A 53,959-nucleotide genomic window follows, 5' to 3' on the forward strand; every position below is an offset into this window, starting at 1 on the left:
TCGTAGCCGAGCTTGGTGCGCCAGATCAGCACCCACACCAGGAAGGCCATGGCTAGCGCCAGCAGGGAACTGACGTTGAATGGCGCCGAACGGATTTTGGCGCCGAACAACTCGATGACCCAGTTGAGCTTCGGCAGTTGCGCGCCTTCGAGAAAGGTGCGCGTCTGCGGTGCCATCGAGGCGGGGGGCTTCAAGTACCCGACCAGCGCACGGACCATGACGCTGGCGGCGATGAAATTGAACATGATGGTGGTGATGACGATGTGCGAGCCGCGCTTGGCCTGCAGATAGGCCGGGATCAGCGCCCACAGCGCGCCCATCGCCGCGGCGGCGATAATGGCGATCGGGAAGGTCAGCCACCAAGGCAGCACGCTGTCGAAGGCCAGGCAAACAATGCCAATGCCGAGACCGGCGATATAGCCCTGGCCCTCGCCACCGATGTTGAACAGGCCGCAATGCGCCGCAACCGCCACCGAAAGCCCGCTGAAGATGAAGGTGGTGGCATAGAAAAGCGTGAACGCGATGCCTTGGCCGCGGCCGAAGGCACCCTCGACCAGGACGACGGCTGCGCGCAGTGGGTTCTCGCCAACCAATATGACGACGAAGCCGGCAACGACGAAGGCGACGAACAGGTTGATCAGCGGGATCAGGACGTAGTCGGCCCAGGCCGGCAGCTTGGCATAGGGAGTGCTCATTCCGCCGCCTCGCGCTGCTCGACGCCGGCCATCAGCAGGCCGAGCTCGCCCTCGGTCGCGTCGGGGCCGCGTTCGCCGACGATGCGGCCGGCAAACATCACCAGGATGCGGTCGGACAGCGAGCGTATCTCGTCGAGCTCGACCGAAACCACCAGCACCGCCTTGCCCTGGTCGCGCATGGCGATGAGGCGCTTGTGGATGAATTCGATGGCTCCGACATCGACGCCGCGCGTCGGCTGGCCGACGATCAACACGCCGGGATCTTGTTCCATTTCCCGCGCAAGCACGATCTTCTGCTGGTTGCCGCCGGAGAAATTGGCGGTCTTGAGGCGGCAGTCCGTCGGGCGGATATCATATTTGACGATCTTGTCCCGGGCATCGTTACGGATGGCGTCAATGTCAAGGAACGGCCCCTTCAGATAGCGCTCGTCGTCCTGGTAGCCGAGGATCGAATTCTCGTTCTCCTCGAAGGCCAGCACCAGCCCGACATGATGGCGGTCCTCCGGCACATGGGCAAGGCCGCGCTCGCGCAGCTCGCCAGGGTCGGCGGCGCCGGTGAGGTCGATCGGCTTGCCGTCGAGCATGACCGAGCCCGAAACGGCATGCCTGATGCCGGAAATCGCCTCGAGCAATTCGGACTGCCCGTTGCCGGCGACGCCGGCAATGCCGACGATCTCGCCGGCATGGACATCGAAAGAGACGTCGTCGACCATGGTGACGCCGCGGGAATCCTTCACCGTCAGGTTCTTGATCGCGAGCTTGACGCCGCCGGCCTTCGCCTCGCCCTTCTCGACGCGCAGCAGCACGCGCCGGCCGACCATCAGCTCGGCCAGTTCCTCGACCGTGGTCTTCTTGGTCTCCCTGGTCGCCACCATCGTGCCCTGGCGCATCACCGAGACGGTGTCGGTGATCGCCATGATCTCGCGCAGCTTATGGGTGATCAGCACGATCGTCTTGCCCTGCTCCTTCAGCTGCCTGAGGATGCGGAACAGGTGGTCGGCCTCGGCCGGCGTCAGCACGCCTGTCGGCTCGTCGAGGATCAGGATCTCGGCGCCGCGATAGAGCGCCTTGAGGATTTCGACGCGTTGCTGCAGGCCGACCGGCAACTCCTCGATGATGGCGTCCGGATCGACTTCGAGCCCGTATTCGCGCTCGAGCCGCTCCAGCTCGGAACGCGCCTTGGCGATGCTCTTCTTCAGCAGCGCATCGCTTTCGGCGCCGAGAATGACGTTTTCCAGCACCGAGAAATTGTCGACCAGCATGAAATGCTGATGCACCATGCCGATGCCGAGCGCGATCGCATCGTTCGGTGTCTTGATCGATGCCGGCTGCCCACCGACACGGATTTCGCCGGAATCGGCCTGGTAGAAACCATAGAGGATCGACATCAGCGTCGACTTGCCGGCGCCGTTTTCGCCGACTATGCCATGGATAGTGCCGCGCATAATCTCCAGATTGATGTCGCGGTTGGCGCGCACGGCGCCAAAGCTCTTGTCGATGCCGATCAGCTCGATTGCGGCTTGCGCCATGCAGCCTGTTCCCACTGTTATTTTTTTACCGCTTGGTCAAACGCCTAGCATGACGCCCAGTCTGTGCCAATTGGGTCCGTACCAATTGGCCGGAGCAGGGTTCACTCTCGACAAATCCCGCCATGCTTGTCAATTTCCAACGTGGCCGCACCCCTGCACAATCGCCTGATCGAGGATTTCACATGACCATGCCCGACGACCGGCTGACGACGCTGGAAATCCGCGCCGCCGAGCAGGAGAAGACCATCGAGGAACTGTCCGGCCAGATCGCCGAGCAGTGGAAGGTGATCGAGCGCATGCAGCGCAAGCTCGACGCGCTGGCCGAGCGCTTCCTGGCGCTGGAGGAACAGGCCGCACCCGACGTGCCGGTGACAAAGCCGCCGCACTGGTGAGGCGGGCCGACAAGACAAAACCGCCGGGCTTTCACCCGGCGGCTCGTCAGTTCAGCAGTACCAGTCGATCAATAACGGCAATCGATCAATACGGGCAGGCATTGTCCGACATGTAGTCGTGCACCTTGATGGTGCCGGCGATGATGTCGGCCTTGGCTTTTTCGACCGCCGCCTTCATTGCATCGTCGACAAGCGCCTTGTTGTTGTCGTCCATGGCGTAGTCGACGCCGCCTTCCTTGAGGCCGAGATCGTTAACGCCGGCCGTGAATTTGCCGTCCTTGGCATCCATGAAGGTGTTGTAGACGGCAACGTCGACGCGCTTGACCATGGAGGTCAGCACCTTGCCGGGCTGCAGGCCGTTCTGGTTGGAATCGACGCCGATGCCGAGCTTGCCGGCGTCGGCCGCTGCCTGCAGCACGCCGACACCGGTGCCGCCTGCCGCCGCGTAGACCACGTCGGCGCCCTGGTCGATCTGCGTCTTGGCGATCTCGCCGCCCTTGGCCGGATCGTTCCAGGCTGCCGGCGTATCGCCGGTCATGTTCTGGATGACGTCGGTGGCGCCGGCCGCCTTTGCGCCGCCGACATAGCCGCAGCCGAACCTGCGGATCAGCGGAATGTCCATGCCGCCGACGAAGCCGACCTTCTTGGTCTTGGAAGCCATCGCCGCCATCACGCCGACGAGGTAGGAGCCTTCCTGCTCCTTATAGACCAGCGAGCGGACATTGGGCTTGTCGACGACCATGTCGATGATGGCGAATTTGGTGTCGGGGAACTCGGTGGCGATCTTGTCAAGCGCGTCAGCCCACGAGAAGCCCGCCATGACGATGGGGTTGCGACCGTCCTCGGCGAAACGGCGTAGCGCCTGCTCGCGCTGGGTGGCGTTGCTGACCTCGAATTCCACATAGGGGATGCCGGTCTCGGTCTTGAACTTTTCAGCGCCGTTGAACGACGCCTCGTTGAACGATTTGTCGAACTTGCCGCCGAGATCATAGAGGATCGCGGGTTGAATGTCCGCGGCGAAGGCCGGAAGAACCATTGCAGCTGCGGCCATAAGGCCGAGAACGATACGTTTCATGTGATCCACACCCCTGTCAGTTATTTGTCCATTATGCACCGCATTCCGGCCCGGTTCTCCGGCAGGCATACGGCGTCGGGCAGGAGTGTCTTCCTCCCGCTTCGGGTCAATCTGGCACGGCCCGAAACAAAATTCACGTGGAATTTTGACCCTTTGGAAAAGCATGGCGCCGCATCGCGGCGCCACAGCATATTCCTTGCGTCAGGGGCATAAAATCAGGCGGAGACGGCGGCCGGAATGGCGCAGGAGACGCCGGTTCCCTGCAGGCCGCAATAGCCGTAGGGGTTCTTCGCCAGATATTGCTGGTGGTCTTCCTCGGCGAAGTAGAATTCCGGCGCCGGCGCGATCTCCGTGGTGATCTTGCCGCGTCCGGCGCCGCGCAACGAACCCTCGTAGGCATCGCGCGAGGCGAGCGCCGCCTGGTACTGCGCGTCGTTGAACGTATAGATCGCCGAGCGGTAGGTGGTGCCGACATCATTGCCCTGGCGCATGCCTTGCGTCGGGTCGTGGCTTTCCCAGAACAGCTTCAAGAGCTCGGCATAGGACACGATCTTGGGGTCGTAGACGACGAGCACGACTTCGGCATGGCCGGTGAGCCCCGTGCAGGTTTCCTGATAGGTCGGGTTGGGCGTGACGCCGCCGGCATAGCCGGCCGCCGTGACCCAGACGCCCTCGACTTGCCAGAACAGGCGCTCGGCGCCCCAGAAGCAGCCCAGCCCGAACATCGCCGTTTCCATCCCTTCGGGATAAGGACCCTTGAGCGGCCTGTTCGAGACAAAGTGCTTCGATGCCGTCGGGATCGGCCGGTCGCGGCCGGGCAACGCCTCGGAGGGTTTCGGCAGGTTGAGCTTCTTGTTCAGCATGTCGCTGAGAAACATGTGTGGCTTCCTTTTCTTTTTGGTTGAGCCTTCCTGGTACGGGAACACCGGGTCAGGCTGGAAATGTCAGGTTGCGGCGAACCGCCCGCTGGGGCGCTGCCGCCTGTAACCGATGGCATAAAGAATGAACGCCAGCACCGCGAACACGGCAAAGCCGGGCTGACTGAGCACCCAGGCGATGGCACCGTCCCACAGCAGCGGGTTGATCTTATCGCGGACGAAGCTTTCGAAGGCGCTGCGCGTATCCGGCGAAACAGCGAGCCAGCTGGTGTTGAGCGGGGTCATCACCAGCGCCGAAGCCGCCACCGAGCGGGTCGCATCGAGCACGGCCATGATGACCGAAACCGAAAGCGCGACCATTGCAGCGAAACGAAAGACGAAGCGGAACATCCGGACCCTTCCTCCCCAGGAGTTTATCAGAATGTCGTGTCGGACTGTTAAATAGGACCTGCGCGCTTTATCCGCAATCGCGACACGTGAAGTTGAACCCGCGACCGCCGGTTCGCCGGAACCGGTGGCGCGCCGGACGGCAAGCACACCTCCGCCGATCGTTTCGATAGGCTCCCAACGGGTGCTCCGATAACATGGGCTGAGCATCCCTATCCGGCAAAGCGAATAGACTGCCGTTATGTCTTGGCATTCGGCACCGGATCGACTAGATGAGCCCCGCGCCTGTTGCTTTGACGGCTCGGGTGCGGGGAAAGGGTATCCGCTGGTTGACGGCGCCCACGGCCGGAATTCCGGCCGGAATCCCAAAGGAGATGCATCTCCCCAACCCGCGCGGCGAAACCGGCCGCGTCGAAAATGCTAAAAGGACGGAGAGGTGGCCGAGTGGTTGAAGGCGCACGCCTGGAAAGTGTGTTTACGGGAAACCGTAACGCGGGTTCGAATCCCGCTCTCTCCGCCAGTTAAATCTCACCGGCTCGCCGAGTCTGAAGGGACACTGGACGGCGACTGCCGCTGCGATGCAGTATCTTGAGGCAGGCAGGCAGAGGGGCGCGCGAAGGCTACTGAGCGGCTTTCATCTTCGCCGCACCCTTACCTCAGATCAGCCTACAACCAATCGGCCCGCGCTTCACCAGAAGCACGGGCTTGGTCGACTCGGCACCGGCGCCGCCCCGTCTAGCGCGGGACCGCTTGTATTCCCGAGACCGAGCGCTCTGTTTCGGCGGAGAAAACCACGAAGGCAAAGATCAGCACGGCGACAGCGACGATCATTGAGCCGGTGGCCACGATCGGCTCGAGCGCCGGATTTCCCTGCAGCATCAGGTAAAGCGCCGGCAGCATCACGACCAGGCCGAGATTGTAGACGCCATAGTGGATCATCGCGCTCCTGCGGGCAGCCTTCGCCGGGTTCAGCGCATAATAGCCGCCGAATATTGCACTGGTGACCCAGCCCAGCAGGTTGATGTGCGCGTGAGCCGGAAACGCGCCGTGATCGCCTGAAATTGCCATCTGCAGGCCAGCTGCAATTCCCAGAATAAGAAAGATGATGGCTGTCTTGAAAAAGAGTTCCGAAACCTTCGGCATGTCATTCTCCCAAACCCGTTTTGCCGCATCATGCTGTGGTTCCGGCGATCTTGCCAAGGGACCGTCGAGCCTGCGGAGCCATTTGTCGCCGGCCAGACAGCCCGTTGGCGGCCGGCCGCCGGGCCTGGCCGGTTGCGAGTCCAGCCAGCAAAAAATATGCACTCACGCTAATTTAATTGCAACATTACCGGGCAGGCTTCATGTCGTTCTCGCCAGGAAAGTGTCCTGCACGATGGTGGTACCATACGCGCCAAAGGTCTGCCCGTCAGTGTTGCAGCAAGGCCTCGCCGAACTTCTCCCACAGCTGTGCGCAATCTGTTGCTCTGAGGCTGGGGGTTCCGAGTGGGCCATATCTGATGACGGCGGCGTGAACATCATAGCCAACGATAGGTGCATTGGCGACAAAGTGGATAGCCTCGCCCAATCGGCGGGGGCCAATTGGCGCATCGGTTTTGTTGGTGATGTCGAAGACACCACGAATATCCGCTTCCTGATTCCTGGCTGCCAACGCAGCCGCCATTACCCTTTCTTGCATCATCGAAATCTCTCCTATCGGTCTAAGTCTAAGAACCGCGGCTTGTGCCGGTCCGGCAGCTGACAACCGGCAAATCGAAGTGCCTTTTGCAGCATCTCGATTGGCTCTTGCTGCGAGCCACTCCGCCCGCTCCCGCGGCAAGCCGATAAGGCAACTGCCAGCGAAATCCGCAGGCACGTCCACGGTCGCATCAAACACGGCCCACGTGCCAGTCGGCTCCTGAACGGGCAAAAACCTCATAACAGCGCCTGCTAATATACTATGCCGACTGTGAGGACGAGACTTTTTCCTGCATCGATTAAACGAATGAGAGATGGTGTCGAAATGGCAGGCGACGCTCGCCGAAAACAATCGTCTGCGACATCGCCAGGATCGAAGGTGGGCTTGAGCAGCGATCCGGCCGCGTTCGGGGCTCGCCGGTAGGGACAAGTACAAGACGCAGCGCCGGCACGCCTCGTCAGATGTCACTTTCTGCCCTGCGGATAGATGGTCTCGCCGCGCTTCAGCATCTCCACGAACGCCGCGATCTTCTTCTTGCGTCCGGCTTCGGTTTTCATGTTGTGGGTGCGGAAGGCTAGCGCGAAGCGGTTTTGCCCGCTGAGCTTTGCCAGCATCTCTTTCGCCCTGGGCTCGGCGTCTATTGCCGCCTGGAGGTCGTCGGGGATCTTCATCTCCTTGCCGCTCTTGTAAGCGCGCGCCCAGCGGCCATCGGCCTTGGCTGCCTCGACCTGCTTCAGCCCGTGCTCGATCATCCGGCCCTCCTCGATCAGCCGGGCGACATTGTCGACATTGATCTGGCTCCAGGTGCTCTTCCTGCCGCGCGGGGTGTAGCGCTGCAGGTAGCTTTTGCCGTCCAAGGCCTTGCGCACCGCATCGATCCAGCCCCAGCACAACGCCACGTCGATGGCTTGCTTCGGCGTGATCGACGGCAGTCCCGAATCGAGCTTATGGATCTTGATCCAGACTTCGTCCTCGCTGTCGTGATGCTCGCCAAGCCAGGCATGGAAGCTTTCGGCATCCCTGAACTCGCGCACCTTGGCGGGATCGACCTTGACGGGCGCCATCAGCCGGTCCGCCCATGACGCGAGCGCGTAACGACGCCAAACCGCTTGCCGGCCGCGCGCGCGCTCATATCAGCTCCGAGTCCGCAATCCGCAGGCCTAGTGATTCTCGCCGGCACGCATTCAGCCCGCACGATTGGGCGTGCCGAGGACATGGGATTTCGGCGGCAGCATGACATCGTCGAATGTCTGCGTGAACATCGCCGCCGCAAAGAAAGCGACGGCGCGCAGGGGTTCGGTGCCGGTGTTGACGAGGTCGTGCCGGACCGGCGTCGGAAGTACCAGGACGCTGCCGGGCCCGACCGGGTGGGTGCTGCCGCCCTCGATGTACAGCTCGCCGGTGCCGGCGATGATGTATTGCGTCTCTTCGGTGGCGTCGGTGTGCCAACCAAGCCGCTTGCCGGGCTCGATCTCGTAGACAATGACCGAGGACTGGGTGGTGCCGTGCCCGCCGTAAACCGCGAAAGCGCCAGCCCATTTGACCGACGGATCGTCCTCTGCCCAAACCAGCGAACGTTCGAGCCTGTCGGATGCGACGACTGCTGTCATGGCTTCGTTCCTCTCAGCGAATTGCGAACACGAATCTAGATGATTTTTCTGGTCTGCGTCAGCAAAACTGGCTGCTGACCGTTCCCTCGTCCATTGCGCGTGACGATTTGTCGGGCCGCGATCCAATCTATTCTACTCTCGGGCCGGATCACTGAGCCGATCCCCCAATGCAACCAAGCCTTTACCTTTTAGTCAGTTTTGAGTTGCCCCTGCGTTGCGTTCGTGGTCTGGTACAACCAGGGCGCTCAATGCGGCATTCGGCAACGGTCGCCCCACCGACCGTCAAGGCAACACACCGTCGAGCCAACACAGGAGATAGCAATGGGCATTTTCGACAGTATCAAAGGTGCGATTTTCGGAAACGCGGTTGCGGCCGAAGCGCCGCCGGCGCAACCGTCTCCCGCGCCTGCTTCGAGCACGGCCACCCAGCCGACGGCGCCTACCCGATCCGCCCCGGCTGCAACCCCGGCTCCGGCCGCGCCGTCCTCTGCCCCGGACATCGCTGCCATTCTCGACAAGGCGGTGGCCGTGAAGGGGCAGAAACTCAACTGGAAGAATTCGATCGTCGACCTGATGAAGGCTCTGAATATCGACAGCAGCCTCGGCGCCCGCAAGGAGCTTGCCCACGAGCTGAACTACACCGGCGATATGAACGACACTGTAACGATGAATCTGTGGCTGCACGACGCACTGATGAAAAAGCTGGCCGAAAATGGCGGCAAGCTTCCGAGCGACCTGGCCGCCTAGAGTCACAAGACAAGCAATTCCAGGAAAACGTGTGAACGGCTTTCCGTCCGGAATTGCGTCAAACAAAAAAGACAGACCGGTTCTGCCCGCACCGTGGTTCTTGCTGCGCCGGCTTCGGCCGCAACCGAGCAGACCACACTGCCAAGCATTAGACTGCCAGTAAATAAAATTGAGACCGATCCCGGCCGCCGGGATTGGGTCTATGGCGAAGTCGCATGGCACAAAAGCGCTGCCGCCTCGCGCCCGGATTGCCTCCCGCAAAACCGACGATTTCGGTCGCTGCCCACGCGCTGGTAGGACCACCATTTTGCTGGCGAAACGCGACGTTCGGCGTATCATTCTCCCGGGAGAGGGTTCATGGTGGGAGGAAGCCAATGAACGTGGTGCAGAGGGTGACCGTCGCCGACTTGACGGCCCAAGAGCTTGTTTCATCTGCGCTTTCACGGTTCGGTGCCGGCGACACCATATCGACGAGGGCGATGCTGGACATCGTTCGCAGGACGGCCCCGGCCTGCGGCAACAGTGACGACGATCTGGTCGAGCTTATCGTCATGACGGCCGTTGGTAGGACCATGGGCGTCGTGTTCGACCATCGCTCCCATTAGCAATCCGGAACGAATACCAGGCTGCGCCCAGGAGCAGTGGCGGGCGGTTGGCAGCGCCGCCAAAGAGGCCAGCCTATTTGTGCGCGAAGGCCGGCCTGACGCCAAGCCCCTGCTTTGAGCAAACCGCCGCGCATGCCGGGTCATGCCCGAAGGCGGTAATTGGGCGACACGCTCGAAGGAACTCGCTGAAATCTTGCCCGTTATGCTCTCGTCGAGATGAGGAGAGCTGCCATGGCCGACGACAAAACCAAGACCGACAGTCGCGACCGCTCACGAATGGCGGGCGGCGAAGACTACGAGGTACGTCACTTCGCCGAGGAAGCGGGCATCACCCCGGATCAGGCACGCACGCTGATCAAGCGCCACGGCACCGACCGCAAGGTGCTGAACGAAATCGCCGAAAGCATAAGAGCGTCGTAATGGCTGACAAGAAAACCACAATGGCCGACCGCAAGACGCGCGATGCGGACGAAAAGGAGGCTCTGCGTCTGGCCGAAACCACCGACGTTTCGCCGAAGCAGGCGAAGGATCTGATGCGCAAGCACGGCAAGGACAACCCGAAGGTCGAGAAGGAAGCCAAGAACTTCAAGGCCGAGGGCTAAGCCGCCGAGCCGATTGGACGCGCGGCACAGGGTTGTGGCCGCAATCCTGCAGCTTATCGGTTTTCTAACAAATTCGGCCTATCCCTTCCGCTATCGCGGCTCAGGGATGCCATATGCGCGGGATATCTGGTGAGGCGAGGCCATCGATAGACGACATACGGCGTGTGAGGCTGGTGTTTTGCCTGCTGGCGGCGGTCGTGATGGCGGCGGCGCTCCTCGCCTTTGCCACCTCCCTCCTGCAGGATCCTGATAGCTGGTGGCACATCAAGGTCGGCATGGATATGCTGGCAAGCCGCACATTCCCTACCGTCGACATCTATTCCTACACTTTTGCCGGCCAGCCATGGATCGCCAAGGAATGGCTTAGCCAGGTTCTCCTTGCAATTGCCTTTGAAGCCGGCGGCTGGAACGGCGTGGTGCTGCTGGCGACTGCAGTAATCGCGCTGACGGTCTTCTTGACGTCGTGGTATCTCGGCGCGTGGTTGAAGCCGACGCTGGCGATAGGACTGACGCTGGTTCTCGCGCTCTTGATCGGGCCAATCTATGTCGCCCGGCCGCACATCTTTACCTTGCCCATCATCGTCGTCTGGACCGCCGGTCTTTTCCAGGCCGCACGCAACGAGAAAGCACCGCCCTTATGGCTGCTGGCGCTGCTATGCCTGTGGGCCAATCTCCATGCCACCTTCACCTTCGGTTTCGTCATCGCCGCCTTCGCCGGCCTCGATCTCGTCATGCGCACACGCTTGTCGAACCCCCGGCTGCTGGCCAAGTGGATCGTTTTCGGGCTGCTTTGCCCGCTGGTCAGCCTGCTCAATCCCTATGGCGTCAAGGCCATACTCGCCACATTCACCGTGGCCTATGGCAATGAGGCGGTGCCTTACATTGCGGAGTGGCAACCCTTCGACGCCTCGCGGCACACCCCCCAGGAGGTGGCCCTGCTGGTGGCGTTTTTCGGGCTGCTCGTGTCGAGATTGCGCATTGGCTGGGCCAAGGCGCTGTTCCTTGTCTTCACGTTGCACGTCTATCTCACCCACATACGGTTCATGTACCTGTTCTTTCTTCTCGTGCCGGTGGTCCTTGCCGTCGAGGTCGCGCAACAATATCCAGCGCTTTCAGCCGAGAAATGGGCGGCGGAAAAGCGTGACGGACTTGAACAATTTTTCGCACGACAATTTTCCAGGATTTGTGCTGGACTTGCCGTTTTGCTGGTTTTGGCGGCTGCCGCCTTCACGACCTATCCGGTCGCGCCGAGCCAGAAGACCTCGGCGAGGGACGCACTGGCCTTTGCCCAAACCCATAATCTGTCGGGCAATCTGCTGAACTCCTACGATTTCGGCGGCACGCTGATTTTCCATGGCATCAGGACGTTTATCGACGGCCGGGCGGATCAGCTCTTCCTGAATGGCTTTACGGAAACGGATGAGCAGACGGGGCACAGCCGGGGCAAGCCGATCCTGAAAGCCCAACTCGACAAATATACGATAGGCTGGGCATTGTTGACCGCCGACGACAGCCGCATTCCGTTCTTCGACGAACTGGGCTGGAAGCGGGCCTATGCGGACTACTACGCGGTGATCTACACCCGCGCGAACTGAGCTCCGGCAGCTTCGCGCGCCGGCGCGCACTTTCCCCCCTGAAGCTGTGGCCAGCGCCGAGGCGGCGAAATCCTTATGGGATTTTGATTTCTTTGCTCCGCGTCCCGTCTCGAACCTTTATGGCACTTTGATCCATATTCGCCGGAGCGATGTATCCAGCCGCCGACATGATGCGGCGACGAGTTTGGATAGTTTGTTAAAGTAAACAAACAAATACAACATAAGGAAAATGCGCGGTGGACATAGTTGTTGTCGCGATTGGAATCGCGTTCTTTGCTCTATGCTTCGGCTACATCAAAGCTTGCGACAAGCTGTAAGTTTAGGGGATCGTAACATGCTTTTCGACTATATCCTCGGCGGCGCCGTGACCTTGTTTCTTCTCGCCTACCTGACATACGCCCTCGTTCGCCCGGAACGCTTCTGATCTCCGCTGGCAAGGAGCCAACCCCATGACAATCAACGGATGGCTGCAGATCCTCGTCTATTGCGGGATCGTCGTTCTGCTGGCCAAGCCGCTCGGCGGCTACATGCATCGCGTTTTCAGCGGCGAGCGCACATTCCTGTCGTCAATTCTGGCCCCGCTCGAGCGCGGGCTCTACCGCATATCAGGGACCAGCGAGCGCGAGGAGCAGCACTGGACTTCCTACGCCGCGGCCCTGCTGTTCTTTAACCTGGCCGGCTTCCCGGTGCTCTATTCGCTGCAACGGCTGCAAGGCGGCCTGCCCTACAATCCGGCCGGCATGACCGCCGTCGAACCTGGGCTGGCCTTCAACACCGCCGCCAGCTTCATGACCAACACCAACTGGCAGAACTACGGCGGCGAAAGCACGATGTCCTATCTCGTGCAGATGGCCGGCTTGACCGTGCAGAATTTTCTGTCGGCGGCGACTGGCGTCGCCATTGCGGTCGCATTGATCCGCGGCTTTGCCAGGGCCTCAGGCAAATCGATCGGCAATTTCTGGGTCGATATGACCCGCGGCACGCTCTACCTGCTTTTGCCCTTTTGCACCGTGTTGACTCTGGTCTATGTCTATCTCGGCATGCCGCAGACGCTCGCTGCCTACGTCAACGCGACGACGCTCGAAGGCGCGCAACAGACTATCGCGGTCGGGCCGGTCGCTTCCCAGGTTGCCATCAAGATGCTCGGCACCAATGGCGGCGGTTTCTTCAACGCCAATGCAGCGCATCCCTTCGAAAATCCCGATGCAATCTCCAACCTGATCCAGATGGTGACGATCTTCGCCCTCGGCGCGGCGTTGACCAATGTCTTCGGCCGCATGGTAGGCAACCAGCGCCAGGGCTGGGCAATTCTGTCGGCTATGGGCGTGCTGTTCATCGCCGGCGTTGCCGTCTGCTACTGGGCGGAAACCGCCGGCAATCCGCTCGTCCATGCGCTGGGCGTCGACGGCGGCAACATGGAGGGCAAGGAGAGCCGCTTCGGCATCGCCCTGTCGGCACTGTTTGCCGTCATCACCACGGCCGCATCCTGCGGCGCGGTCAACGCCATGCATGACAGCTTCACCGCACTCGGCGGCATGATCCCCATCATCAACATGCAGCTCGGCGAGGTCATTGTCGGCGGCGTCGGCGCCGGCTTCTACGGTATCCTGATGTTCATCGTCATTGCCGTTTTCGTCGCCGGGCTGATGGTCGGACGCACGCCCGAATATCTCGGCAAGAAGATCGAGGCCAAGGAGGTCAAGATGGCTATGCTGGCCGTGCTCTGCCTGCCGCTTGCAATGCTGATCTTCACCGCTGTCGCGGTCATGCTGCCGACCGGCGTTGCTTCCATCGCCAACGCCGGCCCGCACGGCTTCTCCGAGGTTCTCTATGCCTACACCTCGGCCGCGGCGAACAATGGCTCCGCCTTTGGCGGCCTCAGCGGCAACACGCCCTGGTACAACATAACGCTCGGCATCGGCATGCTGATGGGCCGCTTCCTGGTCATTATTCCGGCGTTGGCGATTGCTGGCTCGCTGGTTGCGAAGAAGACCGTCCCTGCCTCCGCCGGCACCTTCCCGACCGACGGTCCGCTGTTCGTCGGGCTGCTGGCCGGTGTCATCCTGATCGTCGGCGGCCTGACCTTCTTCCCGGCCCTGGCGGTCGGACCGATCGTCGAGCACCTGGCGATGATCAACGGTCAGACATTCTGAAACGGCCATGCCCTGGTTCAAGATCATACCTCGAAAGGTCCGGCATCGCCCCGAGCCGGAGGGGGAGAAAACACCCCCTCCTTTCCCGACGCTGTCCACATTCCTCGCTATTGCGGCAGCCTTGATCATGATCTGGCTGCTGGCTTACGGGCCGCCGCACCTTCGTTCGGCACACGATCGACCGGTCAACAACATCGACACTGGAGCTACCAAATGAGCCCGTCGAAATCCGTGAGCATCATGGATACCCGCATTCTGTGGCCCGCTATCGGCGGTTCCTTCAGAAAACTGAACCCGCGCACCTTGATGCGAAACCCGGTGATGTTTGTCGTCGCCGTCGTCTCGGCGCTCACCACCGTGCTGTTCGTCAAGGATCTTGTTACCAGCGGCGGCGATCTTGGCTTCATGCTGCAGATCATCATCTGGCTGTGGTTCACCGTGCTCTTCGCCAATTTCGCCGAAGCGGTGGCCGAAGGCCGCGGCAAGGCGCAAGCTGACTCGCTGCGTCGGGCGCGAACCGAGACGCAGGCCAAGCTGTTGAACGGTGGCGACCGCAGCAAGTTCAAACTGGTGCCCGGCACCAGCCTGAAGGTCGGCGACATCGTGCTTGTCGAAGCCGGCGACATCATCCCCTCGGACGGCGAGGTGGTCGAAGGCGTGGCGTCGGTCAACGAGGCGGCCATCACCGGCGAATCCGCACCGGTCATCCGCGAATCCGGAGGCGATCGTTCGGCGGTGACCGGCGGCACGCAGGTCTTGTCCGACTGGATCCGCGTGCGCATCACTGCGGCTGCCGGTCATACGTTCCTCGACCGCATGATCTCGCTGGTCGAGGGCGCCGAGCGCCAGAAGACACCCAACGAGATCGCGCTCAACATCCTGCTCGTCGGCATGACGCTGATCTTCGTGCTGGCGACGGCGACGATCCCGAGCTTCGCCTCGTATTCGGGCGGCTATATCTCGGTGACCGTGCTGGTCGCCCTGTTCGTTACCCTGATCCCGACCACAATTGGCGCCCTGCTGTCGGCTATCGGCATTGCCGGCATGGACCGCCTGGTGCGCTTCAACGTGCTCGCCATGTCGGGCCGCGCCGTCGAGGCGGCCGGCGATGTCGACACGCTGCTGCTCGACAAGACCGGAACCATCACGCTGGGCAACCGTCAGGCGACGGCATTTCGTCCGGTCAAGGGCGTCACCGAACAGGAACTGGCCGACGCGGCTCAGCTTGCCTCGCTTGCCGACGAAACGCCGGAAGGCCGCTCGATCGTCGTCCTGGCGAAGGAAAAATACGCCATCCGCGCCCGCGACATGGCAAGCCTGCACGCGACTTTCGTGCCCTTCACCGCGCAAACCCGCATGAGCGGTGTCGATCTGGAAGGCTCCTCAGTCCGCAAGGGCGCAGTCGATGCGGTACTTGCCCACGTCAACCTCTCGACCGTTGCCACAGGCAGTACGCGCCCCGGCAGCGACACCGTCCGCGACCTTCAGGCGATCGCCGACGAGATCGCCAAATCGGGTGGCACTCCACTCGCGGTCGAGCGCGACGGGCGCCTGCTCGGCGTCGTCCATCTGAAGGACATCGTCAAGGGCGGCATCGCAGAACGCTTTGCCGAATTGCGCCGCATGGGCATCCGCACGGTGATGATCACCGGCGATAATCCGATGACCGCGGCGGCGATCGCGGCGGAAGCCGGCGTCGACGACTTCCTTGCCCAGGCGACGCCCGAGGACAAGTTGAAGCTGATCCGCGACGAGCAGGCCAAAGGCAAACTGGTCGCGATGTGCGGCGATGGCACCAACGATGCGCCGGCCCTTGCGCAGGCCGATGTCGGCGTTGCCATGAACACCGGCACGGTCGCGGCGCGCGAGGCCGGCAACATGGTCGATCTCGACAGCGATCCGACCAAGCTGATCGAGATCGTCGAAATCGGCAAGGCGCTCCTGATGACGCGTGGCTCGCTGACCACCTTCTCCATCGCCAACGACGTGGCCAAGTATTTTGCCATCATCCCGGCAATATTCGCCGTCTTCTACATCGCCCCGGGCCAGACCGCCGGGCCGCTGCAAGCGCTCAATGTCATGCATCTGGCGACGCCGCAGAGCGCTATCCTCTCGGCCATCATCTTCAACGCGCTGATCATCATTGCGCTGATCCCGCTGTCGCTGAGGGGCGTCAAATACCGCGCGGTCGGCGCCGGTGCGCTGCTCAGCCGCAATCTCATTGTCTATGGCCTTGGCGGCGTCGTAGTGCCCTTCGTCGGCATCAAGATGATCGACATGGCCATCACCGCTCTCGGTCTCGCCTAAGGAACCTCGTCGATGCTCAATCAAATCAGGCCCGCGATCGTCATGATCGTCTTCTTCACCATTCTGACGGGTTTGGTCTATCCGATCGGCATGACCGGCATTGCCCAGGCGCTGTTTTCGCGCCAGGCCAATGGCAGCCTGATCGAGAAGGACGGCAAGCTCGTCGGTTCCGAGCTGATCGGCCAGGCTTTCGAAAGCGACCGCTACTTCCATGGCCGCCCGTCGGCTGCCGGCGACGGCTACAATGCCGCCGCCTCGGGCGGCTCGAATCTCGGCCCGACCAACCCGAAGCTCATCGACAGGATCAAGAGCGACGCCGAAAAGCTGAGAGCCGAAAACCCGAGCCAGCCGGTACCGATGAATCTGGTCACCACGTCCGGCAGCGGCCTCGATCCGCATATCAGCCCCGATGCGGCCTATTTTCAGGTTGCCAGGGTGGCCAAGGCCAGGGGCGTCGATGAATCCAGGATCAAATCGCTTGTCGACAGCCATGTCGAAGATCGCGAATTGGGATTCATCGGCGAGGCGGTGGTCAATGTGCTGGCCCTCAACCTTGCGCTGGACGATGCGATGAAACAGTGAAGGACCGGCGCCGGGATCGACACCGAAGCCGGCGCCGTTCATGATTGACCCTTATGCCAGACGACAGCCGCACCGCCGAAACCAGGCCCTCTCCCGACGCGCTGCTCGAGCATGCCGAGCGGGAGGAGCGCGGTCGCCTGAGGATATTTCTCGGCGCCGCCCCCGGTGTCGGCAAGACCTACGAGATGCTGATGTCGGGCCGCGCCAGGCTGGCCGACGGGGTCGACGTGGTGATCGGCATCGTCGAGACGCACGGCCGCAAGGAAACCCAGACGCTGGTCGAAGGCTACGAGGTCATTCCTCGCCTTGAGATCGATTACAAGGGGCGGATCCTTGAGGAGATGAATCTCGACGCCATCCTCGCCCGGCACCCGGCGCTAGTTCTGGTCGACGAACTCGCCCACACCAACGTCGCCGGCAGCCGTCACCCCAAGCGCTATCTCGACGTCCAGGAAATCCTGACGCACGGCATCGATGTCTACACGACGCTGAATATCCAGCACGTCGAGAGCCTGAACGATGTCGTGGCGCAGATCACCCGCGTCAGGGTGCGGGAAACTGTCCCCGACTCCATAATCGACCAGGCCGACGACATCGAGATCATCGACCTCACCCCCGACGATCTGATCAAACGGCTTGAGGAAGGCAAGGTCTACATCCCCAGCACCGCCCAGCGCGCCATCGAGAACTATTTCTCGCCGGGCAATCTGACGGCGCTCCGGGAATTGGCGCTCCGCCGCACTGCCCAGCGGGTCGACGAGCAGTTGCTGACCCACATGCAGGCCCACGCGATACCCGGGCCTTGGGCGGCGGGGGAAAGGGTTCTCGTCTGCGTCGATGCGCGTCCGGGCGGGGCGGCCCGTGTACGCTATGCGCGGAGGTTGGCCGACCGGCTCCGCGCCCCTTGGACGGCGCTTCATGTCGATACCCCTCATTCAGCGGCCATGCCCGAGGAGGACAAGGATCGGCTGGCGACGCAGCTGCGCCTTGCCGAGCAGCTCGGTGCCGAGGTGACGACCATTCCGGGTCAGAACGTCGCGCAAGACATCGTTCGGCATGCGACGGCGAACAACTTCACCCATATCGTGATCGGCAGGCCGACCCGATCGCGCTGGCGGGAATTGATCGAAGGCTCGCTCACTTACGATCTCATCCGCAATGCCGGCGACATCAGCGTCCATGTCATTTCGGGAAACGAACGCAACGCCGAGGCGACGTCGAGGACCGTCAAGGCGGCGGACGAGCAGTGGCAGTTCGAGATCTGGCCTTATCTCAGGGCCACGGCCTATGTTGTTGGCTCGCTCGCCTTCGCCGTTCTTCTCGACCAGTTTCTCGACGTCCGCAATCTGGCGATCATCTTTCTCATTGGGGTCCTGACGTCGGCGGTGACCGGCGGTCTCTGGCCGGCTTTGTATGCCTGCCTCATCAGCGCCATTGCCTTCAACTATTTCTTCCTGGAACCACGCTACACGCTGACGATCGAGGATCCGGAGAGCATCGTTGCGCTGGCTGTCTTCCTGGTTGTTGCGGTCATTGCCAGCAATCTAACAGCGCGCGTGCAGCGTCAGGCGGTCGCTGCGCGCTCGCGGGCACGCGCCACAGAAGATATTTATCTCTTCTCAAAGAAGCTCGCCGGCGCTGGGACGCTTGATGACGTTCTCTGGGCGACTGCCTTCCAGATCGCCTCGATGCTGAAGCTGCGCGTGGTGCTGCTTCTGCCGGAGAACGGCACAATTGCGGTCAAAGCCGGCTACCCACCCGACGACACGCTGGCCGAGGCCGACATCGCAGCAGCCCGCTGGGCCTGGGAGCATAACCGCGCCGCCGGGCGCGGCGCCGACACGCTGCCCGGAGCAAAGCGCCTCTATCTGCCCTTGCGGACCGGACGCACGGCGGTGGGCGTTGTCGGCCTCGACAACGACAAGCAAGGTCCGCTGCTGACACCCGAGCAGCAGCGTCTGCTCGATGCGCTCGCCGACCAGGCGGCGGTCGCCATCGAGCGCATCCAGCTCGTCGCCGATGTTGACCGGGCCAAGCTCGCGGCCGAGGCAGACCGTCTGCGCTCGGCCTTGCTCACCTCCATTTCCCACGATTTGAAGACGCCACTTGCCGCCATCATGGGCGCGGCCGGAACACTCAGGGACTTCGAGGCCGCACTTCCCGAGCAGGACCGGACGGAACTGCTGTCGACCGTGCTCGATGAAGCGGAGAGGCTTAACCGCTTCATTGCCAATCTGCTCGATATGACCAAGATCGAATCCGGCACGATGGAGCCGAACTATGCGTTTCACTATCTCGGCGACATTGTCGGTTCAGCTCTGTATCGGGCCCGCAAATTCGTCGGCGAGCATAAGACCGAGATCGACATTCCATCGGATCTGCCGATGTTGCGGGTCGACCCCGTTCTGTTCGAACAGGTGCTGTTCAACCTCCTCGACAATGCTGCAAAATACGCGCCGCCAGGTTCGACGATCCGCCTGCAAGCCTGGGCCGACAACGGCTTCGTCATCCTGCAGATCATGGATGAGGGACCAGGCATTCCGCCAGCGGATCTAGAGCGCGTTTTCGACACTTTCTACCGTGTGCGCAAGGGTGACCAGGTGCGTGCCGGCACGGGGCTCGGCCTGTCGATTTGCCGCGGCTTCATCGAAGCGATGGGCGGGACGCTCTTGGCGGCAAACAGGTCCGACCGCTCGGGGGCGGTTTTCACGATCAAGATGCAACTGGTGCCGGCGGAACTGCCCAATCTCGGCGAACCCGAGACGGGCCATCAAAATATGGACGATCTGGCATGACGAGCCTGGACGTCAGGATATTGGTGGTCGACGACGAACCGCCGATCCGGAAACTGCTTCGCGTCGGGCTTGGCAGCCAAGGCTATGCGATCAGCGAGGCGCCGAACGCCAGGGCGGCGATTGAACTCATCGAGACGGAAAAGCCGGACCTTGTGCTGCTCGATCTCGGCCTCCCCGGCATGAGCGGCCATGATTTGCTGCGCAAATGGCGGGATGATGGCCTGGACATTCCCGTGGTTATTCTTTCCAGCCGCACTGATGAGGCCGGCATCGTGTCCGCCCTCGAACTCGGCGCCGACGACTATGTCACCAAGCCGTTCGGTATGAACGAGCTTGTCGCACGCATCCGCGTAGCGCTTCGCCACAAGTTTCAGCAGCAGGGTGAGAGACCGGTGTTCCAAACCGGCGACCTCTCCGTCGATCTGGTGAAGCGCGTCGTCAAGGTCGAGGACAAGGAGATAAAGCTCTCGCCGAAGGAATACGACATTCTTCGCACCTTGGTGCAGCACGCCGGCAAGGTTCTCACCCACCAGTTCCTGCTGAAGCAGGTCTGGGGCGATTCCACCGACGTTCAATATCTCAGAGTCTACGTCCGGCAGATCAGGCAAAAGATCGAAAAAACGCCCGACCAGCCCCGCTATATCACCACCGAGACCGGCGTTGGATACCGGCTGCGCGAAATCGATTGACGCGACGAGCATCCGAAGCCGAAATGCCTCTTCCAATCCGCTTCAAATCAGCGGCGGCCATGGTGTCGCCGGACAAAAGCCCTATATTAAGGAAAGATCGGTTTTGTGCGGGAATGAATGGATGTCACGGCTTCGTCTATTGACGTTTTTAGGGTCGGCAATGCTGACCGCGGCGATGCTGTCGGGCGTAAATCCTGCTGCATCGGCACAGGTCGTCAGTCCCGCCGACCGCAACGTGTTGATCCAGCAGGACCAGTTGCAGATGTTGGAGAACAGGCTGCGGCGGCAGCAATACCAGCAGCAGCAACAGCAGTACCGTGCCCAGGATCGCCAAATCCCAATACCGCAACGGCAGGAGGTGCCGCAGATGAGGCCAACTTGCCAGTTGCTGCCGTCAGGGAGCGGCTTTGTCAGCACCTGCCGCTGACGACCGGTCCCTTTCATTTATTTAGCCGGCTTATATACTGGGGAAACCGCTCCGCCTGCGCCCCATTGAAAGCGAGCGAGTTTGCAACGCTGCCCTTGCCGTCTGGGCACCGATTCGACTGGATTATCGAATGGCAGCCAGCAAGAAGAAGGTTGTACGCAAGGCAAGGAAGGGCGACGGGGTTCGCCAGGTCGCGGCGATTCCCTTTCGGCTGAACGAGCATGGCGATGTCGAGGTGATGCTGGTCACATCGCGAACGACGAGGCGCTTCATCGTGCCGAAGGGCTGGCCGATGAAGGGCAAGAGCGGCCGCAAGGCGGCCACCATCGAAGCACAGGAAGAAGCCGGTGTTCTCGGCAAGACACTGAAACAGCCGGCCGGCACCTACCACTACTGGAAGCGGCTGGCGAACCGCTTCGTTCGCGTCGACGTCGTCGTCTATTTGCTGGAAGTAACCGAGGAGCTTGCCGACTGGCAGGAATCCAAGAGGCGTCAGCGGGCATGGCTGACGCCGACCGACGCGGCGGTGCTGATCGACGAGCCGGATCTTTCGACGCTGGTGAGGAACATCAGGATTGCCGAGTTGGAGCATAATCCCAAAAAGCAGAGTCCGGCGTTCGGAAAAGATCCCGCTCAATAGAAGATGGAGGCCTGCCCCGACTGTGTCGGGATGGAATTGGTCCCAGCGCCCGCCGCCGCCGTCTCTTGAACCGATGCCTCACTGACTGCCATCGTCTTCCTCGGGCAGAGGCCGCGCCGGCGTGCCGGTATAGGCCCACAGCCATTCGCGCGGCAGTGGCCCTTTGTTGCGCTCGCTCTCCTGCGACTGTTCCCATGCATGTGCGAGGATGCCGACGGAGCGCGACAGCACGAAAAGGCCGCGCGTCAGCGGCGGCGGAAAGCCGAGCTCGCCGTAGATGACGGCCGTGGCGCCGTCGATATTGAGCGGGATTTTTTTGCCCTTGCGTCGCGCAACCTCGGCCTCGACCATCTCGGCGATATCGGCGAAGCGCCCGCTGACGACGCCGCGCGCGGCAAAGTCGCGGGTTAGCTCGATGAGGCGGGGCGCCCGCGGGTCGACCGGATGGAAACGATGGCCGAGCCCGGGCACATAGCCGTTTTCCCCGGCAAGGAAACGATCGAGCCGCGCCGACACGGCGTCCGCAAGCGGCATGCCGGCGTCCAGTTCGGCAGCGATGTCTCCGTAGAAGGAAAGCGCCTGTTCGCCGGCGCCGCCATGCACATCGCCAAGCACGTTGACGGCTGATGCCATGGCGCTGTTGATGCCGACGCCGCAAGTGATCGCCATGCGGGCGATGGCGATCGACGGCGCCTGCGGCCCATGGTCGACGGCAGCACCCAGCGCGATGCCAAGCAGCGCCGCCTGCTCCTCGCTTGGCAGTTCGCCGCGCAGCATCAGCCAGATCATTGCCGGAAAGCTGACGCGGCCGATCAGATCCTGGATTTCATAGCCGCGCAGCCGGATGACGCCGGGGCGCATCTCGATGATGCCGGTCTGCCACCATTCCTCGCCGCGTGCGCGACCAGTCTTGTTTTGCGTTTCGCTCATGCCTTCGCTCTTTTCCTGGCACGCGGCGGCAGGCCGGCAAAAACCTCGTCCATATGCTCGCCGAGCCCCGGCGGCGGCCTGCTCGGCAAAGGTGCCTCGCCATCGACCATGAAGCCGCCGCGCACCACGGTCAGCGGCTGGTCCATCCCGGACACAGCCGGGAAGCGCGCCGTCATGCCGCGCTCGATCACCTGTCGCTCCTGCAGTATCTGCGGGATTGTCAGCACCCGGCCTGCCGGCACGCCGGCGCGATTGAACGTCTCCTCCCAGGCGGCGGCCGAGCCGCTCGCCAAGGCATCCTCGATCAGCGCTTTCAATGCAATGCGGTTCTGCTTGCGCGTTTCTCGCTCGGCAAAGCGGACATCCGAGGCCAGCTCCGGCCGGCCGATCAATCGGCAGAGCGCGATGAACTGCTCCTGCTTGTTGGCGGCGATGTTGAGCAAGCCGTCGCCGGTGCGAAACGCGCCAGACGGTGCGGCCGTCATGTTTTCATTGCCCATCGGCTGCGGCTCGATATCCGCCGTCAGATAGTTCGACACCGGCCAGCCGAGCGCAGAAAGTGTGCATTCGAGCATCGACACGTCGAGGAACGCGCCCTCGCCTGTCGTCTTCTGCTTGACCAGTGCGGCGGTAATGGCGAACGCCCCTACCAGCCCGCCAAGCGTATCGGCGACGGGATAGCCGACACGCAGCGGCGCCGTTTCCGGTGTACCGGTGATGCTCATAATGCCGGAAAGACCCTGGATGATCTGGTCGTAGGCTGGATTGTCGCGCATCGGCCCGGTCTGGCCGAAGCCCGATATCGCACAATAGACAAGACTTGGCCGGACCTCTTTCAGCCTGGCGTGGCCAAGCCCCAGCCGGTCCATTACGCCGGGGCGGAAATTCTCGACCAGCGCGTCGGCCGAAGCGACCAGATCGAGGAAGCGTTCGCGGCCGGCCTCCTGCTTGAGATCGAGCGCCACCGAGCGTTTGCCGGCATTCTGCGCCAGGAACGAAGCGCCCATGCCCGCCCGGTTGAGCTCCGGCGAGGCGCCGAGCTGGCGCGCCAGATCACCGCCTTGCGGCGTCTCGACCTTGATGACGTCGGCCCCGAGCAACGCCAGCTGGTAGGCGCAATAGGGGCCGGCCAGCACATTGGTCAGGTCAAGGATGCGGATGCCGGAAAGCAGGTCTGTCATGACGTCACGAACAGCTCAGGCATCGCCCGGCACGTGCTCCGGTCCACGCATGCGTCTGTGCTCGATGTAGGCCCAGATATGCGGTCCAACCAGCCCGATGAAGGCCAGCGTCAGCAGCGTCAGCGACAGCGGATGCTTGTAGAACACCGTCCAATCGCCGTTGGAGATGGTCATCGCGCGGCGGAACTGCGTTTCGGCAAGCGGCCCGAGAATCATGCCGATGATGACGGGCGCGGTCGGGAAATCGAAACGCCGCATCAGAAAGCCGGCGGCACCGAGCAGATAGAGGATGACGAGGTCGATCGGCGATTGCGAGATGCCGTAAGTGCCAACCGTGGCGAACACCAGGATGCCGGCATAGAGTTGCGGGGCCGGGATCTTCAGCAATCGCACCCAGAGCCCGATCAGCGGCAGGTTGAGGACGACGAGGATGAAATTGGCGATGAACAGGCTGGCGATCAGCCCCCACACCAGGTCGGCCTGTGTCGTCAGCAGCAGCGGCCCCGGATTGATACCGTAGCTCTGGAACGCCGACAGCATGATCGCGGCCGTCGCCGAGGTCGGCAGGCCGAGCGTCAGCATCGGCACCAGCACGCCGGCCGCGGATGCATTGTTGGCGGCCTCCGGCCCGGCAACGCCCTCGATGGCGCCGACGGTGCCGAACTCCTCCTTGTGTCTGGAGAGTTTCTTCTCGATCGCATAGGACAGGAAGGTCGGGATTTCGGCGCCGCCGGCCGGCATGGCGCCTATCGGGAAGCCGATCAGGGCGCCGCGCAGCCATGGCCTCCACGAGCGCGACCATTCGGCCGCGGTCATATAGAGCGACCCTTTCAACGGCACGATATCGTCCTTACCGGCATAACGGCGCGAGGCCATGTAAAGCGTCTCGCCAACGGCGAACAGGCCAACGGCGACGACGATGACGTCGACGCCGTCGAGCAATTCGCTCGTGCCGAAGGTGAAGCGCGGCTGCCCCGTCTGCAGGTCGACGCCTATCATGCCGACGACGAAGCCGACGAACAGGCTGGTCAGGCCGCGCACCGACGACGAGCCGAGCACTGCCGAAACCGTGATGAAGGCCAGCACCATCAGCGAGAAATATTCGGCCGGGCCGAAGGCCAGCGCGAATTTGACGACGATCGGCGCCAGGAAGGCAACGCCGATGGTGCCCAGCGTGCCGGCGACGAAGGAGCCGATCGCCGAGGTCGCCAGGGCCGCACCGCCGCGGCCGGAGCGGGCCATCCGGTTGCCTTCCAGCGCGGTGACGATGGTGGCGCTTTCGCCAGGCGTGTTGAGCAGGATCGATGTCGTCGAGCCGCCATACATGGCGCCGTAGTAGATGCCGGCAAACAGGATGAAGGACGCCTCCGGCGCCACCTGATAGGTGATCGGCAACAGCAGCGCGATGGTCAGTGCCGGCCCGAGGCCGGGCAGCACGCCGATCGCAGTCCCCAGCGTGGTGCCGACCAGGCACCATATGAGATTGATCGGCGAGAAGGCGACCGAAAATCCGTGCGCGAGATGGCCGAGCGTTTCCATGGCGTCAGCCCCTCAGCATGGCAACGACCGAATCGACGATCGCGTTCAGCTGGTTTTCGATGAAGCCGGCGCCGATATTGACGCCAAGCGCCCTGGCAAAGCCGAAATAGGCGGCCAGCGCCAGGATCAGCCCGAGCAGCACGTCACGCAGCGGACGCCGGCTGCCGAAACCGTGGCAGATGAGAACGAACATGATGACAGATGCAGCGGTAAAGCCGAGCGGCTGGATTAGCACCAGATTGGCGATCAGTCCGAGGGCGACGATGCCCATCGCCTTCCAGTCGGTCGGCGTCTCCTTTTCGTCCTCCGGCTGCCATCCGCCCCGCAAGGCGGCAATGATGAGCAGCAGCGACAGGATCATCATCCCGGTCATGGTGATGTAGGGAAAGACGGTCGGACCGACCTTGGAATAGAGCGGCGACACCGGGATTGCCAGCGTCTGCCAGGCAACCGCACCGGCACAGGCGAGGAGCCCGACGCCGATCAGCAGTTCGGGCACTGCAAGGCGCGGCGGCGCCGGCTGGTCGCTGGTGCTCATCATCGTCCTCCCAATGTCGGTCCCTTCGGGCCGGTTCTCCTTGGACCGGTCTCACTCGGCCGATCTCGGCGTAGTTTCACCTCCGGCGCCGCGTATGTCCATGCGGCTGGCGAAAGTCGGCAAGGGTTGGCGCAGGCTGCCGCCCCTTGCCGAGAGCATCACGCTAGGCCGAGGTCCTTGAGGATCGTCCCGATGCGGGCCGTGTCTTCTGCGACGAATTTCGCATAATCGTCACCGGTGAGCAGGATCTGCGTCCAGTTGCGGTTCTTGCATTCGGTGGCCCAGGCGTCGCTCTTGGCCATGGTCTCGATCAGCTTGATCATTGCTGCCTTGTCGGCGTCCGAGACGCCGGGCGGTGCGAAGACGCCACGCCAGTTGAACAGCTCGACATCTATGCCGGCTTCCTTCATCGTCGGCGCATCGATCCCCTCCTGGCGTTTGTCCGCGGAGATGGCCAGCAGCCGCAGCGCACCCGCCTTGACCTGTTCGGCGAACTCGCCATAGCCGGAGATGCCGGCCGCGACCTGGTTGCCGAGCAGCGCCGAAAGCGCCTCGCCGCCGCCGGCGAACGGCACATAGGAAAGATTGGTGGCCGGAACACCAACGGTCTTGGCGATGAGGCCGAACAATATATGGTCCGAGCCGCCGGCCGAACCGCCAGCAACCGGAACCTGCGTCGGGTCAGCCTTGAGAGCAGCGACAAAGTCCGCGGCCGTCTTGAACGGCGAGGCGGCCGGCACCACAAGCGCCTCGAACTCGCCAGTAAGGCGGGCGATTGGCGTGACCTCGGTAAGGTTGTTAGCCGCCTTGTTGGCGATGATCGCGCCGACCATGACCATGCCAGCCACCATCAGCGCATTGCCCTTGCCCTTCCACTGATTGACGAATTGCGGCAGGCCGACAGTACCGCCGGCGCCGCCGACATTGGTGATCTGCGAGCCGGAGATCAGTTTTTCACTGCGCAGCACCTGGTCCATGGCGCGCGCCGTCTGGTCCCAGCCGCCGCCTGGCGCCGCCGGCACGAAAATCTGCAGCTGCGGCGCGTCCTGCGCGAAGGCGGGGATAAAATGCGATTGCGCGAGTCCGGCAGCACCTGCTGCCGCGGTGCTCATCAAGAATCGGCGTCTGTTCAGCATGGGATTCCTCCAAATCGCGACACCTCCTCCGGTGCCTGCCAGAAACGTGGCCTGACTTCAGACCCGCTCGATAAAATTCATGCAGAGTTTGCGTCCTCCTGTCAAAGACAGAACACGCCGCATGCGGCACAATCGGCCTGCGCGATTTTCAGGCTGGCGGACCGGACGCCCGAAGACGACGTGGCAGGCAGTGCCAAACAGCATCCGTCAGGGTTGCCGCTCCAGCAGGATGGTCGGCTTGCCTTGGTAGACGGTTCGCAGCACTTCGCCATAACCGCATTTTGCCGCGACGTTCAGCGAGCCGGTGTTTTCCGGATCGATGATGCAGACGGTCTTCGCGGCTGCAAATGCCTCATCGCCCCAGGCAAGCACCCGTGCGACGACTTCGCTGGCCAACCCCTGGCCATGCACGCCCGAAACCAGAGCCCAGCCGGCCTCCGGAATGCCCTCGATCGACGGCGTCATGTCGCGTTTCAGATCGTGAAAGCCGGCCTCGCCGATGAAGCGGCCGGTCGCCTTTTCCTCGATCGCCCAGAAGCCGTAGCCCAGAAGCGACCACAGGCCGGCATGGCGCAGGAAACGCATCCAGCTTTCCTCCCGCGTGCGCGGCTTGCCGCCGATAAAACGGGTGACGACGGGATCGGCCCACATTGCGACATAGGCGTCGAAATCGTCCAGCCGGTGCGGCCGCAGGACCGTGCGAGAGGTCTCAATCACTGGGGCGACAATTGTATGCGGACTGGCCATGGTCATGTCTCGGTTGTGTTGCCGGTGCCTAATGCAGGTCATCCAACGGTTAGGACAGCGACATGCATGAGACGGGGAATCAAAATCCGTTGCGTAAAACAAGAGCCAAGGCTGTGTAGATTATCTTCCAGGCTGATGTGAATTCTGCCAAGCAGTGTTATTTTTCGCCAGTATTGGTTCACGTGCGTTCGGTTTCGGCGCTGCCGTCCGACAGAGGGGAACAGCATGGACACCACCGACCTTGTGCTTGCCATCTTCCATCATCTGCTGGTGTTTTCGCTGGCAGGCATCATCGGCGCCGAGTTCGTCCTGATCCGCAGCGACTTGTCCGCCGCGACGCTGAAGCGGCTTGTCGGCATCGATCGCCACTACGGCATCATCGCCATGCTGATCATCGTCGCCGGCATCGGCCGCGTCATCTATGGTCTCAAGGGCTGGGAATTCTACGTCTACAACTGGATGTTCTGGGCAAAGATGGCCGCTTTCGCAATTGTCGGCCTGTTGTCGATTATCCCGACCGTCCGATTCCTGTCCTGGAACAGGCAGGCGAGCGCCAGTTCCGGCTTCCAGGTGCCTGCGGCGGAGCTAGCGTCCGTTCGCACCTATGTCCGCACCGCGGCCTTCATCTTCCTCTTGATCCCGGTGTTCGCGGCGGCGATGGCGCGCGGCTATGGCTACTAGCATAGGTTGGAGGAAGGGCATCGCACGGCCCAGCCTTCCCACTCATTTGCGCGGATAGACGTGCAGTTTGCCGTTTGAGCCCGATTGTCATTTGTCGGGTTGCGCTAGTTATTGCTCCATCTACAGTCAGTTTTGAGAGGAACTCCACGCAGCGGTTGGTAATTCGTATCATGGGAGGAATCACGATGAGAAAATTCGTCGCCGCGCTGGCTGTCGCTGCGGCCGCCATGCTTTACCCACCGGCCGCTGGCGCGCAGACCTACCCCGAACGCACCATCACCATTGTCGTGCCGTTTTCGGCCGGCGGCCCTACTGACACCGTCACGCGTCTTGTCGCGGAAGCCATGTCGAAGGACCTCGGCCAGCAGGTCATCGTCGAGAATGTCGGCGGCGCCGGCGGCACACTGGGCGCCGGCCGCGTCGCAAATGCCGAGCCTGACGGCTACACGCTGCTCCTCCATCACATCGGCATGGCGACAAGTGCTACGCTCTACAGAAAGCTCGCCTACGACACGCTGAACGCATTCGAATATGTCGGCCTCGTCACCGAGGTGCCGATGACCATCGTCGGCCGCAAGGACCTCGAGCCGACCGATCTGAAGGGGCTGGTCGACTACGCCAAGGCCAACAAGGACAGCATCACCGTTGCCAATGCCGGGATCGGTGCCGCCTCGCATCTGTGCGGCATGCTGTTTATGAGCGCCATCGGCACGCCGCTGGTCACCGTACCCTACAAGGGCACCGGCCCGGCCATGACCGATCTTCTCGGCGGCCAGGTCGACATCATGTGCGACCAGACGACCAATACCACCAAGCAGATCCAGGGCGGCACGATCAAGGCTTATGCCGTAACCTCGCCGCAACGGCTAGACGTGCTGCCGGACGTGCCGACGACGATAGAGGCCGGTCTTCCCCAGGTGCAGGTCGGCATCTGGCACGGCATCTATGCACCCAAGGGCACGCCGGCCGAGATCACCGAACGCCTGTCGAAATCTCTGCAGGTGGCGCTGAAGGACCAGAACGTCGTCGCCCGATTTGCCGAACTCGGCACCAAGCCGTCGCCCGAGGCCGATGCCACGCCGGCCGCGCTCAAGGCCAAGCTGGAAAGTGAGATTGCGCGCTGGAAGCCGATCATCGAAGCGGCCGGCCAGTACGCCGACTAAAGGTTTTCAACGGGGCGCCGCCAGCGCCCCGTTTTTACACCGGCATCGGCACGCCCGTGAGGCGGGCCGGGAGGACGCCATGAAACCTTTCGCAATCGACAGAACCAACGGCATATGCGCCGCGCTGTTGATCTTTATTGGCGCCTTTTTCGCGCTGCAGTCGCTGGGCCTCGAAATCGGCACCGCCTTTCGCATGGGGCCGGGCTATTTCCCCCTGGTTCTGGCGATCGTGCTCATTCTGCTCGGCGCCGTCATCCTAGTCGAGGCAGTGCGCTTCGAGAGTGAGCCGATCGGTTACATTGCGTGGCGCGGCATGCTGTTCATCCTGCCTGCTCCGATCTTCTTCGGCCTGACGGTGCGCGGCCTCGGCTTCATCCCGTCGATCTTCCTGACGGCGCTGATCGCATCTTTCGGTAGCGGCCGTATGAAGCCGCTGACTGCACTCGTGCTGTCAGCCGGCCTGACGCTGTTCGCATTCGTCGTCTTCAGCTACGCACTCGGCCTGCCGTTTCGGCGTTTCGGCCCGTGGTTGCCACTGTCGTTGTGAGGAGATGAAATGGAACTCCTCAACAACCTCGCACTCGGCTTTTCGACAGCCACATCTTTGGCAAACCTCGGTTTCTGCCTGATCGGCGTCCTTCTCGGCACGCTGATTGGCGTTCTGCCCGGCATCGGTGCCACCGCAACCATCGCCATGCTGTTGCCGATCACCTTCCAGATCGGCGACCCGGTTTCCTCTCTCATCATGCTCGCCGGTATCTATTACGGCGCGCAGTATGGCGGCTCGACCACCGCCATTCTCATCAACATGCCCGGCGAATCCTCGTCGGCCGTCACCGCAATCGACGGCTATCAGATGGCCAGGAACGGCCGCGCCGGAGCAGCCCTGGCGACCGCGGCGATAGGCTCGTTCTTTGCCGGCACGGTGTCGACCTTCCTCGTCGCCATCTTTGCCCCACCGCTGACGGCGATAGCGCTGAGATTCGGCGCGGCCGAGTATTTTTCGCTGATGATCGTCGGCCTGGTCTCGTCCGTCGCGCTCGCCCACGGCTCGATCGTCAAGGCGCTGGCTATGGTCGTGCTCGGCCTGCTGCTGGGACTTGTCGGCACCGATATCTACACCGGTACGCCCCGCTTCACACTCGGTATCCGCGAATATGCCGACGGGCTGAATTTCGTCGCAGTGGCGGTCGGTGTCTTCGGCGTCGCCGAGATACTGCGCAACCTCGAAAACGAGCATGAGCGTTCCGTGCTGATCCGAAAGATCTCCGGCCTTATGCCGACCCGCGAAGATTTTCGGCGCATGGCGGCTCCCATCGTGCGCGGAACGATCATCGGTTCGGCGCTCGGCATCCTGCCGGGAGGCGGCGCGATCCTTGCCGCCTTTGCCTCCTACACCGTCGAAAAACGTGTCTCGAAAAATCCCGGGGAATTCGGCAAGGGCGCCATCGAAGGCGTCGCCGGACCGGAATCGGCCAACAATGCCGGCGCCCAAACCTCCTTCATCCCGATGCTGACGCTCGGCATTCCGGCCAACCCGGTAATGGCGCTGATGATCGGCGCGATGATCATCCAGGGCATCGTGCCCGGCCCCAATGTCGCCATCGAACAGCCTGCACTGTTTTGGGGTATCATCACCTCGATGTGGATCGGCAATCTGATGCTGATCATCTTGAACCTGCCGCTGATCGGGCTTTGGGTGAAACTTCTTACCATCCCCTACTATGTGCTCTTCCCGATCATCATGGCGTTCTGCTCGATCGGCGTTTACAGCGTCAACACCAACGTCTACGACCTCTATGCCGTCGCCTTCTTCGGCTTGCTTGGCTACCTCCTGACCAAGCTGCGCTGCGAACCTGCGCCGCTGCTGCTCGGCTTCGTGCTCGGCCCGCTGCTCGAGGAAAACCTACGCCGCGCCATGATCCTCTCGCGCGGCGATCCGAGCACCTTCGTGACGCGGCCGATCAGCGCCAGCCTGCTCCTCATCGCGCTTGCCGTGCTCGTCATCGTGTTTCTCCCCGCGGTCAGGAAGAAGCGCGAGGAGGTGTTCGTCGAGGAGAGTTCCTGAATGTGGACGGCGCCACATACGAGGAACTTCAGAGTCACTTGCCGGGCACTGACTCAGTAGCCGCTTCTACTGGCCCGAGCGGCGCGATCTCGACCAGCGGTGCAGGCACGCTGGTCGTCTTTTCCTTGGCCTTGCAGATATCGGCGATGACGCAGGCCGGGCAATCCGGCTTGCGCGCCTTGCAGACATAGCGGCCGTGCAGGATCAGCCAATGATGCGCGTGCCGCATATATTCATCCGGAATGATCTTCAGGAAACCTTGCTCGACCTGTTCCGGCGTCTTGCCCGGCGCCAGGCCGAGCCTGTTACCGATGCGGAAGATGTGCGTGTCGACCGCCATCGTATGCTGGCCGAATGCCACGTTGAGCACGACGTTGGCGGTCTTGCGGCCGACACCCGGCAGCTCGACCAGTTGATCGCGATCCTCAGGCACCTCGCCGCCATGGTCGCGGATCAGCGCCTCCGACAGCGCGATGACGTTCTTGGCCTTGTTGCGCCATAGCCCGATGGTGCGGATATGGTCGCCGAGCTTGGCCTCGCCTAGCGCCAGCATCTTTTGCGGCGTGTCGGCGATTTTGAACAGCGCCCGCGTCGCCTTGTTGACGCCGGCGTCCGTCGCCTGAGCCGAAAGCACCACCGCCACCAACAGCGTGAAGGCGTTGATATGTTCGAGCTCGCCCCTCGGTTCCGGCCGCTGAACGGAAAAGCGCCGGAAAATCTCATGCACCTCGGCCGCGCTGTAAAGCGCCCGCGATCTCGCCGGCCGCGGACGCGGCTTGACGTTCGAGCCGTCGCGGCGGCCGGGCAACAGGTCTTTTTTTAGCGCAGAAGAGTTTTTGGGCTTGGGGCTTGTCATTGCCTTCCTATAATATTCCCCAATGAGCGACACAAACGCCTCATTTCAGGCCGACGAGCCATTTTTCCAGGCGCTGCTGACACCGCACCGGTCGCTGGGCAAGACCGGCTTTGCCATCCTGATGGGCGCCCTGCTGTTCGGCTGGCTGGTGACCGGAGCTTTTTTTCTGTCGCGCGGCGCCTGGCCGGTGTTCGGCTTCTTCGGCCTCGACGTGATCGCCGTCTACATCGCCTTCCGCGCCAATTATCGTGCCGCCCGGGCTCGCGAGGAGGTATCGGTGTCGCGCACCAGCCTCGACATCCGCAAGACTGCCCCGTCAGGCAAATCGGAAGCACACCGCTTCAATCCGTTCTGGGCGCGCTTTTCGATCGCCCGCCACGCCGAGATCGGCATCACCAGAATGGCGGTCGAGGCGCAAGGAAAAACCGTCTCGATCGGCGGCTTCCTCAACCCTGCCGACCGCGAAAGTTTTGCCACCGCATTTTCGCGCGCTCTGGCAGCCGCCAAGGCGCGCTGAGCCAGCGTTTCAGAACCGATAGCGCAACAGCCTGCCGATCTTGCGCAATGCTGGAATGTATTTCCAAAGGCGAACGAACAGTTTCGCGAACCAGCGCATGCGAGCGGCATGTTCCGGCTTATAGGCAGGGATGTCCTCGACGAACCGCAGCTTCGGAACGGCTCGCTCCAATTCATGCGGGTTCTCGATGCTCCAGTGGACCTCGGCGCCGGTGGCGCGGAAGGAGGAATTGAGGCGAATGATCTTCAGTCCCAGGCGACTATAGGCATCGAAAACCAGTTCGCCGCTCGAAAGATGTCCCACCAAACGAGAAAACAGTTGCTGCCCCTCCTCGGCACCCAGGTAGGGAGTCAGGCCTTCCGCCACGACTATGGCCGGGCGATCCCGAGGTACTTTGTTCAGCCATCCAGGTTCGGTGACCGACGAAGCGATCAGATGGTAGTGATCCCGCACTGGATAGAGCTTGCGCCTGAGATCGATGACTTCGGGATAGTCGACGTCGAACCAGTCCACGCCGGCTGGCGGGTCGATACGGAATATGCGCGTATCGAGCCCACACCCGAGATGCAGTACGATGGCGTCAGGATTTCGGGCGAGAAAGTCCTGAACGCAGACGTCCAGCGTCTTTGCCCTGATTGCTAGACCGATGCCGAGATTGTTGTCGACCTTGAGCCGTGAGAAATCATAATCGATGTTGCGCACCGCCTCGTCGGCAAAGTAGTCCCTGAGCAGCGAATTGGGCAGCCGGCTCTCCAGCGCCTTGCCGTAAAGTGTCAAAAGCAAAGTCCTTTGCCCCGGTCAAGTTTACTTTTTCACCAGCCACGACCGTCCTTCCCATTCAAAGCCGACTCTATCTGGGTACATGCTGCGGGAAAGCAAGTTTCGGGTGGTGATCGGCGCCGCGAAGGACGATATTCGCACTCAAGGAGATACTGCCATGAACGCCCAAATGCCTCTCAAAACGACAGCAATCCTTCAGAAAGACATCACGCCTGAAGGTGGAGACTACGAAATCGTCCGTCGTGCCATCGAAAAGATCAGCCTCGACTATCGCGACCAGCCTTCGTTGGAAGTGCTGGCCGAGGAGGTCGGCGAGACGCCGACCGGGCTGCAGAAGCTGTTCACCCGCTGGGCCGGCCTGTCGCCCAAGGCTTTTCTGCAGGCCGTCACCCTCGATCATGCGCGCAAGCTGCTCGATGCCGGCATGCCGCTGCTTGAAACCTCGTTCGAACTCGGCATGTCCGGCCCAGGCCGGCTGCACGATCTGTTCGTCACCCACGAAGCGATGTCGCCGGGCGATTACAAGACCCGCGGCGCAGGGCTCACCATCCGCTACGGCTATCATATCTCACCTTTCGGCATCGCGCTGATCATGGTGACGGACCGCGGCCTTGCCGGCCTCGCCTTCAACGATCCCGGCGGCGAGCGTGCGGCCTTTGCCGACATGTCCAGCCGCTGGCCGAATGCGACCTATGTCGAGGACATGGCGGCGACGGCGCCCTATGCCGCGCGCATCTTCGATCCGTCGCTGTGGCGCGCCGACCAGCCGCTGCGCGTCGTCATGATCGGCACAGACTTCCAGGTCCGTGTCTGGGAGGCCTTGCTGCGTATTCCGATGGGCCAGGCCTGCACCTATTCCTCGATCGCCGCGCGCATCGGCGCACCGAGTGCCAGCCGGGCTGTCGGTGCCGCGGTCGGTGCCAATCCGATGTCCTTCGTCGTGCCGTGCCACCGGGCTCTCGGCAAGTCCGGCGCACTCACCGGCTACCATTGGGGCCTGACCCGCAAACGCGCCATCCTCGGCTGGGAGGCGGGACAGGTCTCTTCTTGAATAGCCAACGAATGGAACGACACGAGCGATGCAAGGACCGCTAGGGTGACAAGCAGCGATCTTACGGAGTAGCTTCCCGCGCAATTAGAGTGGTATGCGCTAGCGGGAGGCACTTCTTGATCGTCGTCATCGGCTCCATCAATCTCGATCTCATCGCAAGTGTCGACCGCTTGCCCGGTCCCGGCGAGACCGTGCGCGGCTCCGGTTTCGCTACTGCCCCCGGCGGCAAGGGCGCCAACCAGGCGCTGGCCGCCGCCCGCGCCGGCGCCAAGGTGCGCATGGTCGGCGCGGTCGGCAAGGACAGCTTCGCCAGCGACGCTCTGGCGCTGCTGCGCGACGGCAAGATCGACCTGTCCGGCGTCGGCGAGACCTTTGCCTCGACCGGTACCGCGTTGATCATGGTCGGCGCCGACGGCGAGAACGTGATCGCCGTTGTGCCGGGCGCCAATGATTCGGTCGTGCCGGGTGACCTTTCCAAGGCTTTCGTAAAAAACGGCGACGTCGTGCTGCTGCAACTGGAGATCCCGCTGCAGACCGTCGAGGCAGCACTCGACGCGGCAAGGACAGCCGCCGCGATGACCGTGCTCAACACCGCACCTTTCCATGGCGACGCGGCCGGCTTCCTCGGCAAGGCCGACTATCTCGTCGCCAACGAAACCGAGTTCGACCTCTATGGCGAGGCGCTGTCGTTGAATGGCCGCGACCGCCCGGCACGGATGCGCGACTATGCCGCGAGAACCGGCCGCACCATCGTCGTCACGCTTGGCTCGGACGGCGTTCTGGCGGCAACGCCGGACGATCTCCTGATGGTTCCGGCGCTGAAGATCACCCCGCTCGACACGGTCGGTGCCGGCGACACGTTCTGCGGCTATTTTGCAGCCGGGCTGGCAGCCGGCCTGCCGCTCGACCAGGCGCTTGCCCGCGCTGCCGCAGCCGGTTCGCTGGCCTGCCTGAAAGCCGGTGCACAGCCGGCCATCCCGCTGGCCAGGGACGTCGATGCCGCCCTGCAGAAATCTACAGGCTGAAGCCGGATGACAGCGATGCGCCCGACGACCAAGCATGCGGTGCCGCCCGCCGGCGACATCTGCCGCCTGTCTGCCGTGGAGCTTGCCGGGAAGATCAGGCGCCGGCAGCTTTCGGTGCGCGAAGTGGTCGCGGCATGCCTCGACAGGATCGAGGCGGTGAACCCGCTGGTCAACGCTATCGTTTCATTGCGTGAGCGTGCCGACATCCTGCGCGAGGCCGACAGCGCTGACGCCCATCTGGCGCGAGGAGGAGATACCGGATCGCTGTTCGGCCTGCCGATCGCGATTAAGGATCTTTCGCTGACAAACGGCCTGAGAACCACCTTCGGCTCGCCGATCTTCGCCGATTTTGTGCCTGAGGAAGACGACTTCTTCGTCGAGCGCGTCCGCAAGGCCGGCGCGATCATCATCGGCAAGACCAACGTTCCCGAATTCGGGCTCGGCTCCAACACCTACAACACCGTGTTCGGACAGACGCTCAACGCATTTGACCCGGCGCTGACCGCCGGCGGCTCGAGCGGCGGTGCGGCGGTCGCGCTGGCGCTCGACATGGTTCCCGTTGCCGATGGCAGCGATTTTGGCGGTTCCCTGCGCAATCCCGCTGCCTACAACAATGTCTATGGCTTCCGCCCGTCGCAGGGATTGGTGCCGGCTGGCCCTGACCTTGATGTGTTTCATGCGCAGATGGGCGTCGAAGGGCCGATGGGGCGTAACGTGCGGGACATGGCGCTGCTGCTCGACGTTCAGGCCGGCTATCATCCTCGCGCGCCGCTGTCGCATGATAAGCCAGGCTCGTTCCTCGAAGGGCTGGAAGCACCGGCGGCCGGCGGGCGCATCGCCTGGCTCGGCGATCTTAACGGCCATCTGCCGGTTGAAGCAGGCATTCTACAGCTTTGCGAGGCAGCACTCGGCCGGTTCGCGGATGTATCCTTCGAGGCCGAGCTGCTGATGCCGGAATTCGACTTCGAAGCGTTGTGGCAAGCCTTTGTAACGCTTCGCCAGGCGAGCAGCGGTTGTGCACTCAAGGCGCATTACGACGATCTCCTGAAACGAAGTCTGCTGAAGCCGGAGGCCGTTTGGGAGGTGGAACATGCACTGCGCCTCACCGCGCCGCAGATCCATGCCGCCACGGTGAGGCGCTCGTCCTGGCACCGAATACTGCTATCGCTCTTCGAGCGTTTCGACCTGATTGCGCTGCCAGCCGCACAGGTCTTTCCCTTCGATGTCGTCACCCACTGGCCAAGGGAAGTGGCCGGGCGTGCCATGGACAGCTATCACCGCTGGATGCAGGTCTCAGCGCTCGCCGCGATGGGCGGCTGCCCGGCGGTCAACGTACCGGCGGGCTTCGACGCCAGGGGCCGGCCAATGGGCATGCAATTGATCGGGCGGCCGCGCGGTGACCTCTCCGTGCTGAGGGCGGCTGCCGCCTATGAGGCAACGCTGCCATGGCAGGCCGGCGCCTGCTGAAATCAGCTCCGCATTGTCGGCGCCTCGCCGACTTGCACGCAACTCATCGTCATGCATTGATCGCGACAGCGCGCCGCACGCGCGGCATCTGTGGAGGGAAAAAATGTCGCTGGAACTCTACGCCACCTATGTCGTCGCCTGCATCGTCATCATCCTGGTGCCGGGGCCGACGGTGACGCTGATCATTGCCAACAGCATCCGCCACGGCTCGCGCGCCGGGCTCGCCAATGTCGCCGGCACCCAGGCCGGGCTGGCCATCATGATCGCCATTGTCGGCATCGGGCTGACCTCACTGATCGCCGGCATGGGACACTGGTTCGAATGGGTCCGGCTGATCGGCGCCGCTTACCTGATCTGGATGGGCGTGCAGATGTTCCGCTCGAAAGGCAAGCTTAACGCCGACGGATCGGCAAAAAAGCCGCGTGGCGGCTTCTTTTTGCAGGGGCTGCTGGTGGCGATCAGCAATCCAAAGACGCTAGTGTTCTTCGGCGCCTTCTTTCCGCAGTTCATCGCGCCTGAAGGCAATTACGCGTTACAGATCGGCGTCATGGGTCTCACCGCGATGATCTTCGCCGCCGTCTCGGATTCGACCTACGCGCTGGCCGCCGGCCGCGCCGGGCGTCTGCTGTCGGCCGGCCGCGTCAAGCTCTTGTCGAGGATCAGCGGCAGCTTCCTGGTCGGCGGCGGCCTGTGGCTGGCCTGTTCCAAGGCGAAGTAACGGCCGCGAGCCCGGCGACGCCAACAGCAACATCCTGGAATAGGAAGGCCGATTGAAAGTCGGCCTTCAGGCCACCACATGGATCAACAGTTGGGGATTCATGTCTATGCCGTGGACTTACGCGGATTTGAAAAGGAACGCGTTTGGCGTGATCCTGTCCATCGCTTTGTTCGCGGCGATGGTTCCGTCGGCTCTGAACAAATGGGCGAATGACGCAAGTCCGATCCGGTCGGTCGACCCGGTCGATGCAACGATCAAAAGTGGACAGGGTAAAGGGCGCAATATCCAATATCTGCTGGTCCTTGAGAACGGTTCGACGGTCCTCGTTTACGACGACCTCCCGCATCTGATCGGCTCGCGCGTTGGCATCGAGCGCGTCACGCGCGACAATGGCTTCGTCTTTTACCGGTTTGCAAGTTGAACCATGGCAAGAGCGCGGCTGGCCTTCACCTTGTTGATACTGCGGGAAAACCTCCGGGGCGTCATTATCACCAGCCTTGTGGTGGGCGTCTGCATTTTGGCAATCGGTGCACTGATTGCAAGGCGGAGCAGCCCCATCGTCGATGTGGAGCGCGTGACAGGCACGGTGGTTAACGTCCTCAATGCTGAAGGGGCGGTCGGTGACGGATTCCGCTATCTCTATGGAATCCGTCTCGAAGAAAGTAACCTCCTGGTGTTCGTGTATGGCGACCCGCGCGCGCCGCGCGCCATCGGCTCGCAAGTTTTGATCGAGCGACAGCGTCGCATGAACGACACCGAAACGTATCGTCTGCTTCGGGAATGAAAGACGGCGCTAAAGCCGCCCCAGCCTTTCCAGCAACAGCGCGAAAAACGCATCATGATCGATGTCGCGCATCACCATGGCGTTCTTCGGCCGCTTGGTCACCCCCCACCAGTCGATCACCGTCATGCCCATGGTGAGCTCCGAGGCGGTTTCCACGCTGACATTGCAGTTGCGACCCTTGAACAGCTTCGGCTTCAGCAGATACGCGATGACGCAAGGATCGTGCAGCGGGCCGCCGTCGGTACCGTATTTCTCCTCGTCGAAACGTTCGAAGAATTCCAGCATGTCCGCGGTGGCCGTGCCGACCCTGGTGCCGAGCTTACGGAAGGCCTTCGTACGCTTGGCGGTGGTCAGCGCCTTGTGGGTGACGTCCAGCGGCATCATCACGATCGGAATGCCGGATTTGAACACGACATCGGCGGCATGCGGATCGACATAGATGTTGAACTCGGCGGTCGGCGTGACGTTGCCGCCCTCGAAGAAGCCGCCGCCCATCAGCACGATTTCCTTGATGCGCGGCGCGATTTTCGGCTCGCGGATCAGCGCCAACGCAATGTTGGTGAGCGGCCCGAGCGCGCAAAGCGTGATCGTGCCGCTCTCCTCCCTCATCAGTGTCTCGACTATGAAATCGACCGCATACTCTTCCTGCAGTTTCATCTTTGGTTCGGGCAGTTGCGGCCCGTTGAGGCCGGTCTTGCCATGCACTTCCTCGGCGGTGACCAGTTCGCGCGCCAGCGGCCGGATGGCGCCTGCATAGACCTTGACGTCCGGCCGGCCGGCCAGCTCGCAGATCTTGCGGGCGTTTTTTTCGGTAAGTTTCAACGGCACGTTGCCGGCCACCGCGGTGATGCCGACGATCTCCAGCTCGGCGCTGCCGAGCGCCAGCAATATGGCGACGGCATCGTCCTGGCCGGGGTCAGTGTCGATGATGATCCTGCGGGATTGGGGCATTTCAATTCCTTGTTTTGGCAAGTCTTTTTGGGCGGGACGTGTGACGGCTTGAAGTCTGCCGGGCGGCGGACCATATCAAGACCATCGGGAAAAATGCCATCCGGGTTTTTCCACTTTATGTCGCTCTTGAGAGGACACTGTAACATGAGCCGAATGACGCCTTTTTCCAGCCCGCTTCTCCTCGGTTTCGATTCCATGGAAAAGACGCTGGAGCGCTTGGCAAAGTCCGGTGACAGCTATCCTCCCTACAACATCGAGCGCCTCAGCGGTGCCGACGGCAAAACCGAAAGGCTGCGTATCACGCTCGCCGTCGCCGGTTTCGCGGAAAGCGATCTCGATGTCACAACGGAGGAGAACCAGTTGGTCGTGCGCGGCCGTCAGAACGACGACACCGAGCGCGAATTTCTCCACCGCGGCATCGCCGCGCGCCAGTTCCAGCGCTGTTTCGTGCTGGCCGACGGCATGCGGGTGATTACGGCGGAATTGAAGAACGGCCTTCTGTCGATCGATCTCGATCGGCCGGAATCCGAACGGCTGGTACGAAAAATAAACATATCGGTGAAAGACTGATTTTTGCCGATAGCTCTCATGCGGGATGGCCTTGAGCGGCGTCTCGCGGCAAGGAGGCTTGAAATGACCAGAACTAACGAGAATATCATCATGACCAGCGGCGAATTCGCCCATCTCGGCGAAGGTTCGGTCGCCTATCTCAGGAAAGTGTCGAGCGACGATCTGCGCGGCCGTTTCCCGGGCCTCGGCGAAATCGCGCCGGGTCTGGAACTGTGGGCCCTGTTTGCCGCTAATGGCCAGCCGATCCTGCTTTCGGACGCTCGCGACCGGGCACTGGCTGGCGCGCTGGAAAACGATCTGACCCCGGTCGCTATCCACTAACGTCGCTATCCACCAACATTGGCGCCATCGACTGACAAATACGGCGCAGCGATCTGGCTGGAAACGGACAGGGCCGCTCACGGCGGCCCTTCAAAGGATTTAATCAAAACCTCAAGCGGCGTGCGAGGCCTGCGTGTCCGACAGCAGCGCATGGATGGCCACGGCGTCGCGCGTGCCCCTGATCTTGGCAACCGTGTCGGCGTCGCGCAGCACCCGCGCGATGCGCGACAGCGCCTTGAGGTGGTCGGCGCCGGCACCTTCGGGAGCCAAAAGCAGAAACACCAGGTCGACCGGCTGATCATCGAGGGCCTCGAAGTCCACCGGTGTCTCCAGCCGGGCAAAAACGCCGGCGATCCGCTTCACCCCAGCCAGCTTGCCGTGCGGAATGGCGATGCCGTTGCCGACGCCGGTGGAGCCGAGCCGCTCGCGTTGCAGGATGGTGTCGAACACCTCTCGCTCCGGAATGCCGGAAATTGCCGCCGCCCTTTCGGACAGCAATTGCAGCAGCTGCTTTTTGGAGTTCGCCTTCAACGCCGGCATGATTGCCGGAACGCTGACGAGATCGCTCAGATCCATGCTTGAAATCCCTTGTTCGCCTGCCGTCGCCAGTCCCCACGCTCGCGTGCGGCTGGTCTTTACCCCTGCGCGACCTTGGCCGTGGACGGGTCGATCCAGCCGATATTCCCGTCCGGCCGGCGATAGACGATGTTGAGATGGTCATTTCCGGCATTGCGGAAGACCAGGACCGGGCTGTCCTTGGTGTCGAGTTCGATCACCGCTGACGCCACCGACATGGTCCGCAGCGTCATGGTCGATTCGGCGACGATGGCCGGCGCGAAATTCTCCGGTATGTCCTCCTCGTCGTCGGCAAGCGGCGCCATCACCGTATAGGCGACGTCGGTGAGCTCGCCGTTGCTATTGCCTGAATTGTGCGACTTCAGCCGGCGCTTGTAGCGCCTGAGGCGCGTTTCCAGACGGTCTGCCGCAGTATCGAAGGCAAGCGTTGGATCCTGGGCATCGCCGGTCGCCTGCAGCGAAGCACCGGAGTCCAGCCGGATCATGCAATCGGCCGTGTAGCGCGACCCCGATTTGACGACTACGATTTGCCCTGAAAAGCCCCGATCGAAATATTTCCCGATCACTTCCCCGACACGGTCGTTGATGCGCGTACGGAACGCATCGCCGATATCCATGTGTTTTCCCGATATGCGCAGTGTCATCTGAAAACTGACCTTCCTTGCTCAGGCTTCAAACTGTCCCGAGTTTATACTCGTGGTCCGCGCGCACAAGCTTTTGCGGCGTCACTTGCGCCGATTTTAGATCCGAACTTTCCGGTTGATCACAAGCCGCCTTCTTGGCCGTCCCGTGGCCTACGTCGTGACGGACCATCTCTCGTGCGGGCATCGGCGAACTCAAATCCACTCGCCAGCCCGTCTCATGCGGGCGGGCTTCTAGCCACTTCGTCGCCGCTTGTCAATGAAGGGCGAAAGCTGTGGAAATTCCGCCGGAGATCAACGGCCGGCGCTGGCCAAAGCGCGTTTTTCGCGCCGCCGCTGCACCGAAGAGGGTATGTTCATGCCTTCCCGGTATTTGGCCACCGTGCGCCTGGCGATGTCGACGCCGCTTTCCCGCAGCATGTCCACGATGGCATCGTCGGAAAGCACATCGATGGCTTTCTCCTCGTCGATCAGCTGCTTTATGCGGTCGCGCACCGCTTCCGACGAATGCGCATCGCCGCCACCTGACGAAGCGATCGAGGCGGTGAAGAAATAGCGCAGCTCGAACACACCGCGCGGCGTCAGCATGTATTTGTTTGCCGTGACCCGGCTGACCGTTGATTCGTGCATGCCGATGGCGTCCGCCACCGTGCGCAGGTTGAGCGGCTTCAGGTGCCGCACGCCGTGGACGAGAAAAGCGTCCTGCTGGCGCACGATCTCAGAGGCCACCTTGAGAATGGTCTTCGCCCGCTGGTCGAGGCTGCGCGTGAGCCAGTTGGCGTTCTGCAGGCATTCGGCAAGGAAATCCTTTTCCGCCTGGTTTTTCGCATGTGGCGTGACCTGGGCGAAATAGATGTGATCGACCAGCACGCGCGGCAGCGTCTCGGCATTGAGCTCGACCGTCCAGCTGCCGTCATTGGCTGCACGCACCTCGACGTCGGCCACGATCGCATCGCTGGCACCGCGCGAAAACGCCATTCCAGGCCGCGGGTCGAGCGCCCGGATCTCGGCCAGCATGTCGAGCAGATCCTCCTCGTCGACGCCGCAAATCCGCTTCAGCGTCTGGAAATCGCGCCGTGCCAGGAGTTCGAGATTGGCGATCAGCACCTTCATCGCCGGATCGAGCCGGTCGCGCACGGCCAGCTGCAGCAACAGGCATTCGGCGAGGTCGCGGGCGAATATGCCGGCTGGCTCAAATGTCTGGCAGACCGCCAGGACCGGTGCCATCGCCGTGGCGTCCGTGCCGAGGCGGGCGGCGATCTCGGCCATGTCGGCACGCATGTAGCCGGCCTCGTCGAGGCCGTCGGCAAGCTCGCCGGCGATCAGGCACGCCGCCGGATCAGCAAAGGCGAGCGCCACCTGCTCGCCGACATGGTCGCGCAGCGTGATGGCCGCCGCCGCCATATCCGCGACGTCGAAGCCGTCGGAGGAAGAGGTGGAACCGTTGCCGGACGCCGATTTCCATTGTGCCGTCAGGTCGGGCCCGAGCCGCTCGCTCGTACCAGGATCGTCAGGAAACAGGTTTTCCAGCGACGTATCGAGCTTTTCCGAGATCGCCTCGGCGCTCCACGCCGTTTCCGCCTCGAACCAGTCGCCGTCGGCAGCCGGTTCCGATGCGGCGTCGCCCTTCTGCGCCTGGTCGCTGGCGGCGTCCTCCTGCGGTTCGGCGCGTTCCAGCAGGGGATTGCGTTCGATCTCGTCGTCGATGAAGCGTTCCAGCTCGAGATGGGTGAACTGCAGCAGGCGGATCGACTGCATCAGCTGCGGCGTCATCACCAGCGACTGCGACTGTCGTAGCTGTAGTTTTGCCGCCAACGCCATGGTTCGGTTTCAAACGCTCCGTCTACGCACCCGCACTGCTGGAAGGAATTTTCCAGGCCAGCATAGAAACTGGCCCGGCTTTTGCTTGTCAAGGCGAGGAGCGGTAAAACTCGCCTGTCGGAGCGTTTTCAGGCAGAAAATTGAAGAAAAAGCTGCTGGACCACGCCGGAAATCCCGCTCGAGCCGGAATTTCGCACTTAGAGCGTAAATCCCTCGCCGAGATAAAGCCGCCGCACATCGGCATTTGCGACCACTTCGTCGGCTCGACCATGGGTCAGCACCTGGCCGGCATGGATGATGTAGGCGCGGTCGATCAGGCCAAGTGTCTCGCGGACATTGTGGTCGGTGATCAGAACGCCGATGCCACGTGCCGTCAAGTGGCGCACGAGCTGCTGGATGTCGGCGACGGCGATCGGATCGATGCCGGCGAAAGGTTCGTCGAGCAACATGTAGGCGGGGCGGGTTGCCAAGGCGCGGGCAATTTCGAGGCGTCGCCGCTCACCGCCGGAGAGCGACAGCGACGGAGCCTTGCGCAGATGGCTGATGTGAAATTCCTCGAGCAATTCGTCGAGCAGGCGCTCACGCTCCTTGCGGCTCTTTTCGACCACTTCGAGCACGGCCCGGATGTTTTGCTCGACATTCAGGCCGCGAAAAATCGAGGCTTCCTGCGGCAGATAGCCGATGCCGAGACGGGCGCGGCGATACATCGGCATCGACGTGACGTCGAAACCGTCGATTTCGATCGTGCCTTCATCGACCGGCACCAGGCCGGTTACCATGTAGAAACAGGTCGTCTTGCCGGCGCCGTTGGGGCCGAGCAGCCCAACCGCCTCGCCGGCGCGCACGCCCAGCGTCACGCCGCTGACGACTTTGCGGCCCTTGTAGCTTTTGGTCAGCCCCTTGGCGATCAAGGTTCCCTTGAACTTTGCCGCTTCGACGGTGACCCTGGCCGGTGCCGCAAGTTGGCTGGCGGCGCGCCCTGGAAGACGCGCCAGCAGCGACGATATGCCGGTCATCAGGGTTTCGCTGCTCCAGACTTCGCCGGCGGCGTGATCGACATCATGACGCGGCCGCCGCAGGCGTCGACCTGGGCAAGGCCGCTCTTCATCTGCACAGTGAGCTTGCAGCCGACAAGCACGTTGTCGCCTTGCGAGAGCACGACCTTGCTGCCCGAAAGCACCAGCACTTCGGTCTTCATGTCGAAAGTGCCGCGGTCGCCGGTGGCAACCTGATTGTCCGATTTGATGTAGACCTTATCGTCGACCTCGAGATGGTCGATGTTGGCGGATCCGGTCATTGCCGCGGCACCCGCCGGCTGGGCGCTTTTGGCGGCGCCTGCATCCCTGACGTAATAGACCGTCATTTTGCCGGCCTTGAGCACAGTTGGACCCTGGACGACGTTGACGTTGCCGGTGAAGACGGCAACGCTTTCCGCTTGGCGCACCTCGAGCTTGTCGCTTTCGATCTGGATCGGCTTGTCGCCCGACAGCCTGAGGCCGGACATTTGGCTGGTGGCCTTGGACTGCGCCAGCGACGGCGCCGTCCCCAAGGTCAGCCCCAAGGTTAGCAACGCCGAAATCGCGGCGAGGCGCCGTGCCGAACTACTGAACCGCATTGGTCTCTCCGCTCTTTGCCTCTGCCGCCTTCAAACTGGCGGGATCGATGTCGACGCGCACCTTGTTCTCGAAAACCAGGACCTTGCCATTGTCCTGGACCGACATCGAATCCGCCCTGATCCGCGACCCGCCGCGGCTGACATCGACGGGCTCGCTTGTCTTCATAGTGCCTTCGCCCATGTCGAGATAGACTGATTTGAATTTTGCCACCACACCATCCGTCGTCGACACGGTCACATCGCTGGTCAGGCTGAGCGTGTTGCCGTCGCGATCGTAGGTGCCGTGCGTGGCGTTGATGGCGGCCGTGTTGTCGGCCGCAATCGGCAGCTTGGCCTTGATGCCTTCCAGATCGATGATGCCCTGTTTGCTGACGTCCTGTATGGCGCGCAGGGCCGTCATCGAATAGGGCAGGTCCTGCTTGGTGAAGCCGTTGAGCTTGGGATTGGCCATCACCAGCTTGCCATCGGCAAAGGCGCCGCCGTCGGCCTGCACCTCGATTGCAGCGGGAGCCATGAGATAGGAATAGACCGGAAACGCGACCGCAATCACGGCAGCGACCAGCGGCACGGCCAGCTTGAGGATACGGACCCGGCGCGAATGACGCTGCGCAACGTCAAACGCGTCGACCCGCGCCCGGCCTGCGGCCTTGGGAGCCAACTCCGTCTCGGTGTTGGTCGGTTCGATTGGTCCCGCTAACATGACTGCTTCTTCTAAACCCCTGCCCGCCAGGCCGCCCTATAGGTGGGGTGCCGGCGCCCTCAAGCAAGCACAAGCCGAGGAAAACCGCAAAAATGTGACAGCCGCCCCTGTACAATGAAAATGGCCCCAGCGCAGCCTGTACCTCATACCAGATATGGGCGCACAGTGTTAGAGCCTGTAGAACGTGACAGGTTGAGGCTTGCCGCGAATGCCTAAGACGGCCTTTGGCGCAAGGCCGTCAGGAAACGGTAGCCGGGCGCGAATGGTTGCTTTAAAAGCATCTGCTCCCACCGACTACGAGGCTGACCATGGCATTGAGAGCCGACGACCTGATCGACCGCCGCCGCTTGCGCCGCAAGCTGACATTCTGGCGTGTTGCGGCGATTATCGTCGCAGCAGCCGGACTGATCGCCTTCTCGGCATGGATCTATGGTGACGACTTCACCGGCGCGGCTGTCGACCACATCGCCAAGGTCAAGATCGAAGGTACCATCACCGAAGACGAAGAACTGATCAAGCGGCTGGAGGCAATCCGTCAGTCGCCGCGCGTCAAGGCTGTGATCCTGTCGATCGATTCACCCGGCGGCACCACCGTCGGTGGCGAGTCGATCTATGAGGCAGTGCGCAAGCTCGCCGCCGACAAGCCGGTGGTGGCCGAGGTCGGCACGCTCGCGGCTTCGGCGGGCTATATGATCGCCACCGCGGCCGACCATATTGTCGCACGCAAATCCTCGATCGTCGGCTCGATCGGCGTGCTGATCCAGTACCCGGACGTCAGCGGCCTCATGGACAAGCTCGGCGTCAAGCTGGAGGAGGTGAAATCCTCGCCCTTGAAGGCCTCGCCTTCTCCCTTCAAGCCGACCAATGACGATGAGCGCGCCATGGTCCGCAAGCTCATCCTCGACAGCTACGACTGGTTCGTCGGCATCGTCGCCGAGCGCCGCAACATGACCAAGCCGGAGGCGCTGGCGCTCGCAGACGGGTCGATCTTCACCGGCCGGCAGGCGGTCACCAACAGATTGATCGACGCGGTCGGCGGCGAGGCCGAAGCAATCGACTGGCTTGCAGGCAAGGGTGTCGATGCCAAGCTCAAGGTGGTGGAATGGAAGGACACGGAAAAACGTGGTGGTTTCCTGTTCTCCAAGGCGATGGCGCAGACCGTCGGTGCTGCGCTTGGCCTGCCCGGCCATGGCGGCGACGTCCTTCACGAAATTGGAGCGGACCGCTTGTTTCTTGACGGTCTCGTTTCCGTCTGGCACCCTTGAGGAACCGCTTGGGACGAGTGAAAAACCAAATAAAATCATTCTGATAATTTCGGCGGCACTGCTTTTACGGGGAGCCTTTTCATGATCAAATCCGAACTTGTGCAGATCATCGCCACGCGTAATCCGCATCTTTTCCTGCGCGACGTCGAAAACATTGTCAGCGCCATCTTCGATGAAATCACCGACGCGCTTGCCGAGGGCAACCGGGTCGAGTTGCGCGGCTTCGGCGCGTTTTCGGTGAAAAACCGCCCTGCCCGTACCGGCCGCAACCCGCGCACCGGCGAATCCGTAGAGGTCGAGGAGAAATGGGTACCGTTCTTCAAGACCGGCAAGGAATTGCGTGAAAGGCTGAACGGAGGCAAATAGGCGCGGCGCCCGCCACCGCTCCCGCCTTTTCTTCCGAACGGAAAAACATGTTCAATCGCTTTCTCCTCATCGTGGTTTTCGTGCCGCTGGCCGTCATCCTGATTGCGTTGGCCGTCGCCAACCGCGAACCGGTCGCCTTCACGCTCGATCCGTTCAACCCCGGCAATCCGGCGCTGACGCTGACCATGCCGCTCTTCATTTTCCTATTCCTGGCGCTGGCCATCGGCATGATCGTCGGCAGCCTGGCGACCTGGACCAAGCAGGGCCGCTACCGCAAGCTGGCGCGCCAGCGCGGCGCCGAGGCAGAGAACCTGCGCCAGGCGGTCAGCCGCGCGCCCACCGCGTCGCAGGGCCCAGCCTTGCCGAAGCCGACGAACTGAGCCGCGGCTCGGGCCTGAAGCACAACCGGCCTAGTTCTCCACGGAGCCTTTCATGCTGACCATTTCCGCCGCCGAGGTCGACCGCGCGCTGACCTTTTCCGGGCTGGTCGAGACGTTGCGCGCCGCTTTTCGCGATGGCGCCGTGCAGCCGGTCAGGCACCATCACACGGTTGAGCGGCCCGATGGCGCCGCCTCGACGCTGCTTTTGATGCCGGCCTGGACCGACTTCAACGCAGCCGGCACCTCGGCCGATGGCCATATCGGCGTCAAGATCGTCACCGTGTCGCCCGACAACAATGCCGTCGGCAAGCCCGCGGTGATGGGGCTTTACCTGTTGCTCGACGGCGCCACCGGCGAGCCTCAGGCCTTGATCGATGGCCAGCGGCTGACACAGTGGCGCACGGCCTGTGCGTCGGCGCTGGCCGCCTCCTATCTGGCCCGCGCGGACGCATCGCGGCTGCTGATAGTGGGCGCCGGCGCGCTGTCGCCGTTCCTTGCAAAGGCGCATTCGGCGGTACGTCCGATCAAGAACATCCGCATCTGGAACCGCACGCCGGCCAACGCCGAAAAGGTCGCGGCAAGATTGCGTGCCGAGGGTTTTGCGGCCGAAGCAGCAGGCGATCTCGACGCCGAACTCGGAAAGGCCGATATCGTGTCGTCGGCGACCATCACCACCATGCCACTGATCAAGGGCGCACTCTTGAATCCCGGCGCCCATGTCGATCTGGTTGGCGGCTTCACGCCGGCGATGCGCGAAAGCGACGACGACGCGATTGCACGCGCCCGGGTCTATGTCGACACCCGCGCAGGCGCCACCAAGGAGGCAGGCGATATCGTCCAGCCGCTGGCCTCCGGCGTTCTGAAGCCGGAAGCCATCGTCGCCGATCTCTATGAACTGGCGCGCGGCCAGAAAAAAGGCCGGCAGAACGACGATGACATCACGCTGTTCAAGTCGGTCGGCGCGGCCCTCGAGGACCTCGCCGCCGGCATTGCCGTGTATCGGGCAAGTGTAGGGCAGTAGGGCAGTAGGGCAGTAGGGCAGTAGGGCAGTAGGAAACCGTGCTAATCGTGCGGCGCCGCGCCTAGTGCTACTTTGCTCTCGCCTACTGCCCTACTGCCCTACTGCCTTTGCCAATAAACCCGCAGCCGGTGGCTGTCGGGATCAAGCGCGACGAAGGTGCGGCCGAAATCCATGTCGGTCGGCGTCTGCAGAATTTTCAGCCCGCGGCCGGCCCACTCGGCATGGGTGGCGTCGACGGCACCCGGCGTGTCCAGCGCAAAGACGATCTCGGCGCCACCGCCTGCTGCCGCGGCGGCCGGTTCCACGGTGTGACGCGACCAGAGGCCGAGCTTGAAGCCGTTGTCGAGCACGAACAGCACGAAGGTCGGCGAGGTCTCGACCGGCTGCCGCCCAAGCAGCGCGCTGTAGAAGGCGCCGCTTTGCTCAGGCTTGTCGACAAAGAGGATGACGAAATTGGGCGGTGTCATGAATTGCTCTCCAGATGGTTTCGACTGGAGGAGCATACCGTACGCCACTGCCAGATTCTGGCAGCAGTCTCAACTGAGCAGCAGCCTTAGCTTGGCGTGTCGAGCGTCGCCCGCCATTCTTTGAGCAGCACCTGACGGCGGCGCGGATAGCGCATCTCGGTGGCATTGAGACCGGATATCCGGTCGGCGCGAAAGTGCCTGAAATCCTGGCGCATCTCGCACCAGGCCGCGACGACGCGCACCTTGTCGAAGAAGCCGAGTGCAAACGGCCAGACGGTGCGCTCGGAGGCAGCGCCGCCGGCGTCGCGATAGACAAAGCTCAGCTTGCGCTCCTCGCGGATGGCCTGCCGCACCACGCCGAGATCGATGCCTTCGGCGAGCTCGGTGCGCGACCCGACCAACAGCGTCGAGGCATCGAGCTCTTCGCGCAAATCGTCCGGCAGCACCGCGGCGATCTTGGCCAGCGCGTCGGTGGCGGCGTTCGCAAGCCGCCAGTCCGGCTGCTTGGCCACCCAGCGCGAACCGAGCACGATCGCCTCGATCTCCTCATCGGTGAACATCAAGGGCGGCAGCATGAAACCGGGCCTGAGCACGTAACCCAACCCCGCCTCGCCCTCGATCGGCGCGCCCTGCCCCTGCAGCGTGGCGATATCGCGATAGAGCGTGCGGATCGACACACCCATTTCGCCCGCAAGGCTGCGGCCGCTGACCGGCCGGCGATGCCGGCGCAGGATCTGGATCAGGTCGAGCAGGCGTTCAGCACGGGACATGAATCATGACCTAGTTTCAATCACGATAGAGCCCCAGCACTTTCGGCGGCAAGCGACATGGTGGCGGACGGGAACGTCTGCGCCCTGACGCCGTTGTCTGGCCATTATGGATATACGCGGGTTCCTGTTGTTCTGGTCGGTTTTGACCGCCATCGTCGCTGCGCTCAGCCTCGGACCATCCTTCGCCCATGTGCTGGAATCGGTGCCGCGGCTGACCAGATGGCCGCCTTCGCTCTGGCGTGAAACCACTGTCTTCAACGCTCAGTTCCAATTCTTCGCGATTGTCGGCGCACCGCTGGACGTGGCCGCGATCGCCTGCCCGGGGCTTCTCGCCTGGATGCTGCGCAGCGACCGCCCGGCATTCTGGTGGATTTTGGCCGCCACCGTGCTTTATCTGATGGCCCTCGTGGCGTGGTTTACCCTGGTCAAACCGGCAAACGATGTCCTGGCCACCTGGGTGCCTGGACCGATCCCGGACAATTTCGAAAGTATCCGGAGCAGCTGGGAAACCGGCCATATGGTCGTCACCGGCTTCAAGGCCGTTGGTTTCATAGCGCTCGCAGTCGGCCTGCTGTCGATCAGGCGCGGCTGATCCGGTTGCACACGTCGGCAGCCCTTTTGTTGCGCCGGTCAATGTGCTGTGGCAGAAGCGGCGAGCCGCCTTCCGGAGATGCGCCTTCTTGAAACCTTTTCGCGACAAACGCCGCGACAGCCGCCCGCCCGCGAAGGGCGGGGCGGAGCAGCCGCGGCGGCGCGACGCCGGCCTGACCGCCGGTTCGGAGCCTAAACTGCAGGACCGGTCCGAGCCGAAAGCCGCGCCGCGCCCTCTATCCCGCCGCGATGGCGCGCTGCCTGCCGAACATCTGCCGCTGATCCTCGAGGTCGGCGCCAATCAGGACTACGCGCTGCTCGACAGCGGCGCCGGAGAGAAACTCGAGCAATACGGCCCCTACCGCATCGTTCGGCCGGAGGGCCAGGCGATCTGGCAAAAGGCTTTGCCGGCCAGGGACTGGGAGCGCGCCGACGCCATTTTCACCGGCGATACCGACGAGGAAGGCATCGGCCGCTGGCGCTTCCCCAAGACGCCGCTCGGCGAGACCTGGCCGATGAAGCATGACGGCATAGATTATCTCGGCCGCTTCACTTCGTTTCGCCATGTCGGCGTCTTTCCCGAGCAGGCCTCGCACTGGGACCACATGGCCGGACTGATCGCGGCGGCAAAACGGCCGGTGAAGGTGTTGAACCTGTTCGGTTACACCGGCCTTGCCTCCTTGGTGGCGGCGCGTGCCGGCGCCGAGGTCACCCACGTCGATGCTTCCAAGAAGGCGATCGGGTGGGCGCGCGAAAACCAGGAAATGGCGGGCTTGTCGCAAAAGCCGATCCGCTGGATCGTCGACGATGCCGTGAAATTCGCCGAACGCGAGGAGCGCCGCGGCAGCCGTTACGACATCATCCTGTTCGACCCGCCCGCCTATGGCCGCGGACCGAAAGGCGAGGTCTGGCAGCTGTTCGAGGACCTGCCGGCGCTGACCGATATCTGCCGCGCGATCCTGACGCCGAAGCCGCTCGCCGTGGTACTGACCGCCTATTCGATCCGCGCCTCTTTTTTCGCCATCCATGCCCTGATGCGCGACACCTTCGCCGGCATGGGCGGCACGGTCGAGTCGGGTGAATTGATCATCCGCGAGAAATCTGCCGGTCGGGCGCTTTCGACCTCGCTGTTCTCACGCTGGGTGGCCTGAATGAGTGCGTACGAACGGCACGCGGGCGCGCCAGGGCAGGTGAAGGAAGTCACCAGCCTCGCCAACCCGCTGGTCAAGGCCATCAAGGCGCTCGCGCTGAAGAAATTCCGTGACCAGCAGAATGCCTTCATGGCCGAAGGCCTGAAGTTGGTCATCGACGCGCTCGATCTCGGCTGGTCGATCAGGACATTGGTCTTCGCCAAGGCCGGACGTGGCAATACGGCGGTTGAAAAGATCGCGGCGCGCACGGTCGCCGCCGGCGGCACCGTCCTTGAAGTTTCGGAAAAAGTGCTGGTCGCCATCACCCGCCGCGACAATCCGCAAATGGTCGTCGGCGTGTTCTCGCAGAAATTCCTGCCGTTGAAGGACATCCGCGTCCGTGACGGCGACGTCTGGGTGGCGCTCGACCGCGTCCGCGACCCCGGCAATCTCGGCACCGTCATCCGCACGGTCGACGCTGTCGGGGCCAGGGGCGTCATCTTGGTCGGCGAGACCACCGATCCCTTTTCGGTCGAAACGGTGCGCGCCACCATGGGCTCGATTTTCGCCGTGCCGGTCGCCAAGGCGTCGCCCGAAGCTTTTCTCGCCTGGCGAAAGAGCTTTCCCGGCCTCGTCGCCGGCACCCATCTGAAGGGTGCGGTCGACTACCGCTCGGTCGATTTTTCAAAAGGCCCGGTGCTTTTGATGATGGGTAACGAGCAGCAAGGCCTGCCTGACGAGCTTGCCGCAAACTGCGACAAACTGCTGCGGATACCGCAGGCCGGCCGCGCCGATTCGCTCAACCTTGCGGTGGCCACCGGCGTCATGCTGTTCGAGATCCGGCGCGGCGCGCTGAAGCTCGGCCCGGAGGATGCCCGATCGTGACGTCCCAAACCGTGAAACTGCAAACTATGAAGTCCTGGAGCCCCTACGCTTTTCTGGTTGTCGCCGCGATAGCGCTCGACCAGTGGCTGAAATATCTGGTCGAGACCGGCCTTGCCTTTCAGGAAAAGCTCGATCTCCTGCCTTTCCTGGCGCTGTACCGCACCTACAACACCGGCATCGCGTTTTCGCTGTTTTCGTCCTTCGGCGACACCGGCCTGGTGGTCGTCGCGGTTGTGGTGGTCGCTTTCGTGCTCTACCTTGCGGCCCGCACGCCGCCGGGCCACCTGCTTGCCCGCATCGGCTTCGCGCTGATCGTCGGCGGCGCGCTCGGCAACCTGATCGATCGCGCAATCTACGGTCATGTAATCGACTATGTCCTGTTCCATACGCCGGTCTGGTCCTTCGCCGTCTTCAACCTCGCCGACGCCTTCATTTCGGTTGGTGCGGTACTGGTCGTCTTCGACGAACTCATTAGCTGGCGGCGCGGAGCGTCGAGCGATTGACCTCACTCGCCTGGCGCCGCACATTCTGATCTGCAAGCCCGAGGAGAAAAAATGCCGGAAACCTTCAAAGCCATCCTCGTTTCGCGTGACGCCGAGAAAAACCAGTCAGTCGCGGTGACCGAGCTTACCGAGGCAGACCTGATGGAGGGCGACGTCACCGTCGCGGTCGAGGCGACGACGGTGAACTACAAGGACGGTCTTGCAATTACCGGCAAGGCGCCGGTAATCCGCCGCTGGCCGCTGGTGCCGGGCATCGATTTCGCCGGCACCGTCATCTCGTCTTCCAATCCTGACTGGCGCAAGGGCGAAAAGGTCATATTGAACGGCTGGGGCGTCGGCGAGACGCATTTCGGCGCCTTTGCAGGGCGCGCCCGCGTCAAGGGCGACTGGCTGGTGCCGTTGCCGGACGGCATGAGCCCGCATGATGCGATGGCGGTCGGCACCGCCGGCTACACCGCCATGCTTTGCGTCATCGCGCTGGAGCGGCACGGCATCGTGCCCGAGCGCGGCCCGGTGGTCGTGACCGGCGCTGCCGGTGGCGTCGGCTCGGTCGCGGTCTCGATCCTGTCCAGCCTCGGCTATCACGTCATCGCCTCGACCGGCCGCGCTGCCGAAAGCCCCTATCTGATCGACCTCGGCGCCGCGGAAGTGATTTCACGCGACGAGCTCACCCAGCCGGCAAAACCGCTCGCCAAGGAACGCTGGGCCGGCGGCGTCGATGCGGTCGGCAGTCACACGCTGGCCAACGTTCTGTCGATGACCTCCTATGGCGGCGCCGTCGCCGCTTGCGGCCTCGCCGGCGGCATGGACCTGCCGGCA

62 protein-coding genes and 1 tRNA gene (2 of these 63 running past the window's edge) are annotated in these 53,959 nt (G+C 62.6%); 37 read left to right on the plus strand and 26 right to left on the minus strand.

From position 1 onward, the window contains the following. Together NKJ32_RS11285 and NKJ32_RS11290 are read right to left on the minus strand one after the other, a co-directional pair. Positions 1 to 695: the 5' portion of an ABC transporter permease gene (locus tag NKJ32_RS11285; RefSeq protein WP_352576208.1), read on the minus strand. 445 nt of this gene lie to the left of the window's left edge; 695 of the gene's 1,140 nt are visible here — the first part of the coding sequence; the start codon lies at positions 693 to 695; the stop codon falls past the left edge of the window. Then, on the minus strand, positions 692 to 2,224 hold the full coding sequence (locus NKJ32_RS11290) for an ABC transporter ATP-binding protein (RefSeq protein ID WP_352454009.1): 1,533 nt from the start codon (positions 2,222 to 2,224) through the stop codon (positions 692 to 694). The genes NKJ32_RS11285 and NKJ32_RS11290 overlap by 4 nt, the downstream gene beginning before the upstream one ends. Before the next feature lie 182 nt (positions 2,225 to 2,406). Here NKJ32_RS11290 and NKJ32_RS11295 point away from each other — a divergent pair, with 182 nt between their 5' ends. Then, on the plus strand, positions 2,407 to 2,616 hold the full coding sequence (locus NKJ32_RS11295; RefSeq protein ID WP_031194007.1) for a SlyX family protein: 210 nt from the start codon (positions 2,407 to 2,409) through the stop codon (positions 2,614 to 2,616). A gap of 85 nt (positions 2,617 to 2,701) precedes the next feature. On the opposite strand, the gene NKJ32_RS11300 is transcribed toward NKJ32_RS11295, so the two are convergent. The 3 genes from NKJ32_RS11300 to NKJ32_RS11310 all read right to left on the minus strand — a co-directional run bounded on the left by NKJ32_RS11300 (position 2,702) and on the right by NKJ32_RS11310 (position 4,959). Next, positions 2,702 to 3,691 carry a BMP family lipoprotein gene (locus NKJ32_RS11300; RefSeq protein WP_023675310.1) on the minus strand — a complete coding sequence of 330 codons (990 nt, stop codon included), beginning with the start codon at positions 3,689 to 3,691 and terminating at the stop codon, positions 2,702 to 2,704. Positions 3,692 to 3,906: 215 nt separating this feature from the next. Next, positions 3,907 to 4,569: a peptide-methionine (S)-S-oxide reductase MsrA gene (msrA, locus tag NKJ32_RS11305; RefSeq protein WP_352568194.1), complete on the minus strand. Its 663-nt coding sequence runs from the start codon at positions 4,567 to 4,569 to the stop codon at positions 3,907 to 3,909. Between the two features lie 66 nt (positions 4,570 to 4,635). After that, positions 4,636 to 4,959, minus strand: coding sequence for a hypothetical protein (locus tag NKJ32_RS11310; protein WP_352620300.1), 324 nt, complete (start codon positions 4,957 to 4,959; stop codon positions 4,636 to 4,638). A gap of 427 nt (positions 4,960 to 5,386) precedes the next feature. Between NKJ32_RS11310 and NKJ32_RS11315 the strand changes: the two genes are divergently transcribed. After that, positions 5,387 to 5,476, plus strand: a tRNA-Ser gene (locus NKJ32_RS11315). 215 nt (positions 5,477 to 5,691) lie between these two features. Here NKJ32_RS11315 and NKJ32_RS11320 read toward each other — a convergent pair. The 4 genes from NKJ32_RS11320 to NKJ32_RS11335 form a co-directional block, all read right to left on the minus strand. After that, positions 5,692 to 6,099, minus strand: coding sequence for a hypothetical protein (locus NKJ32_RS11320; protein WP_023675307.1), 408 nt, complete (start codon positions 6,097 to 6,099; stop codon positions 5,692 to 5,694). Positions 6,100 to 6,364: 265 nt separating this feature from the next. Then, entirely contained in the window at positions 6,365 to 6,637 is a 273-nt protein-coding gene (locus NKJ32_RS11325; RefSeq protein ID WP_031211351.1) for a hypothetical protein, read from the minus strand. 461 nt (positions 6,638 to 7,098) lie between these two features. Then, positions 7,099 to 7,698 (minus strand): YdeI/OmpD-associated family protein, encoded by a 600-nt coding sequence (locus NKJ32_RS11330; RefSeq protein ID WP_352568198.1) that lies wholly within the window; start codon positions 7,696 to 7,698, stop codon positions 7,099 to 7,101. Positions 7,699 to 7,818: 120 nt separating this feature from the next. Next, the gene (locus NKJ32_RS11335; protein ID WP_352755064.1) at positions 7,819 to 8,244 is read right to left on the minus strand and encodes a cupin domain-containing protein; all 426 of its coding nucleotides are present in this window, start codon (positions 8,242 to 8,244) and stop codon (positions 7,819 to 7,821) included. A gap of 321 nt (positions 8,245 to 8,565) precedes the next feature. Here NKJ32_RS11335 and NKJ32_RS11340 point away from each other — a divergent pair, with 321 nt between their 5' ends. The 13 genes from NKJ32_RS11340 to NKJ32_RS11400 all read left to right on the plus strand — a co-directional run bounded on the left by NKJ32_RS11340 (position 8,566) and on the right by NKJ32_RS11400 (position 21,386). Further along, positions 8,566 to 8,991: a DUF3597 domain-containing protein gene (locus NKJ32_RS11340; RefSeq protein ID WP_352568200.1), complete on the plus strand. Its 426-nt coding sequence runs from the start codon at positions 8,566 to 8,568 to the stop codon at positions 8,989 to 8,991. 374 nt (positions 8,992 to 9,365) lie between these two features. Then, positions 9,366 to 9,596: a hypothetical protein gene (locus NKJ32_RS11345; RefSeq protein WP_023675303.1), complete on the plus strand. Its 231-nt coding sequence runs from the start codon at positions 9,366 to 9,368 to the stop codon at positions 9,594 to 9,596. A 231-nt stretch (positions 9,597 to 9,827) separates the two neighbouring features. Further along, complete coding sequence (locus NKJ32_RS11350; RefSeq protein WP_023675302.1) at positions 9,828 to 10,016, plus strand: DUF3606 domain-containing protein; 189 nt, start codon at positions 9,828 to 9,830, stop codon at positions 10,014 to 10,016. Further along, positions 10,016 to 10,198, plus strand: coding sequence for a hypothetical protein (locus NKJ32_RS11355; protein ID WP_352568201.1), 183 nt, complete (start codon positions 10,016 to 10,018; stop codon positions 10,196 to 10,198). Before NKJ32_RS11350 ends, NKJ32_RS11355 begins: the two co-directional genes overlap by 1 nt. A gap of 113 nt (positions 10,199 to 10,311) precedes the next feature. Continuing rightward, positions 10,312 to 11,793 carry a hypothetical protein gene (locus NKJ32_RS11360; RefSeq protein ID WP_352568202.1) on the plus strand — a complete coding sequence of 494 codons (1,482 nt, stop codon included), beginning with the start codon at positions 10,312 to 10,314 and terminating at the stop codon, positions 11,791 to 11,793. A gap of 334 nt (positions 11,794 to 12,127) precedes the next feature. Beyond that, positions 12,128 to 12,217: a K(+)-transporting ATPase subunit F gene (locus NKJ32_RS11365; protein WP_023675300.1), complete on the plus strand. Its 90-nt coding sequence runs from the start codon at positions 12,128 to 12,130 to the stop codon at positions 12,215 to 12,217. Between the two features lie 25 nt (positions 12,218 to 12,242). Further along, a complete protein-coding gene (gene kdpA, locus NKJ32_RS11370; protein WP_352827579.1) occupies positions 12,243 to 13,946 on the plus strand; it encodes a potassium-transporting ATPase subunit KdpA in 1,704 nt (567 codons plus the stop codon). A gap of 213 nt (positions 13,947 to 14,159) precedes the next feature. Further along, positions 14,160 to 16,253, plus strand: coding sequence for a potassium-transporting ATPase subunit KdpB (kdpB, locus tag NKJ32_RS11375; RefSeq protein WP_352568204.1), 2,094 nt, complete (start codon positions 14,160 to 14,162; stop codon positions 16,251 to 16,253). Positions 16,254 to 16,265: 12 nt separating this feature from the next. Further along, the gene (gene kdpC, locus NKJ32_RS11380; RefSeq protein ID WP_023675296.1) at positions 16,266 to 16,835 is read left to right on the plus strand and encodes a potassium-transporting ATPase subunit KdpC; all 570 of its coding nucleotides are present in this window, start codon (positions 16,266 to 16,268) and stop codon (positions 16,833 to 16,835) included. 53 nt (positions 16,836 to 16,888) lie between these two features. Continuing rightward, positions 16,889 to 19,630: a DUF4118 domain-containing protein gene (locus NKJ32_RS11385; RefSeq protein WP_352568206.1), complete on the plus strand. Its 2,742-nt coding sequence runs from the start codon at positions 16,889 to 16,891 to the stop codon at positions 19,628 to 19,630. Then, positions 19,627 to 20,319: a response regulator transcription factor gene (locus NKJ32_RS11390; protein WP_352454001.1), complete on the plus strand. Its 693-nt coding sequence runs from the start codon at positions 19,627 to 19,629 to the stop codon at positions 20,317 to 20,319. Before NKJ32_RS11385 ends, NKJ32_RS11390 begins: the two co-directional genes overlap by 4 nt. Beyond that, the gene (locus NKJ32_RS11395; RefSeq protein WP_352755070.1) at positions 20,291 to 20,746 is read left to right on the plus strand and encodes a hypothetical protein; all 456 of its coding nucleotides are present in this window, start codon (positions 20,291 to 20,293) and stop codon (positions 20,744 to 20,746) included. Before NKJ32_RS11390 ends, NKJ32_RS11395 begins: the two co-directional genes overlap by 29 nt. A gap of 130 nt (positions 20,747 to 20,876) precedes the next feature. Next, positions 20,877 to 21,386, plus strand: coding sequence for an NUDIX hydrolase (locus NKJ32_RS11400; protein WP_352755073.1), 510 nt, complete (start codon positions 20,877 to 20,879; stop codon positions 21,384 to 21,386). A 78-nt stretch (positions 21,387 to 21,464) separates the two neighbouring features. Here NKJ32_RS11400 and NKJ32_RS11405 read toward each other — a convergent pair whose 3' ends face one another. The 6 genes from NKJ32_RS11405 to NKJ32_RS11430 form a co-directional block, all read right to left on the minus strand. After that, entirely contained in the window at positions 21,465 to 22,316 is an 852-nt protein-coding gene (locus NKJ32_RS11405) for a citryl-CoA lyase (protein ID WP_352755076.1), read from the minus strand. Beyond that, positions 22,313 to 23,497 (minus strand): CaiB/BaiF CoA transferase family protein, encoded by a 1,185-nt coding sequence (locus tag NKJ32_RS11410; RefSeq protein ID WP_352620290.1) that lies wholly within the window; start codon positions 23,495 to 23,497, stop codon positions 22,313 to 22,315. Before NKJ32_RS11410 ends, NKJ32_RS11405 begins: the two co-directional genes overlap by 4 nt. 15 nt (positions 23,498 to 23,512) lie before the next feature. Beyond that, positions 23,513 to 25,036, minus strand: a complete 1,524-nt coding sequence (locus tag NKJ32_RS11415; RefSeq protein WP_352568211.1) for a tripartite tricarboxylate transporter permease — start codon at positions 25,034 to 25,036, stop codon at positions 23,513 to 23,515. A gap of 4 nt (positions 25,037 to 25,040) precedes the next feature. Beyond that, entirely contained in the window at positions 25,041 to 25,574 is a 534-nt protein-coding gene (locus tag NKJ32_RS11420; RefSeq protein ID WP_352453996.1) for a tripartite tricarboxylate transporter TctB family protein, read from the minus strand. A gap of 158 nt (positions 25,575 to 25,732) precedes the next feature. Then, positions 25,733 to 26,710 (minus strand): Bug family tripartite tricarboxylate transporter substrate binding protein, encoded by a 978-nt coding sequence (locus NKJ32_RS11425; protein ID WP_352576226.1) that lies wholly within the window; start codon positions 26,708 to 26,710, stop codon positions 25,733 to 25,735. Positions 26,711 to 26,917: 207 nt separating this feature from the next. Beyond that, on the minus strand, positions 26,918 to 27,457 hold the full coding sequence (locus NKJ32_RS11430; protein ID WP_352576228.1) for a GNAT family N-acetyltransferase: 540 nt from the start codon (positions 27,455 to 27,457) through the stop codon (positions 26,918 to 26,920). Positions 27,458 to 27,682: 225 nt separating this feature from the next. Here NKJ32_RS11430 and NKJ32_RS11435 point away from each other — a divergent pair, with 225 nt between their 5' ends. The 4 genes from NKJ32_RS11435 (at position 27,683) to NKJ32_RS11450 (ending at position 31,369) form a co-directional block, all read left to right on the plus strand. Next, positions 27,683 to 28,138, plus strand: a complete 456-nt coding sequence (locus tag NKJ32_RS11435; protein ID WP_352453993.1) for a DUF2214 family protein — start codon at positions 27,683 to 27,685, stop codon at positions 28,136 to 28,138. 185 nt (positions 28,139 to 28,323) lie between these two features. Next, positions 28,324 to 29,301: a tripartite tricarboxylate transporter substrate-binding protein gene (locus NKJ32_RS11440; RefSeq protein WP_352453992.1), complete on the plus strand. Its 978-nt coding sequence runs from the start codon at positions 28,324 to 28,326 to the stop codon at positions 29,299 to 29,301. A 79-nt stretch (positions 29,302 to 29,380) separates the two neighbouring features. After that, positions 29,381 to 29,848: a tripartite tricarboxylate transporter TctB family protein gene (locus tag NKJ32_RS11445; RefSeq protein WP_352568215.1), complete on the plus strand. Its 468-nt coding sequence runs from the start codon at positions 29,381 to 29,383 to the stop codon at positions 29,846 to 29,848. A 9-nt stretch (positions 29,849 to 29,857) separates the two neighbouring features. Beyond that, positions 29,858 to 31,369, plus strand: coding sequence for a tripartite tricarboxylate transporter permease (locus NKJ32_RS11450; RefSeq protein WP_352588322.1), 1,512 nt, complete (start codon positions 29,858 to 29,860; stop codon positions 31,367 to 31,369). Positions 31,370 to 31,403: 34 nt separating this feature from the next. Here NKJ32_RS11450 and nth read toward each other — a convergent pair whose 3' ends face one another. Continuing rightward, positions 31,404 to 32,225: an endonuclease III gene (gene nth, locus NKJ32_RS11455; protein ID WP_023675282.1), complete on the minus strand. Its 822-nt coding sequence runs from the start codon at positions 32,223 to 32,225 to the stop codon at positions 31,404 to 31,406. Positions 32,226 to 32,247: 22 nt separating this feature from the next. Here nth and NKJ32_RS11460 point away from each other — a divergent pair, with 22 nt between their 5' ends. Next, on the plus strand, positions 32,248 to 32,742 hold the full coding sequence (locus NKJ32_RS11460; RefSeq protein ID WP_023675281.1) for a DUF2244 domain-containing protein: 495 nt from the start codon (positions 32,248 to 32,250) through the stop codon (positions 32,740 to 32,742). Positions 32,743 to 32,751: 9 nt separating this feature from the next. On the opposite strand, the gene NKJ32_RS11465 is transcribed toward NKJ32_RS11460, so the two are convergent. Beyond that, positions 32,752 to 33,519: a class I SAM-dependent methyltransferase gene (locus tag NKJ32_RS11465; protein WP_352576236.1), complete on the minus strand. Its 768-nt coding sequence runs from the start codon at positions 33,517 to 33,519 to the stop codon at positions 32,752 to 32,754. 160 nt (positions 33,520 to 33,679) lie between these two features. Between NKJ32_RS11465 and NKJ32_RS11470 the strand changes: the two genes are divergently transcribed. The 6 genes from NKJ32_RS11470 (at position 33,680) to NKJ32_RS11495 (ending at position 38,567) form a co-directional block, all read left to right on the plus strand. Then, positions 33,680 to 34,573, plus strand: a complete 894-nt coding sequence (locus NKJ32_RS11470; protein ID WP_352453988.1) for a methylated-DNA--[protein]-cysteine S-methyltransferase — start codon at positions 33,680 to 33,682, stop codon at positions 34,571 to 34,573. A gap of 116 nt (positions 34,574 to 34,689) precedes the next feature. Next, positions 34,690 to 35,598, plus strand: a complete 909-nt coding sequence (locus tag NKJ32_RS11475; RefSeq protein ID WP_352588331.1) for a ribokinase — start codon at positions 34,690 to 34,692, stop codon at positions 35,596 to 35,598. 6 nt (positions 35,599 to 35,604) lie between these two features. Next, positions 35,605 to 37,065, plus strand: coding sequence for an amidase (locus tag NKJ32_RS11480; protein ID WP_352755082.1), 1,461 nt, complete (start codon positions 35,605 to 35,607; stop codon positions 37,063 to 37,065). A 103-nt stretch (positions 37,066 to 37,168) separates the two neighbouring features. Next, complete coding sequence (locus tag NKJ32_RS11485; protein ID WP_352644100.1) at positions 37,169 to 37,783, plus strand: LysE family translocator; 615 nt, start codon at positions 37,169 to 37,171, stop codon at positions 37,781 to 37,783. Between the two features lie 52 nt (positions 37,784 to 37,835). Further along, the gene (locus NKJ32_RS11490) at positions 37,836 to 38,204 is read left to right on the plus strand and encodes a hypothetical protein (RefSeq protein ID WP_352577453.1); all 369 of its coding nucleotides are present in this window, start codon (positions 37,836 to 37,838) and stop codon (positions 38,202 to 38,204) included. A gap of 3 nt (positions 38,205 to 38,207) precedes the next feature. Further along, entirely contained in the window at positions 38,208 to 38,567 is a 360-nt protein-coding gene (locus tag NKJ32_RS11495) for a hypothetical protein (RefSeq protein ID WP_352577452.1), read from the plus strand. A 9-nt stretch (positions 38,568 to 38,576) separates the two neighbouring features. Here the strand turns inward: NKJ32_RS11495 and NKJ32_RS11500 are convergent, their stop codons facing one another. Further along, positions 38,577 to 39,518: a nucleoside hydrolase gene (locus NKJ32_RS11500; protein WP_352453985.1), complete on the minus strand. Its 942-nt coding sequence runs from the start codon at positions 39,516 to 39,518 to the stop codon at positions 38,577 to 38,579. A 144-nt stretch (positions 39,519 to 39,662) separates the two neighbouring features. Between NKJ32_RS11500 and NKJ32_RS11505 the strand changes: the two genes are divergently transcribed. Both NKJ32_RS11505 and NKJ32_RS11510 read left to right on the plus strand, forming a co-directional pair. Continuing rightward, positions 39,663 to 40,088, plus strand: a complete 426-nt coding sequence (locus tag NKJ32_RS11505; protein WP_352469433.1) for an Hsp20 family protein — start codon at positions 39,663 to 39,665, stop codon at positions 40,086 to 40,088. Positions 40,089 to 40,151: 63 nt separating this feature from the next. Next, positions 40,152 to 40,409 (plus strand): BQ00720 family protein, encoded by a 258-nt coding sequence (locus NKJ32_RS11510; RefSeq protein WP_023675269.1) that lies wholly within the window; start codon positions 40,152 to 40,154, stop codon positions 40,407 to 40,409. A gap of 111 nt (positions 40,410 to 40,520) precedes the next feature. Here the strand turns inward: NKJ32_RS11510 and ptsN are convergent, their stop codons facing one another. The 6 genes from ptsN to lptC all read right to left on the minus strand — a co-directional run bounded on the left by ptsN (position 40,521) and on the right by lptC (position 45,762). After that, positions 40,521 to 40,985, minus strand: coding sequence for a PTS IIA-like nitrogen regulatory protein PtsN (ptsN, locus tag NKJ32_RS11515; RefSeq protein WP_023675268.1), 465 nt, complete (start codon positions 40,983 to 40,985; stop codon positions 40,521 to 40,523). 59 nt (positions 40,986 to 41,044) lie between these two features. After that, positions 41,045 to 41,629: a ribosome hibernation-promoting factor, HPF/YfiA family gene (gene hpf / locus NKJ32_RS11520; RefSeq protein WP_023675267.1), complete on the minus strand. Its 585-nt coding sequence runs from the start codon at positions 41,627 to 41,629 to the stop codon at positions 41,045 to 41,047. A 291-nt stretch (positions 41,630 to 41,920) separates the two neighbouring features. Further along, positions 41,921 to 43,447, minus strand: coding sequence for an RNA polymerase factor sigma-54 (gene rpoN, locus NKJ32_RS11525; RefSeq protein ID WP_352568225.1), 1,527 nt, complete (start codon positions 43,445 to 43,447; stop codon positions 41,921 to 41,923). 197 nt (positions 43,448 to 43,644) lie between these two features. Beyond that, entirely contained in the window at positions 43,645 to 44,463 is an 819-nt protein-coding gene (lptB, locus tag NKJ32_RS11530; protein WP_023675265.1) for an LPS export ABC transporter ATP-binding protein, read from the minus strand. Further along, positions 44,463 to 45,062 (minus strand): LptA/OstA family protein, encoded by a 600-nt coding sequence (locus NKJ32_RS11535; protein WP_023675264.1) that lies wholly within the window; start codon positions 45,060 to 45,062, stop codon positions 44,463 to 44,465. Before NKJ32_RS11535 ends, lptB begins: the two co-directional genes overlap by 1 nt. Next, complete coding sequence (lptC, locus tag NKJ32_RS11540) at positions 45,049 to 45,762, minus strand: LPS export ABC transporter periplasmic protein LptC (protein ID WP_352568226.1); 714 nt, start codon at positions 45,760 to 45,762, stop codon at positions 45,049 to 45,051. Before lptC ends, NKJ32_RS11535 begins: the two co-directional genes overlap by 14 nt. A gap of 308 nt (positions 45,763 to 46,070) precedes the next feature. Here lptC and sppA point away from each other — a divergent pair, with 308 nt between their 5' ends. The 4 genes from sppA (at position 46,071) to lhpI (ending at position 48,794) form a co-directional block, all read left to right on the plus strand. Then, a complete protein-coding gene (sppA, locus tag NKJ32_RS11545; RefSeq protein ID WP_352568227.1) occupies positions 46,071 to 47,027 on the plus strand; it encodes a signal peptide peptidase SppA in 957 nt (318 codons plus the stop codon). Positions 47,028 to 47,108: 81 nt separating this feature from the next. Next, complete coding sequence (locus NKJ32_RS11550; protein WP_023675261.1) at positions 47,109 to 47,393, plus strand: integration host factor subunit beta; 285 nt, start codon at positions 47,109 to 47,111, stop codon at positions 47,391 to 47,393. A 47-nt stretch (positions 47,394 to 47,440) separates the two neighbouring features. Continuing rightward, entirely contained in the window at positions 47,441 to 47,773 is a 333-nt protein-coding gene (locus NKJ32_RS11555) for a LapA family protein (RefSeq protein WP_023675260.1), read from the plus strand. 52 nt (positions 47,774 to 47,825) lie between these two features. Next, entirely contained in the window at positions 47,826 to 48,794 is a 969-nt protein-coding gene (lhpI, locus tag NKJ32_RS11560; RefSeq protein WP_352568228.1) for a bifunctional Delta(1)-pyrroline-2-carboxylate/Delta(1)-piperideine-2-carboxylate reductase, read from the plus strand. A 98-nt stretch (positions 48,795 to 48,892) separates the two neighbouring features. Here the strand turns inward: lhpI and NKJ32_RS11565 are convergent, their stop codons facing one another. Continuing rightward, on the minus strand, positions 48,893 to 49,261 hold the full coding sequence (locus tag NKJ32_RS11565; protein WP_352568229.1) for a VOC family protein: 369 nt from the start codon (positions 49,259 to 49,261) through the stop codon (positions 48,893 to 48,895). Positions 49,262 to 49,347: 86 nt separating this feature from the next. Then, positions 49,348 to 50,031: a helix-turn-helix transcriptional regulator gene (locus NKJ32_RS11570; RefSeq protein WP_352755085.1), complete on the minus strand. Its 684-nt coding sequence runs from the start codon at positions 50,029 to 50,031 to the stop codon at positions 49,348 to 49,350. Positions 50,032 to 50,137: 106 nt separating this feature from the next. On the opposite strand from NKJ32_RS11570, the gene NKJ32_RS11575 reads away from it, so the two are divergent. The 5 genes from NKJ32_RS11575 to acuI all read left to right on the plus strand — a co-directional run. Continuing rightward, positions 50,138 to 50,623 (plus strand): DUF1772 domain-containing protein, encoded by a 486-nt coding sequence (locus NKJ32_RS11575; RefSeq protein ID WP_352568230.1) that lies wholly within the window; start codon positions 50,138 to 50,140, stop codon positions 50,621 to 50,623. 88 nt (positions 50,624 to 50,711) lie between these two features. After that, complete coding sequence (locus NKJ32_RS11580; protein ID WP_352568231.1) at positions 50,712 to 51,773, plus strand: RsmD family RNA methyltransferase; 1,062 nt, start codon at positions 50,712 to 50,714, stop codon at positions 51,771 to 51,773. Continuing rightward, positions 51,774 to 52,637 (plus strand): TrmH family RNA methyltransferase, encoded by an 864-nt coding sequence (locus NKJ32_RS11585; RefSeq protein ID WP_352568233.1) that lies wholly within the window; start codon positions 51,774 to 51,776, stop codon positions 52,635 to 52,637. Between the two features lie 26 nt (positions 52,638 to 52,663). Continuing rightward, positions 52,664 to 53,140, plus strand: coding sequence for a signal peptidase II (lspA, locus tag NKJ32_RS11590; RefSeq protein ID WP_352568316.1), 477 nt, complete (start codon positions 52,664 to 52,666; stop codon positions 53,138 to 53,140). A gap of 51 nt (positions 53,141 to 53,191) precedes the next feature. Next, on the plus strand, positions 53,192 to 53,959 hold the 5' portion of the coding sequence (gene acuI / locus NKJ32_RS11595) for an acrylyl-CoA reductase (NADPH) (protein ID WP_352568234.1). The gene runs 222 nt beyond the window's last position; 768 of the gene's 990 nt are visible here — the first part of the coding sequence; the start codon lies at positions 53,192 to 53,194; its stop codon lies beyond the right edge, outside the window.

Origin of the sequence: Mesorhizobium sp. M0159 (assembly GCF_040322295.1) — a bacterium.
GTDB lineage: Bacteria > Pseudomonadota > Alphaproteobacteria > Rhizobiales > Rhizobiaceae > Mesorhizobium.

Excerpts from the sequence above, each read along its gene's own strand:
- msrA (WP_352568194.1), bottom strand. The coding sequence starts at position 4,569 with ATGTTTCTCAGCGACATGCTGAACAAGAAGCTCAACCTGCCGAAACCC.
- NKJ32_RS11405 (WP_352755076.1), bottom strand. The coding sequence starts at position 22,316 with ATGAGCGAAACGCAAAACAAGACTGGTCGCGCACGCGGCGAGGAATGG.
- kdpA (WP_352827579.1), top strand. The coding sequence starts at position 12,243 with ATGACAATCAACGGATGGCTGCAGATCCTCGTCTATTGCGGGATCGTC.
- sppA (WP_352568227.1), top strand. The coding sequence starts at position 46,071 with ATGGCATTGAGAGCCGACGACCTGATCGACCGCCGCCGCTTGCGCCGC.
- NKJ32_RS11535 (WP_023675264.1), bottom strand. The coding sequence starts at position 45,062 with ATGCGGTTCAGTAGTTCGGCACGGCGCCTCGCCGCGATTTCGGCGTTG.
- NKJ32_RS11295 (WP_031194007.1), top strand. The coding sequence starts at position 2,407 with ATGACCATGCCCGACGACCGGCTGACGACGCTGGAAATCCGCGCCGCC.
- NKJ32_RS11500 (WP_352453985.1), bottom strand. The coding sequence starts at position 39,518 with ATGCCCCAATCCCGCAGGATCATCATCGACACTGACCCCGGCCAGGAC.
- NKJ32_RS11350 (WP_023675302.1), top strand. The coding sequence starts at position 9,828 with ATGGCCGACGACAAAACCAAGACCGACAGTCGCGACCGCTCACGAATG.
- NKJ32_RS11505 (WP_352469433.1), top strand. The coding sequence starts at position 39,663 with ATGAGCCGAATGACGCCTTTTTCCAGCCCGCTTCTCCTCGGTTTCGAT.
- kdpC (WP_023675296.1), top strand. The coding sequence starts at position 16,266 with ATGCTCAATCAAATCAGGCCCGCGATCGTCATGATCGTCTTCTTCACC.
- NKJ32_RS11415 (WP_352568211.1), bottom strand. The coding sequence starts at position 25,036 with ATGGAAACGCTCGGCCATCTCGCGCACGGATTTTCGGTCGCCTTCTCG.
- NKJ32_RS11425 (WP_352576226.1), bottom strand. The coding sequence starts at position 26,710 with ATGCTGAACAGACGCCGATTCTTGATGAGCACCGCGGCAGCAGGTGCT.
- NKJ32_RS11390 (WP_352454001.1), top strand. The coding sequence starts at position 19,627 with ATGACGAGCCTGGACGTCAGGATATTGGTGGTCGACGACGAACCGCCG.
- NKJ32_RS11430 (WP_352576228.1), bottom strand. The coding sequence starts at position 27,457 with ATGGCCAGTCCGCATACAATTGTCGCCCCAGTGATTGAGACCTCTCGC.
- NKJ32_RS11420 (WP_352453996.1), bottom strand. The coding sequence starts at position 25,574 with ATGAGCACCAGCGACCAGCCGGCGCCGCCGCGCCTTGCAGTGCCCGAA.
- NKJ32_RS11440 (WP_352453992.1), top strand. The coding sequence starts at position 28,324 with ATGAGAAAATTCGTCGCCGCGCTGGCTGTCGCTGCGGCCGCCATGCTT.
- NKJ32_RS11345 (WP_023675303.1), top strand. The coding sequence starts at position 9,366 with ATGAACGTGGTGCAGAGGGTGACCGTCGCCGACTTGACGGCCCAAGAG.
- NKJ32_RS11360 (WP_352568202.1), top strand. The coding sequence starts at position 10,312 with ATGCGCGGGATATCTGGTGAGGCGAGGCCATCGATAGACGACATACGG.
- NKJ32_RS11335 (WP_352755064.1), bottom strand. The coding sequence starts at position 8,244 with ATGACAGCAGTCGTCGCATCCGACAGGCTCGAACGTTCGCTGGTTTGG.
- NKJ32_RS11365 (WP_023675300.1), top strand. The coding sequence starts at position 12,128 with ATGCTTTTCGACTATATCCTCGGCGGCGCCGTGACCTTGTTTCTTCTC.
- NKJ32_RS11325 (WP_031211351.1), bottom strand. The coding sequence starts at position 6,637 with ATGATGCAAGAAAGGGTAATGGCGGCTGCGTTGGCAGCCAGGAATCAG.
- NKJ32_RS11410 (WP_352620290.1), bottom strand. The coding sequence starts at position 23,497 with ATGACAGACCTGCTTTCCGGCATCCGCATCCTTGACCTGACCAATGTG.
- ptsN (WP_023675268.1), bottom strand. The coding sequence starts at position 40,985 with ATGGATCTGAGCGATCTCGTCAGCGTTCCGGCAATCATGCCGGCGTTG.
- NKJ32_RS11445 (WP_352568215.1), top strand. The coding sequence starts at position 29,381 with ATGAAACCTTTCGCAATCGACAGAACCAACGGCATATGCGCCGCGCTG.
- lspA (WP_352568316.1), top strand. The coding sequence starts at position 52,664 with ATGAAGTCCTGGAGCCCCTACGCTTTTCTGGTTGTCGCCGCGATAGCG.
- NKJ32_RS11435 (WP_352453993.1), top strand. The coding sequence starts at position 27,683 with ATGGACACCACCGACCTTGTGCTTGCCATCTTCCATCATCTGCTGGTG.
- NKJ32_RS11385 (WP_352568206.1), top strand. The coding sequence starts at position 16,889 with ATGCCAGACGACAGCCGCACCGCCGAAACCAGGCCCTCTCCCGACGCG.
- NKJ32_RS11510 (WP_023675269.1), top strand. The coding sequence starts at position 40,152 with ATGACCAGAACTAACGAGAATATCATCATGACCAGCGGCGAATTCGCC.
- NKJ32_RS11570 (WP_352755085.1), bottom strand. The coding sequence starts at position 50,031 with ATGTCCCGTGCTGAACGCCTGCTCGACCTGATCCAGATCCTGCGCCGG.
- kdpB (WP_352568204.1), top strand. The coding sequence starts at position 14,160 with ATGAGCCCGTCGAAATCCGTGAGCATCATGGATACCCGCATTCTGTGG.
- NKJ32_RS11310 (WP_352620300.1), bottom strand. The coding sequence starts at position 4,959 with ATGTTCCGCTTCGTCTTTCGTTTCGCTGCAATGGTCGCGCTTTCGGTT.
- NKJ32_RS11340 (WP_352568200.1), top strand. The coding sequence starts at position 8,566 with ATGGGCATTTTCGACAGTATCAAAGGTGCGATTTTCGGAAACGCGGTT.
- NKJ32_RS11575 (WP_352568230.1), top strand. The coding sequence starts at position 50,138 with ATGGATATACGCGGGTTCCTGTTGTTCTGGTCGGTTTTGACCGCCATC.
- NKJ32_RS11330 (WP_352568198.1), bottom strand. The coding sequence starts at position 7,698 with ATGGCGCCCGTCAAGGTCGATCCCGCCAAGGTGCGCGAGTTCAGGGAT.
- NKJ32_RS11555 (WP_023675260.1), top strand. The coding sequence starts at position 47,441 with ATGTTCAATCGCTTTCTCCTCATCGTGGTTTTCGTGCCGCTGGCCGTC.
- NKJ32_RS11495 (WP_352577452.1), top strand. The coding sequence starts at position 38,208 with ATGGCAAGAGCGCGGCTGGCCTTCACCTTGTTGATACTGCGGGAAAAC.
- NKJ32_RS11450 (WP_352588322.1), top strand. The coding sequence starts at position 29,858 with ATGGAACTCCTCAACAACCTCGCACTCGGCTTTTCGACAGCCACATCT.
- NKJ32_RS11470 (WP_352453988.1), top strand. The coding sequence starts at position 33,680 with ATGAACGCCCAAATGCCTCTCAAAACGACAGCAATCCTTCAGAAAGAC.
- NKJ32_RS11550 (WP_023675261.1), top strand. The coding sequence starts at position 47,109 with ATGATCAAATCCGAACTTGTGCAGATCATCGCCACGCGTAATCCGCAT.
- hpf (WP_023675267.1), bottom strand. The coding sequence starts at position 41,629 with ATGACACTGCGCATATCGGGAAAACACATGGATATCGGCGATGCGTTC.
- NKJ32_RS11485 (WP_352644100.1), top strand. The coding sequence starts at position 37,169 with ATGTCGCTGGAACTCTACGCCACCTATGTCGTCGCCTGCATCGTCATC.
- NKJ32_RS11565 (WP_352568229.1), bottom strand. The coding sequence starts at position 49,261 with ATGACACCGCCCAATTTCGTCATCCTCTTTGTCGACAAGCCTGAGCAA.
- nth (WP_023675282.1), bottom strand. The coding sequence starts at position 32,225 with ATGACAAGCCCCAAGCCCAAAAACTCTTCTGCGCTAAAAAAAGACCTG.
- lhpI (WP_352568228.1), top strand. The coding sequence starts at position 47,826 with ATGCTGACCATTTCCGCCGCCGAGGTCGACCGCGCGCTGACCTTTTCC.
- rpoN (WP_352568225.1), bottom strand. The coding sequence starts at position 43,447 with ATGGCGTTGGCGGCAAAACTACAGCTACGACAGTCGCAGTCGCTGGTG.
- NKJ32_RS11460 (WP_023675281.1), top strand. The coding sequence starts at position 32,248 with ATGAGCGACACAAACGCCTCATTTCAGGCCGACGAGCCATTTTTCCAG.
- lptB (WP_023675265.1), bottom strand. The coding sequence starts at position 44,463 with ATGACCGGCATATCGTCGCTGCTGGCGCGTCTTCCAGGGCGCGCCGCC.
- NKJ32_RS11585 (WP_352568233.1), top strand. The coding sequence starts at position 51,774 with ATGAGTGCGTACGAACGGCACGCGGGCGCGCCAGGGCAGGTGAAGGAA.
- NKJ32_RS11480 (WP_352755082.1), top strand. The coding sequence starts at position 35,605 with ATGACAGCGATGCGCCCGACGACCAAGCATGCGGTGCCGCCCGCCGGC.
- NKJ32_RS11300 (WP_023675310.1), bottom strand. The coding sequence starts at position 3,691 with ATGAAACGTATCGTTCTCGGCCTTATGGCCGCAGCTGCAATGGTTCTT.
- NKJ32_RS11320 (WP_023675307.1), bottom strand. The coding sequence starts at position 6,099 with ATGCCGAAGGTTTCGGAACTCTTTTTCAAGACAGCCATCATCTTTCTT.
- NKJ32_RS11400 (WP_352755073.1), top strand. The coding sequence starts at position 20,877 with ATGGCAGCCAGCAAGAAGAAGGTTGTACGCAAGGCAAGGAAGGGCGAC.
- NKJ32_RS11290 (WP_352454009.1), bottom strand. The coding sequence starts at position 2,224 with ATGGCGCAAGCCGCAATCGAGCTGATCGGCATCGACAAGAGCTTTGGC.
- lptC (WP_352568226.1), bottom strand. The coding sequence starts at position 45,762 with ATGTTAGCGGGACCAATCGAACCGACCAACACCGAGACGGAGTTGGCT.
- NKJ32_RS11355 (WP_352568201.1), top strand. The coding sequence starts at position 10,016 with ATGGCTGACAAGAAAACCACAATGGCCGACCGCAAGACGCGCGATGCG.